Origin of the sequence: Nocardioides aurantiacus (genome assembly GCF_003752505.1) — a bacterium.
Classification (GTDB): domain Bacteria; phylum Actinomycetota; class Actinomycetes; order Propionibacteriales; family Nocardioidaceae; genus Marmoricola; species Marmoricola aurantiacus.
Window position 1 is genome coordinate 909,268 of record NZ_RKHO01000001.1, and the last position, 56,353, is coordinate 965,620.

Here is a 56,353-nt window from a genome sequence, read left to right on the forward strand (position 1 = left end):
CGTCGACCTGTCGCGGCTCGACAAGGTGCCGGAGTCGCTGGCCTGGCCGCTGCGCCGTGACGGCACGTCGCCCAGCCCGCGGCTCCAGGCCACCCGCAACGCCGACCCGGTGCAGCGGCTGGTCCGGCTGTTCGGCATGGAGGTGTGGCTGGTCACCGGCGACGCGGAGTGCCGCGCGGTGCTGGCCGACGCCACGTCGTACAGCACCGACATCCGGCCCTACATGGGCCGCAGCGGCTCCGCCACGGACGGCGACATCGGCGGCCTGGGGTTCACCGACCCGCCCGACCACACCCGGCTGCGGCGGCTGCTCGTGCCGGAGTTCACGATGCGGCGGCTGCAGCGCCTCGCCCCGCTGATCCAGCGCGTCGTCGACCGCCAGCTCGACGAGCTCGAGGCGGCGCTCACCGAGTCCCCCGACGGCGTCGCCGACCTGGTGCCGACCCTCGCCTTCCCGGTGCCGTTCCTGGTCATCTGCGACCTCCTCGGCCTGCCCGACGAACGGCGCGAGACCTTCGCCAGCCTCGCCACCCAGCGCTTCGACGTCACCGGGGGAGGGCCCGGGACGATCGGGGCGATCGGCGGCTCGCGGGAGTTCCTGCTGGCCGAGGTCGCCCGGCAGCGGCACGATCCCGGGCCGGGCCTGATCGGCCAGCTGATCCGCGAGCACGGCGAGGAGGTCACCGACTTCGAGCTCGGCGGCCTCGCCGACGGAGTCTTCACCGGCGGCCTGGAGACCAGCGCCTCGATGCTCGCGCTCGGCACCGCCCACCTGCTCGAGCACCGCGAGCTGTGGCGCCGGCTGCAGGCCGACCCCACCATCGCCCCGGCCCTGGTCGACGACCTGCTGCGGCTGCTCTCGGTCGTGCAGGTCGCCTTCCCGCGCTTCGCCCGCCACGACGTCGTCGTCGGCGGCAAGAGCATCCCGCAGGGGTCGGTCGTGCTGTGCTCGCTGCCCGCCGCCAACCGCGACGGCCGCGTCGGCCGGGGCGACGACGTCGACCTGACCACGGCCGGGCCCGGCCACCTGGCCTTCGGGCACGGCTTCCACCGCTGCGTCGGCGCCGAGCTGGCACGGATGGAGCTGGTCACGGCGTTCACCACGATGGTGCCACGGCTGCCCGACCTGGCCCTGGCGGTGCCCCCGGACGAGCTGGAGCACCGCGCGCTCTCGATCGTGTTCGGCGTCGAGTCGGTGCCGGTCACCCGTCGGGGCTGAGGCGGTCTCAGGGCGCGAGGTCGGCGTACGCCTCGGCCAGGACGTCGGCCCCGGCCTTGACCCGCGTCGTGTGCTCCACGCGGTTCCACGTCGGCCAGGTCAGGTCGAGCGCGTGCTGCTCGCCGTCGACGTCGAGCGCCAGCCCGATGCCGGGGACCTGCACCCGCGCGGCCGGCCGGCCCTCGCCGAGCGCGACGCGCGCCGAGGGGTCGGCCATGCCGAGCATCGACCACGGCAGCCGCACCTCGAGCGTGTCGGTCTCCTCCTCGACCTGCCACGTCGCCATCGAGTCGTACGACGCGTCCTGCGGGTCCCAGCTGCCCTCGACCAGCCGGCCGACGGGGTCGTACTCCGCGGGGCGACCCGCCAGCGCGCGGTTGGTCATCAGCACCAGGTCGTGCCAGGCCGCGTCCTGGTCGGGTCGGTACGACGTGCCGCGGACGTCGAGCCGCACCGGGTCGAGCGCCCTGCGCACCTGCACCTGACCGGTCCCCGCCTCGGTGTCCAGCAGCAGCCGGTGGTCGGCCTCCTCGGGCCCGGGCACCACGTCGGCCTCGAGCCGCAGCCGGGTGGGAGCGCCGTCGCGCCCGGTGACCTCGACGTGGACGTAGGAGTGGTCGGCCCAGACGTGGACGTACTTCGTGTCGCCGCCCTCGGGGACCAGCTCGGCGGCGGCGTCCGGCACCTGCGTGGTGTCGGTCGCCACCAGGCCGAACCACTGCTCGTTGGTCAGCGGGTCGTGCCACAGCTGGCGACGCTCGGCGTCGGTGTGCTCCTGGGTGTTCCAGGTGCGCTTGAACCACTCGTCCTCCCACGAGAAGACGAACCCGCCGGCGACGCCCTGGGCCGCCATCATCCGCAGCATCGAGGCGTTCATCGCCATCGCCTCCTGCTCGGAGTGCGAGCCCTGGTCGCGTCCGCGGGTGCCCTCGTGGGCCGAGCCCAGCGAGGACGGCACGCCGAACTCGCTCACCACGAGCGGCATCGTGCCGGCGACGTGCTGCTGCAGCGAGGCCAGGTAGCCGGCGTACCGGTCGGGCTCGCCCTCCCACTCGACCCGGTCGAGGCCGCGCTCGAAGCGCTGGAAGTCGGGGTAGTAGGGGTAGGCGTGGAAGCTCGCGAAGGTGCCGCCCGGCCACGCCCGCGTCGGCAGCACGTGCATCGCGTCGACGCCGACGAGGTCCTCGGCGGGCAGCGGCTCGGTCGGGTGGGTCAGCGGGTCGGTGGTGGGCCAGTTGGCGAAGGCCACGGGCACCGAGGTGCCGTGCGCGGCCTCCGCGGTGGCGAGGACGTCCAGGTGACGCGCGATCCAGCGCTCGGTGGCGGTCGCGTCGCGGGTGGCGGCGAAGTAGCGCCCCGGCTCGTACGCCGCCCCCGCCTCCCGGCGGTCGGTGCGGCGGGTGCCCTCGGGGTCCCACTCGACGCCGACGATCCAGGACACCACCCAGCGCGAGACGTCCGTGCGCCAGGTGCCGCCGGCGTGGCCGGGCTGCTCGGGCCGGGTCAGGTCGCCGTGCACGGCCGCCGAGGTCTCGCGCAGCTCCTCGGTGAAGGCGCGGTCCACCGAGGGGGTGTAGAGGGTCCGCCCGGCCTCGGTGTAGCTCTCGTCGGGCAGGTAGACGCCCTGCACCAGGTAGAGCGGGGCCGTCGGGTGCGCCCGGTTGAAGCGGTCCAGCTCGTCGTAGAAGGCGGGCGGGTGCGCGGCGTACACCCGCACCACCCGGATGCCGAGGTCGTGCATCTGGGAGAACCAGGTGCGGTACGTCGCCGCGTCGAGGTGGTCGATCTCGCCGGGCTGGTGACCCGGCGTGGTGCTGCCGAGGTTGATGCCGGGCAGGAAGGTCTTCGCGCCCGACGCGGTGTGCAGGGCCAGGCCGCCGGGTCCGGAGGTGGCGAGCACGTCGAGGTCACCGACGGTGCGCGGCGCGGGTGACCAGTCGCTCCCGGAGGCGGTCGCGGCCGCGGCTGCGGGGTCGGGGGAGTCGCTGCCGGTGCACCCGGCGGCGGCGAGCAGGGTCACCAGCGTGAGCAGGACCCCGAGCGAGCGTCGTACCACCCCGTGAGGTTACGAGGCGTTCGCACCTTCTGTCCGGGTTCTGGAGGGGGTGAGGGTGGGGGTCGTCTAGACCGGTTCGACCCGACACGTATTTGTTGTCCGCACCTACTAGACCCTGAATGTGACGGCCGTTACGTTGTGCCGACCAACATTTAGATCTCCGGCCAGGCGGGCGACGACCCCTCGGACCAACGCGGGCGGACGCCGGAGACACCCCCTGACTCGACGAAGAGGAGGCGGTCTGCGTGAAGCGGATGCCTGGAGTACTTGCGGTGGGAGCCCTCGGGCTGACCCTGACCCTGAGCGCCTGTGGCAGCAGCGGCGACAGTGGCGGCGGTGACGGCGGCAGCGCGGCCGCGGATGCCAAGATCGGCGTGATCCTGCCCGACACCGAGTCCTCGGTGCGGTGGGAGAGCGCGGACCGTCCGGCGCTCGAGGCGGCCTTCAAGAAGGCCGGCGTCGACTACGAGATCCAGAACGCGCAGGGCGACTCCAGCCAGATGGCCAAGATCGCCGACTCGATGATCACCAGCGGCGTCACCGTCCTGGCCATCGTCAACCTCGACAACGCCTCCGGTGCGGCCATCGAGGAGAAGGCCAAGAACCAGGGCATCGCCACCATCGACTACGACCGCCTCACCCTCGGCGGCTCGGCGTCCTACTACGTCTCCTACGACAACGAGAAGGTCGGCGAGCTGCAGGGCCAGGGCCTCGAGGACTGCCTCGGTGCCGACACCAAGGCCAACATCGCCTACCTCAACGGCTCGCCCGACGACTCCAACGCGACCTCGTTCTCCAAGGGCGCGCACAAGGTCCTCGACGCCAACAGCAACTACGAGGTCGTCGCCGAGCAGGCCGTGCCGGGCTGGGACAACACCCAGGCCACGAAGATCTTCGAGCAGATGTACACCGAGAACGACGGCAAGATCGACGGCGTCCTCGCCGCCAACGACGGCCTCGGCGGCTCGGCGATCTCGATCCTGCAGAAGAACGGTGTCGCCGGGAAGGTGCCGGTCACCGGTCAGGACGCGACCGTGCAGGGCCTGCAGGACATCCTCGCCGGCACGCAGTGCATGACGGTCTACAAGTCCGCCACGCAGGAGGCCGGCGCGCTGGCCGACCTGGCCATCGGCCTGGCCCAGGGCGAGAAGCCCAAGGCCGACGGCTCGGTCAAGGACACCGAGGGCAACCGCGACGTCCCCGCCGTGCTGCTCGACCCGGTCTCGGTGACCAAGGAGAACGTCAAGGCGGTCATCGACGACGGTGGCGCTACCGCCGCCGACGTCTGCAAGGGCTTCGAGAAGGAGTGCGAGGAGGCCGGGATCTCCTGATCCTGGTCGCCCCTGCGCGATGCGGGCCCGGTCTCCTCCGGGGACCGGGCCCGCCCCCTGCTCCGTCGTACGACGCAGCACCCGCACCACCCCGGCCGCACCACCCGTGACCCAGCGCCTTGGAGACCTGATGACCGAACCCCTGCTCGAGCTGCGTGGAGTGAACAAGAGCTTCGGACCCGTGCAGGTCCTCCACGACGTGGACTTCAAGGTCTACCCCGGCCAGGTCACCGCGCTCGTCGGCGACAACGGCGCCGGCAAGTCGACGCTGGTCAAGACCATCGCCGGCATCTACCGCGCCGACAACGGCGAGTTCCGCTTCGACGGGCAGCCGGTCAGCATCACCAGCCCCAAGGACGCCTCGGCGCTGGGCATCGAGGTCGTCTACCAGGACCTCGCGCTGTGCGACAACCTCGACATCGTCCAGAACATGTTCCTCGGCCGCGAGGCCAAGAACGGCGTCATGCTCGACGAGCTCGGCATGGAGGAGCGCGCCCGCAGCACCCTCGCCTCGCTCTCGGTGCGCACCGTGAAGTCGGTGCGCCAGAGCGTCGCCTCGCTCTCCGGCGGCCAGCGCCAGACCGTGGCCATCGCCAAGGCGGTGCTGTGGAACTCCAAGGTGGTGCTGCTCGACGAGCCCACCGCCGCCCTCGGCGTGGCCCAGACCCGCCAGGTCCTCGACCTCGTGCGGCGGCTCGCCGACGCCGGCCTCGGGGTCGTGCTGATCTCCCACAACATGGTCGACGTCCTCGAGGTGTCGGACCGCATCACCGCGCTCTACCTCGGTCGCGTGGCCGCCGACATCCCGGCCGCCGAGACCAACCACAGCCAGATCGTCGAGCTGATCACCGCCGGTCGGTCGGGCGACATCGGAATCCCTGCCGCGACCGCGGCCGAGTCGGCCTGAGGAGCCTCCCGTGACCACACGCACCGACCAGACCACCCCCGCCTCCGGCGGGGAACCCGGCCCCTCGTTCGCCGCGGTCGACTTCGCCAACGACAAGGCCAGCGCCTCGCTGGGCGAGTCGTTCCGCGACTACAAGGACCGCCTCCGCGGCGGCGACATGGGAGCCCTCCCGGCCGTCCTCGGCCTCGTGGTGCTCTTCGCCGTCTTCTCCGCGCTGCGCCCCGACTCCTTCACCAGCGCCCTCAACATCGCCAACCTGTTCACCCAGGCCTCGGCCATCTCGGTCCTCGCCATGGGCCTGATCCCGGTGCTGCTGCTCGGTGAGATCGACCTGTCGGCCGGTGTCACCGGCGGCATGTCGGCCGGCTTCACCGCCGTCGCGATCGAGCGCCAGGACCTGCCGTGGCCGGTCGCGGTGGTGATCGGCCTGGCCGTCGGCGCCCTCGTGGGCCTCGCCATCGGCCTGCTGGTGGCCAAGCTCGGCATTCCGTCCTTCGTCGTCACGCTGGCCTTCTTCCTGGGCCTGCAGGGCGTCATCCTCAAGCTCATCGGCCTCGGCGGCTCGGTGCCGGTGCGCGACGAGGTGCTGCGCGCCATCACCATCAAGTCGATGCCGGTGGTGCTCGGCTGGATCCTGGTCGTGGCCCTGCTCGCCCTCTACGGCGGGCTGCTCTTCCTGCGGCAGCGCCGCCTGGCCCAGAAGAACCTGCAGCGGCCCCCGACCTCGCTCGTCGCGGTGAAGTTCGGCGGCCTCGTCCTGGTCATCGCCGTGGTCGCGATCATCCTGTCGGGCAACCGCAGCCGCGTGCCCACCTTCGTCATCGCCGGCATCCCCTACGCCGTGTTCCTCGTCGGCGCGCTGCTGATCTTCTGGACCTTCGTCTTCAGCCGCACCGGCTACGGCCGCCACATGTACGCCGTCGGCGGCAACACCGAGGCCGCCCGCCGGGCCGGCATCGACGTCGACCGGCTGCGCATCTCCGCCTTCGTGATCTGCTCCACGATGGCGGCGGTCAGCGGCATCATCACCGCGTCGTACGACGGCAAGGTCTCGCCCGGCTCGGGCGGCGGCAACGTGCTGCTCTACGCCGTCGGCGCGGCCGTCATCGGCGGCACCAGCCTCTTCGGCGGCAAGGGCCGGATCCGTGACGCCGTCATCGGTGGTCTGGTGATCGCCACCATCGACAACGGGCTCGGCCTGCTCAACCAGGCGGCGTACATCAACTACATCATCACCGGCACCGTGCTGCTGCTCGCCGCCTCCGTCGACGCGATCTCGCGCCGCCGCCGCTCGGCCACCGGGACGTAGGGGCCGTGTCCGCGTCCAGACGACGCGGGACCGGCACCAACCAGGAGGCCGTACGACGCCACAACCTGGCCACCCTCCTGGGCCACGTGCACCACTCCGGTGGGGTCTCGCGCGCCCAGCTGACCGAGCGGATGGGGCTCAACCGGTCGACGATCGGCGACCTCGTCCGGGAGCTCGACGAGCTCGCGGTGGTGCACCAGTCGACCCCCGAGGTGGGCACCACCCGCGTCGGGGCCGGCCGGCCCTCGCTCGACGTCAACCCCGACCCCGACTCGGTGCACGTGCTCGCCGCCGAGCTCGGCGTCGACACCCTCGACGTGGCCCGGGTGGGCCTCGGCGGCGCGGTGCTCGACCGGATCTCGCGCCCCACCCCGGCCTCGCCCGACCCCGACGTGGTGGTCGACCTCGTCGTCGACATGCTGCGCGAGCTGCTGGCCTCGGCCTCCCCGGGGTCGCGGCTGGTCGGCATCGGTGTCGCGGTCCCCGGCGTGGTCAACGACGCGACGGGGCTGGTCCGGTTCGCGCCCAACCTCGGCTGGAGCGACGTCTCGCTGACGCCGATGCTGGCCAGCCGGATCGGGCTCAAGGTGCCCGTGCGGCTCGGCAACGACGCCGAGCTGGGCGCCCTGGCCGAGCACATCCGCGGCGCCGGCCGCCACCTGTCCCACCTCGTCTACATCTCCTGCGACGTCGGCGTCGGCGGCGGCGTGATCATCGAGGGGCTCCCGATGCGCGGCGCGAGCGGGTACGCCGGCGAGGTCGGCCACCAGCGCTTCGACAACGGCTCGGCCCGCTGCCGCTGCGGCAACACCGGCTGCTGGGAGACCGAGATCGGCTCCCACGCGGTCGCCGAGGCGGTCGGCTGCCCGCCGGACCGGATGGACCAGCTCGAGCAGTACCTCCGCCCCGGCCAGCCCGTGCCCCCCGCCCTGCGGCGCCTCGCGCACTCGCTCGGCGTCGGGCTCGGGGGCCTGGTCAACGTCTTCAACCCCGAGGTCGTGATCCTCGGCGGCGTGCTCCGGTGGGTCTACCCGCTGGTGCGCGACGACGTCCTCGACGCGTTCGAGGCGTGGGCGCTGGACGCCCCGGCCCGCGAGGCCAGCATCGTGCTCCCCTGGCTGGCCGGCGACTCCGTCATCGTCGGCGCGGCCGAGCTCGCCTTCACCGACCTCCTGGCCGACCCCGTCGGCTCGCTCGCGCGGGCCGAGGGAGCGCTCACGGCGGTGCTCGGGTCCTAGACGCACCGCTTCGACGATCAGTTCGTCGGGTCCGGTCGTCGGCTCAGGTGTGGGGCGGCAGGGCGAGCAGCGAACTGATCGTCCGTCGGGTGCGGTGAGCTCGGGGCGGCGTACGCACGTGTCAGGTGTTGTGGGGACATGTCAGCCGTCGTGACGGCTGACGAGTCCCCAATTACCCGGACGTCCGGGTAATCAGCAAGGCCCGCTCACCCCGCCCGGGGGAGCGACCGCCGCCCGGCGTACGTCGCGTCGAGGGCGTCGAGGGCGGCGCCGACGGAGGCCGCGTGGAGGCCGAGGCTGCTGGGGGCGACGCGGGTGCCGGGGCCGGTGAAGCCGGCGTCGAGCGCCTGCTCGAGAGCGGGCACCAGGACGTCGGCCAGCGGCACGAAGGCGCCGCCGAGGACGACGACGGCGGGGTCGAGGCCGAGCGCGAGGCCGGTGACGCCGCGGACCATCGCGGCCACGACGGGCTGCAGCAGGGTGGCGGCGTCGGGCAGGGCGGCGACGCGGGCGGCGTACGCCACGGGGTCCTCGTCGGAGGCGACCTCGAGGCCGGTGGCGGCGACCAGGCCGCGCTGGCCCGCGAGCGCCTCCCAGCAACCGGTGCGGCCGCAGGCGCAGGGCTGGTCGGTGCCGACGCGGAGGTGGCCGACCTCGCCGGCCAGGCCGCGGCTGCCGCGCAGCACCTCGCCGCCGGCGATGACTCCGGCGCCGAGGCCGACGGTGCCGGTGAGGTAGACGAGGTCGGTCTCGCCGACGGCCACGCCCTGGAGGCTCTCGGCCCGCGCGGCGCAGTTGGCGTCGTTGTCGACCGCGACGGCGAGGCCGGGGCAGGCCAGGCCGGAGGAGAGGCGGTCGGCCAGGGGCTCGGCGTGCCAGCCCAGGTTGGGGGCGTCGACGACCTGGCCGAGCGAGCGGTCGATGAGGCCGGGCACGGCCACGGTGAGGCCCAGCGCGCTCGCGCCGGTGGCGTGCAGCCGGTCGAGGTGCTCGCGCGCGAGCCGGAGCACCTGCTCGGTGCCCGGCGGCTCGGCGCCCCAGGTGGTGCGCTCGAACCACAGCTCGGCGCCGGTCAGGTCGAGGACGGTGACGGCGACGTAGTCGACGTTGACCTCGATGCCGACGCCCGCGTGCCGCCGGCCGTCGAGCCGCACCAGGGTGCCGGGCCGACCGCGGCCGGGCTCGTCGCGGGCGGCCGGCGCCTCGAGGATGACGCCGAGGTCCTCGAGGTCGCCGACGATGGCCCCGACGGTGGCCTTGGCCAGGCCCGAGAGCCGGGCCAGGTCGGCCCGGCTCCGGGCCGAGCCGTCACGGAGCAGCCGCAGCAGCACGGCGGTGTTGCGGCGGCGTACCTCGTCGGTGGCGGCCGGTCCCCGGGTGCGGGGACCGGCCGGCCGCGGGTCGAGGGGCACGGTCAGCGGATGCCGTAGAGGTGCTCCAGCGCGAGCTGGTCGAGCCGCTCGAAGGCCATGCCGCGCGCGCCGATGGCCTCCACGTCGGGCGCCGGGGCGTCGACGATGCTCTGCCAGGTCTCGCCCTCGGCCAGCGTGGGCACGGCGAGCTCGGGCAGGTGGGAGGCCTCGAGCGCGGCCTGGACCTCGGGGTCGGCGCGGAACGCCTGGGCCTTCTCGCGCAGGATCAGGTAGTTGCGCATGCAGCCCGCGGCCGAGACCCACACGCCCTCGTCGTCCTCGGTGCGGGGGGTCTTGAAGTCGAAGTGGACCGGGCCGTCGTAGCCGCCGGCGAGCAGGGTGTCGACGATCCAGAAGGCGCCGCGGACGTTGCCGGCGCCGAAGCGGAGGTCCTGGTCGTACTTCGGGCCGTTCTGGCCATTGAGGTCGATGTGGAAGAGCTTGCCCTGCCACATCGCCTGGGCGTAGCCGGCGGCGGCGTTCATGCCGGCCATCTCCTCGTGCCCGATCTCGGGGTTCACCCCGACCAGCTCGGGGCGCTCGAGGCGCTCGATGAAGGCCAGCGCGTGGCCGACGGTCGGCAGCAGGATGTCGCCGCGGGGCTCGTTGGGCTTGGGCTCGATGGCGAACTTGAGGTCGTAGCCCTTCTCGGTGACGTAGTCACCCAGCAGGTCAAAGGCCTCCTTGTAGCGGTCGAGCGCGACCATGACGTCCTTGGAGGCCTGCGACTCCGCGCCTTCCCGGCCGCCCCAGGCGACGTAGACCTTGGCGCCGAGCTCGGCGGCCAGGTCGATGTTGCGCATCGTCTTCTGCAGCGCGAACCGGCGTACGTCGCGCAGGTTGGAGGTGAAGGCGCCGTCCTTGAAGACCGGGTGGCCGAAGAGGTTGGTGGTCGCGGTCGTGACGACCATGCCGGTGTCGGCCAGCGACTTCTTGAAGCCGTCGAGGATCTTCTCGCGCTCGGAGTCCGAGGACGCGAAAGGCACCACGTCGTCGTCGTGGAAGTTGACGCCGTAGGCACCGATCTCGGCCAGCTTCTCGACCGCGCGCACGGGGTCCATGGCGGGGCGGGTGGGCTCGCCGAACGGGTCGCGGCCGGGGTACTGCACGGTCCAGAGCCCGAAGGAGAACTTGTCCTCGGGGCGCGGGGTGAGGTCGGTCATGGTGGTGCCTCTCTGGTGGGGCTGGCGGAGGGGTGGGGCTGGCGGGGTGGGGCGTCAGGAGGGGGTGGACCAGCCGGCGGTGCGCTCGCGCAGCCCGGCGTACGCCGCCCGCAGCTCACCCGCGTCGGGCCCGGCCTCGGGGGCGTCGAGCTCGGTGGCCGGCACCGGCCAGTCGGGCGGGGCCTCGCTGCCGAGCAGGGTCCAGGCGGCCTGACGGGCGGCGCCGAGGGCGACGTACTCCCCGGGATGGGGCAGGGCGACGGGCACGCCGAGCACGGCGGGCGCCAGGGCGCGCACGGCCGGGTTGCGGGCGGCGCCGCCGATCAGCAGGGCGCGGGTGGGGGAGGCGTCGGACATGGCGTCCATGGCGGCCAGCGCGTCGGCGAGGCTGAGCAGCAGGCCCTCGACGTGGGCGCGGGCGAGGTCCTCGCGGGTGGTGGCGCTGGTGAGGCCGTGCAGCGTGCCGGCGGCGTCGGGGCGGGCGGGCGTGCGCTCGCCGTCGAGGTAGGGCAGCAGGGTCAGGCCGTGCGCCCCGGGCACCGAGGCGAGGGCGAGCTCGGCGAGGCCGTCGTGGTCGACGCCGAGCAGGCGGGCGCCGAGGTCGAGGATGCGGGCGGCGTTGACGGTGCAGGCCAGGGGCAGGAACCGGCCGGTGGCGTCGGCGAACCCGGCGACCATCCCGGTGCCGTCGGCCGACGGGCCCGTGGCGACCATCGAGACCACGCCCGAGGTGCCGATCGAGACGCCCGCGTCGCCCGGCCCCAGGCCCAGGCCGAGGGCGGCGGCCATGTTGTCGCCGGTGCCGGGGGCGATCACGGTCCGGCCGTGGTGGCCGACGACCTCGGCGGGCTCGGCGACCCGCGGCAGCACGAGCGGGCGACCGGCGGCGCGCTCCAGCAGGTCGGGCATCCAGTCGTCGGTGTGCGGCGAGAAGTAGCCCGTGCCCGACGCGTCGCCGCGGTCGGTGGTGGCCTCCTCGGGCCGCCCGGCGAGGTGCCAGGTGAGGTAGTCGTGGGGGAGCAGCACCCGGTGGGCACGTCCCAGCGCGTCGGCGGCGTGGTCGCGCATCCAGCGCAGCTTGGTGACCGTGATCGAGGCGTTGAGCACCGAGCCGGTCAGGTCGGCGCTGGCCTGCGGCCCGCCGAGCTCCTCGACCAGGTCGGCGGCGGCACCGGCGCTGCGCATGTCGTTCCACAGCAGCGCGTCGTGCACGGGCTCGCCGGCCGCGTCGAGCACGACCGACCCGTGCTGCTGGCCTCCCACGGCGACCGCGTCGGCCCGGTCGAGCAGCGGCCCGGCCGCCTCCTCGAACGCCTCGAGCCAGCGCCGCGGGTCCACGGCCGTGCCGTCGGGGTGACGCGCCGTGCGCTGCTCGACCACGGCACCGCTGTCGGCGTCGACGAGCAGGGCCTTGGTGGACTGGGTGGAGGAGTCGACACCGAGGACCAGAGGCATGCCGCTAATTTATACGACTCCTGAACTAAGTCAAGGGTCGTGGGTCAGGACGGGACTGTCCCGGCAGCGCGAGACCCTCAGGCGTACGTCGTGCCGCGCTGACGCACCGGGCGGCCGATGCCGGAGCCGATCTCCTCGAGCTCGGCGACGGTCTTGGCCGACCCGTGCTCGGAGCCGGCCATCCGCGAGATCGTCTCCTCCATCAGGGTGCCGCCGAGGTCGTTGGCGCCGGCGCGGAGCATCGCGCGGGTGCCCTCGACGCCGAGCTTGACCCAGCTGGTCTGGATGTTCTCGATGCGGCCGTGGAGCAGGATCCGGGCCATCGCGTGGACGGCGAGGTTGTCGCGCAGCGTCGGGCCGGGGCGCGCGACGCCGGCGAGGTAGATCGGGGCGCTGGTGTGCACGAACGGCAGCGGCACGAACTCGGTGAACCCGGTCGTCCCCGCGGCCAGCGACTCGTCCTGGATGCGGGAGAGGACCCGCAGGTGGTTGACCCAGTGGCGGGGGTTGTCGACGTGGCCGTACATCATCGTGCTGGTCGTCGGGATGCCCACGCGGTGCGCGGTGCTGATCACCTCGACCCAGGTGCGGGTCGGCAGCTTGCCCTTGGTGAGCACCCACCGCACGTCGTCGTCGAGGATCTCCGCGGCGGTGCCGGGGATCGTGTCGAGGCCCGACTCGCGCGCCTTGATCAGGAAGTCCTCGAACGACAGGCCCGTGCGCGAGGACCCGTTGACGATCTCCATGGGGGAGAAGGCGTGGACGTGCATCTGCGGCACGCGCTTCTTCACCGCGGCCGCGAGGTCGAAGTACGCCGTGCCGGGCAGCTCGGGGTCGATCCCGCCCTGCATGCAGACCTCGGTGGCGCCGAGCCCCCACGCCTCCTCGGCGCGGTCGGCGACCTGGTCCAGCGACAGCGAGTAGGCGTCGGCGTCGGTGCGTCGCTGGGCGAACGCGCAGAACCGGCAGCCGACGTAGCAGACGTTGGTGAAGTTGATGTTGCGGTTGACGACGTAGGTCACGTCGTCGCCGACCGTCTCGCGGCGCAGGTCGTCGGCCAGCCGACAGACCTGGTCGAGCAGGTCCCCCTCGGCGGTCATCAGGGTCAGCGCGTGGTCGTCGGAGAGGTTGCCGGGGTCGGCCTCGGCGGCGCGGAGGGCGTCGGCGCCCGGCGTACGTCCGGATAGTCCGAGACGTTTGGCACCCTCAGCGGCGTGAAAAAGGTGCCGATCGTCTCGGACTACCCCGGCGGCGACCTGCTCCCGGAGCTCGTCCCAGTCGCCGTACACCTCGTCGAAGTCCGAGCGGCGGTCGTCGGTGCGGCCCTCGGTGTCGACGGCCGCGTGGAGGTCGGTGCGGCCGACGCTGGCGAAGCCGCCGTCGGGCTCCTGCCACGGCAGCCCGGTGGGGCGTACGCCGTCGCGCAGCAGGCCGTCGTCGTCGGCCAGCGCCGCCACGTGGGCCGAGACGCGGGGGTCGATCCAGGGCTCCCCGGCCACGACGTACTCCGGGTGGACCGTCAGCCGCGCACGCAGCGACAGCCCCGCCTCCGCGGTGACCTCGCGGAGTCGGTCGAGCGAGGGCCAGGGACGCTCGGGGTTGACGTGGTCCGGGGTGAGCGGGGAGACGCCGCCCCAGTCGTCGACGCCGGCGCCCAGCAGGGCCCGGCACTCCTCGAGGTCGACCAGGTTGGGCGGTGCCTGCAGCCGGGCCTTGGGGCCGAGGACGACGCGGGCGGTGGCCAGCGCCGCGAGGTACTCCTGCAGGCCGAGGTCGTCGGTGTGGCGCATCGCGGTGTCGGGCTTGGCGCGGAAGTTCTGGACGATCACCTCCTGCACGTGGCCCGAGCGGCGGGCGACGCGGCGTACGGCGAAGATCGACTCGGCGCGCTCCTCCAGCGTCTCGCCGATGCCGACCAGGATGCCGGTGGTGAACGGCACCGAGAGCCGGCCGGCGTCCTCGAGGACCCGCAGCCGGACCTCGGGGTCCTTGTCGGGCGAGCCGAAGTGGGCCAGCCCCTTGGTCTCGAACAGCCGGCGCGACGTGGTCTCGAGCATCATCCCCATCGAGGGGGAGACGGGCTTGAGCCGGTTGATCTCCTCCCACGACATGACGCCGGGGTTGAGGTGGGGCAGCAGGCCGGTCTCCTCCAGCACCCGCACCGCCATCGCCCGGACGTAGGCCAGCGTCGAGTCGTAGCCCTGCTCGTCGAGCCAGGCCCGCGCCTCGGGCCAGCGGTCCTCGGGGCGGTCGCCGAGCGTGAACAGCGCCTCGGCGCAGCCGAGCCCGGCGCCCTGGCGGGCGATGTCGAGGATCTCGTCGGGGGAGAGGTACGGCGCCTCGCCGGCCCGCTCGAGGTGGCCCGGCGTGGTGACGAAGGTGCAGTAGTGGCAGCGGTCGCGGCACAGCCGGGTGACGGGGACGAACACCTTGGGGGAGTAGGTCACCACGCCCGGGCGGCCGGCCGCCACGAGCCCGGCGTCGCGCACCCGGGCGGCGACCGCCGAGAGCCGCTGGAGGTCCTCGCCCCGGGCGGACAGCAGCACCGTCGCCTCGGCGACGTCGAGCGCCGCCCCGCGCTCGGCGCGGGCCAGGGCCCGACGGAGCTGCTGCGGGGTGGGGCCGGGCTGGGGATCCGTGTCGGCACTCATCGCGGATCAGGCTAGCCCGGCCAGGAGACCGGGAGCTCCTGGCCCGCCTCCGCCAGCACCCGGCGGAGCACGTCGGGCCGGTTGGTGATCAGTCCGTCCACCCCGAGGTCGACCAGCAGCCGCATCGTGGGTGCGTCGTCGACGGTGTAGGGCAGCACGCGCAGGCCGGCCGCGTGCGCCTGGTCGACGAGGTCGGGGGTGAGGCTGCTGCGGCTGGGCGAGAGGGCGTCGAAGCCCAGGCTGGCCGCGGCCAGGGCGACGCTGTCGTCGTAGTCGTCGATGTCGAGGCCCGCCAACCACGGCGAGGCGCCCGGCTGGTCGACCTCGAGCCGGTCGGTGGTGCTGAGGGCGTTGAGCCGCAGCTGCGGCGCCGCGGCGCGCACCAGGCGCAGCACGGCCCAGTCGAAGCTCTGCACCGACGTGCGGGCGAGGGCCCCGGCGTCGGTGAGCAGCCCGACGACGGCCTCGACGAACCGCTCCCGCGGGGCGGTCTCCTCGGCGTGCAGCACGTCGAACTTCGTCTCGACGTTGAGGCCGACCTCGGCGCCGCGCTCGTGCACCAGCGTGAGCAGCTGGTCGAGCGTGGCCAGCGGCTCGGGCCCGCAGGAGGACAGCCCCGCCAGCTCGGTCCAGGTGCGGCGGGCGATGAGGTGCCCGGCGTAGGTCCGCTCGTGGGAGAGGACGGGCACGCCGTCCGCGCTGACGTGCACGTCGCACTCCAGCGTGGTCACGCCGAGCGCCAGGGCGCGGTCGAAGGCGAGCAGCGAGTTCTCGGGCCACAGCCCCGCGCCGCCCCGGTGGGCCTGGAGGTCGAAGGTCCGACCGGTCGCGAGCACGGTCAGCCCACCCACTCCTTGAGGCGTCGCACCAGGCTCGCCGGGTCGTCGTCGACCGGCACCACGTTGAGGTTGGTGACCCCTGCCTCGGCGTACGCCGCCAGCCGCTCGCGCACGTGTCCCTCGGGTCCGACCAGGTTGGTCTGCTCGAGCAGCTCCAGGGGCACGGCCGCCTCGGCCTCCTGCTTGCGCCCGCTCAGGTAGAGGTCCTGGATGCGGGCGGCCTCGGCCTCGAAGCCGTACTGCCCGACGAGGTCGTTGTAGAAGTTCTTGCCCCGCGCCCCCATGCCGCCGACGTAGAGCGCGGTGTGGGGCCGGGCGAGGTCGAGCAGGTGCTTGACGTCGTCGCCGACCGCGACCATGCCGCCGCCCACGACCTCGAGCGGGCCGAGCTCGGCGGGCCGCCGGGCGGCACCGGCGGCCAGGGCCTCGCCCCACACCCCCTGGGCGCCCTCGGGGCTGAACAGGAACGGCAGCCAGCCGTCGGCGTACTCCGCGGTGCCCTCGACCGACCTCGGGCCCAGCGCGGCGATGTAGATCGGGACGGCCGAGCGCTCGGGGTGGGTGAGCATCTTCAGCGGCTTGCCGAGCCCGGTGCCCTGGTCGGGCGGCAGCGGCAGCGTGACCTGGCGGCCGTCGTGCACCAGCACCTCGCGGCGCAGCGCCGCCCGGACGATGTCGACGACCTCGCGGGTGCGGGCGACCGGCGCGCGGTAGGGCACGCCGTGCCAGCCCTCGACGACCTGCGGGCCCGAGGCGCCCAGGCCGAGGATGGCGCGGCCGCCGGAGACGTTGTCGAGGCCGGCGGCGGTCTGGGCGAGCAGCGCCGGGGTGCGGGAGTAGACGTTGAGGATGGCCGAGCCGATCTCCACCGTCTCCGTGCGGGCGGCGAGGTAGCCCATCAGGGTGGCGGCGTCGAAGCCGTAGGCCTCGGCCACCCAGATGGTGTCGAGCCCCGCCCGCTCCAGGCCGGCGACCTGGTCGGCGGTCTCGCGGGGGTTGCCGGAGTAGGTCAGCTGCGTGGAGATCTTCACGCAGGCGAACCTAGAGGGGTCAGGGGCGGCGGGCCAGTCGGCTGGGCCACCAAATGCCCGGCCCGATCCAGTGGCACAGGGCCGGGACGAGCAGCGAGCGGACCACGAGGGCGTCCAGCAGCACGCCGAAGGCCACGATGAAGGCGATCTGGGCCAGGAACAGGATCGGGATCACACCGAGCGCGGTGAAGGTCGCGGCGAGCACCACCCCGGCCGAGGTGATGACGCCGCCGGTGACCGAGAGGCCCTTGAGGATGCCCGGCCGGGTGCCGCGCCGCAGCGACTCCTCGCGGACGCGGGTCATCAGGAAGATGGAGTAGTCGATGCCGAGCGCGACCAGGAAGACGAACGCGATCAGCGACGTCGAGGGGTCGCTGGCCGGGTAGTCGAAGACGTGCTCGAAGACCAGCGCGCTGACGCCCATGGTGGCGCCGAAGGACAGCACGTTGGCCAGGATCAGCAGCAGCGGCGCCACGAGCGAGCGCAGCAGCAGGGCCAGCACGACGAGGATCACCAGCAGGATCGCGGGGATCACCACCGCCCGGTCGCGCTGCGTGGTGTCGCGGGTGTCGACGAGGATCGCCGTCGACCCGCCGACCAGGACGTCGTCGTCGAGCGTGTGCAGGTCGGTGCGCAGCAGCTCCAGCGTCCGGGTGGCGGCGGCCGAGTCGCCGGGGGCGTCCAGGGTGGCCAGCACCACCGCCTCGCCGTCGACGACCTTGGGCGTGGTCGGGTCCTCGGGCGAGGCCGGCAGCGCGAACACGGTCGGGGTGCGGTCGGTGGGGCGTGCGATGCCGGGGTGGTCCTGCAGCAGCGCGACGGTCTCCTGCAGCCGGGCCGCGGGCACGACGACCTGCACCGGGCTGGAGCTGTCGGACTCGAAGTGGGCGTCGAGCACCTCCTGGGCCCGCACCGAGTCGACCTCGGTCAGGAACAGCTCGGTCTGCGGCACCGGGTCCTCGTCGAGGGTGGTGATGAAGGCCGCCAGCACCCCCAGCACGAGCGCGGTCACGACGGCCACCGCCGGGGCGCGGCGGCCCACCAGCCGCGCCACCCGGCCCCAGACGCCCCGGTCGTCGCGGTGCTCCGAGCCGTAGGCGGGCATGAACGGCCAGAACGCCGCCCGGCCCAGCAGCACCAGCATCGCGGGCAGCAGCGTGAGCGAGGCCAGCACGGCGCCGACGATGCCCAGCGCGCCGACCGGGCCGAGGCCGGCCAGGCTGGAGAGGTCGGAGAGCAGCAGGCAGAGCAGGCCGAGCACGACGGTGAGGCCCGAGGCCACGACCGGCTCCCAGCTGGCCCGCAGCGCCCGGCCCATCGCGGTGAAGCGCGACTCGTGGTCGCGCAGCTCCTCGCGGAAGCGCGAGACCACCAGCAGCGAGTAGTCGGTGGCCGCCCCGATCGCGAGGATGAACAGGATCCCCTGGCTCTGGCCGTTGACGTCGAGCACGTCGGCCCGCGCCAGGCCGTAGACCGCCGCCGAGGCGACCCCGAGGGCGAGCACCGAGGAGAGGATCACCACCAGCGGCAGCACCGGCGTGCGGTAGACGACCAGCAGGATCACCAGCACGACCAGCAGGGCGACGACCAGCAGGATCCCGTCGATGGCGCCGAAGGCCTCGATGAAGTCGCCGAGGATGCCGCCCTGGCCGCCGACGAGCACGGTCAGCCCCGCAGGCGGGTCGGCGACGACGTCGCGCACCTTCCCGACCGTCTCGAGCAGCGCGTCGCCGTCCCGGGCGTCGAGGTTGACGACCAGCTGGGCGGCCTCGCCGTCGGCCGAGGGGATCGGCCCGGTCACCCCGGAGGCGGCCAGGCCCGGCACGTCGGCCAGCTCCCCGGCGTACCGCTGGAGAAGGGCGGTGTCGTCGGCCGTCAGGCCGCCGTCGCGCTCGGCGACCACGACGGCCGGCAGCGTGTCCTCGTCCTGGAACCGCACCAGCTTCTCCAGCGCGCGGGTGGACTCCGCGCTCTGCGGGAGGAAGGCGGCGTTGTCGTTCTCCTGGATCGACCCGAGCTGCCCGGCGAAGCTGCTCAGCGGCCCGCCGACGAACACCCACACCAGCAGCACCGCGACCGGCAGCAGCCAGCGCCGTGACCGGCCGGCGCGGTGCGTCCCTGTGACCATGCGCCCAGCATCGTGCATCCGGGCGGTCGGCGCAGCCGTGGACCAGTCAGCCCGCCAGGCCGGCGACGACCTCGGCGCCGGGCAGCTCGGCGAGGAGCCGGCCCGGCAGCACCAGCTTGGACCCGCGTACGCCGCTCCCGACGACCGCCTGCTCGACGTCGACCACCCGCTCGTCGAGCAGCAGCCGCCAACCGTCGGGCAGGCCGACCGGCGTGATCCCGCCGTGCTCCATGCCGGTCTCGGCGACCGCCCGGTCGTGGTCGAGGAAGGAGCACTTGCGCACGTCGAGCAGCCGCTTGACCACCGTGTTGACGTCGGCGCGGGTGTCGGCGCGGACCAGGCACGCCGCGGTGCGCTCCTCGCCGCCACGCCTGCCCATCACCACGACGCAGTTGGCGCTCGCCTCCAGCGAGACGTCGTAGGCCTCGGACATCGCAGCGGTGTCGGCCAGGGCCGGGTCGATCACGGCCAGCAGGACCTCGTCCGCGTGCGGCCAGGCGTCGAGCGCGCGGCGTACGGGATCGGCGAGCAGGTCGGGACGTGAGGTCGCGGGGACCAGGTCGAGGGTGCCGAGTCGGGGCATGACGGCCACCGTAGTCGTGGCGTTCGCCTCGACGTCGCCGTCCCGTCACCCGGGCCGAGGACCCTGGAGGTCGTGAGCGGACCTCTCGTCATCGGCCACCGCGGCGCCAGCGGCCACCGCCCCGAGCACACCGCGGCGGCGTACCGGCTGGCCTGGCGCTCGGGCGCCGACTCCGTCGAGCCCGACGTCGTCGCGACGCGCGACGGCGTCCTGGTGTGCCGCCACGACCTCGAGCTCTCGCGCACGACCGACGTCGCCGACCACCCCGAGCTCGCCCACCTGCGCCGCCGGCAGGTCGTCGACGGGCAGGTCGAGGAGGGCTGGTTCGTCCACGACCTCGACCTCGACCAGCTGCGCACCCTGCGCGCCCGCGAGCGCTGGCCGCGGCGCCGGCGGCGCAGCGCCGCCTTCGACGACCGGCTGCCGATCCTCACCCTGGCCGAGCTGCTCGAGCTCCGCGAGCAGGAGTCGGCCCGCGCCGGTCGTGCGCTCGGCGTCCACGTCGAGCTCAAGCACGGCGCCCACCTCGCCGGCCTCGGGCTGCCGCTCGTCGAGCCGCTGGTCGACCTGCTGCGGCAGCACCGGCTCACCACCGCGCTGGCGCCGCTCACCGTGATGGCCTTCGAGGCCGACCTGCTGCGCGGGCTGCGTCGCGAGGTCGACGTCGACCTGGTGCAGCTCGTCGACAAGCACCAGACCAAGGCGCTGCGGCGCGGCCGGCTGCACAAGGTGGGGGAGTACGCCACCGGGGTCGGCCTGCACAAGCAGCTCGCCCTGCCCCGCGACGCCGAGGGCCGCTCGACCGGACCGGGTCCGGCCGTGGAGCGGGTGCAGTCGCGCGGGCTCGACGTGCTCGTCTGGACGCTGCGCGACGAGAACCGCTACCTGCCCACCGAGCTGCAGGTCCCCGGCCCGTCCCGCCGCCACGGCCACGCCGATCGCGAGGTCCAGGCGCTGCTCGCCCTCGGGGTCGACGGCCTGCTCTGCGACCACCCCGAGACCGCCGTCGAGGTCATCTCGCGGCGTACGGCTGCGGTGGCGGTGTAGGTCCCGCCGAGGTGGGCCGGTGGGGGTGACCCGGCCGAGCCGACGAGGGGCTCAGCGACCCCTGAGGTCGCCGACGTCGCTGCGGAGCTGGCCGAGGATCCGGGTGAGCAGCCGGGAGACCTGCATCTGGGTGACCCCGATGCGGCCGGCGATCTCGCGCTGGGTGAGGCCCTCGTAGAACCGCATCGTCAGGATCTGGCGGTCGCGGTCGGAGAGCGCGCGCAGCACCGGGCGCAGCACCAGCCGGGCCTCGGAGGCCTGGTGGTCGAGGTCGTCGAAGGGGAGCAGGTCGCCGAGCGTGGTGAGGCCGTCGCCGCCGGCGGGGTGGTCGAGCGAGGCGGGCACGAAGCAGCCGTCGCTCGCCAGCGCCTCGATCACCGAGGTCTCGGGCTCCCCGAGCCGTCGTGCGATCTCGGCGGGGAGGGGCGCGCGGCCGAGCTCGTTGGCCAGCTCCGCGTCGGCCACGTTGATGCGGGCCTGCAGCTCCTGGATGCGACGGGGCGGGCGGATCATCCAGCCGTGGTCGCGGAAGTGCTTGCGCAGCTCGCCGCGGATCGTCGGGACGGCGTAGGACAGGAAGTCGTGACCGGTCGTGACGTCGTAGCCGTTGGTCGCCTTGGTCAGTGCGAGCGCCGCCACCTGGCGCAGGTCGTCCAGCGGCACGCCGCGGGAGCGGTAGCGCTTGGCCTCGGCGTGGGCGAGCTCGAGGTGCAGCACGATCACCTGGTCGAGCAGCTGCTGCCGCTCCACGACCGACTCGCAGGCCAGCGCCATCGTGAACAGCTCGCGGGTGCGCTCGTTGCGCGCCTGGCTGGCGTTGCTCCGGGCCAGGGCGCGGCGAGCGGCCCGGGTCTCGGTGTCGGAGGAAGCGGTGTCCACGGTGTCCGTGGGGGCCGTGTGGGCCGCGGCGGCGCCGGTCTCCTGGACCGGGCGCACCTCGTCGAGCGGCGAGCGCGTCGTCGCGCTGCCGTCGGCGCCCGAAGGCGGTGGAGCAGTGGTGGTCATCAGGCCACTCGACCTTGCTCTCCCGCGGGAGACAGGGTGCCGCGAGAACCCGTCGGGTCCCCAGGTGCCGGGTCGAGGTCTACAACCGGGCTCCCGCTGCCGTGACAGCAGCGCGTCCTTGCACCCTAGCCCACGAATCCGTCAAGGGGACGAACCGTCCAGTTTTTTGTTCAACCAGCCCACGACTGTTCACCCGAGCCGGGTTCACAGCCCCAGGCTGCGCCCGATGATCTCCTTCTGGATCTCCGTCGTGCCGCCGTAGATCGTGGAGATCCGGCTGTCGAGGTAGGCCTTGGCGATCGGGAACTCCATCATGTAGCCGTAGCCGCCGTGAAGCTGGACGCCCTGGTTGACCAGCTTGTTCTGCAGCTCGGTGCACCAGTACTTCGCCATCGCGGCGTCGACCGCGGTCAGGTCGCCGGTGAGGTGCTTGCGCAGGCACTCGTCGAGGAAGGCACGGGCGACCCGGGTCTCGGTCGCCATCTCGGCCACGAGGAACCGGTTGTGCTGGAACTTGCCGATCGGCTTGCCGAACGCCTCACGGGTCTTGGCGTAGTCCAGGCACATCGCGAGCACGGCCTCGCAGGCGGCGACGGCCTGCGCTGCGATGATCAGCCGCTCCTGGGGGAGGTTCATCATCAGGTAGATGAAGCCCTCGCCCTCCTGGCCCAGGAGGTTCTCCTTGGGCACCCGGACGTCGGTGAAGGACAGCTCGGCGGTGTCCTGCGCGTGCAGGCCGATCTTGTCGAGGTTGCGGCCGCGCTCGAAGCCCTCCATGCCGCGCTCGACCACGAGCAGGCTGATGCCCTTGTGGCCGGCCTCGGGGTCGGTGCGGGCGACCACGATGACGAGGTCGGCGTTGATGCCGTTGGAGATGAAGGTCTTGGAACCGTTGAGGACGTAGTGGTCGCCCTGGTCGACCGCGGTGGTGCGGATCCCCTGCAGGTCGCTGCCGGCGCCCGGCTCGGTCATCGCGATCGAGGTGATGATCTCGCCCGAGACGCACCCGGGGAGCCAGCGCTGCTTCTGCTCCTCGGTCCCCAGGCTGGTCAGGTAGGGGACGATGATGTCGGTGTGCACCGAGAAGCCGGGGCCGCTGACGTTGGCGCGGGTCTGCTCCTCGGACAGGATCACGTGGTAGCGGAAGTCCTCCACGCCCGGGCCGCCGTACTCCTCGGGCACGTCGAAGCACAGCAGCCCGGCCTCGCCGGCGGCGGTCCACAGCTCGCGCGGGACGATGCCGTCGCGCTCCCACTGGTCGTGGTGGGGGACGACCTCGCGCTCGTAGAAGGTGCGCGCGGTCTTGCGGAAGTCCTCGTGCTCGTCTGAGTAGAGGGACGTGGGCGTCTCGGCCATGGGGTCCTCGCAGCGGATCGGTCGGGCGGGATGCTGACACCTCTACTGTCACAGCAACGGTGTCAACGATCAAGGGACGACGCGCGGCGGCCGCACGACGGCGCGGCGCGCGACGTTGCCAGCAGGACTGGCACAGTGGGGCACGACGGTGCCGCCCGGCGCCGCGACGCCCGAGGAGGAACCGGTGGCCGAAGCCGCGCAGGAGGGCCGCGAGCTCTACACCGTGGACGAGCTGGCGGCAGCGACCGGCACCACCGTGCGCACCACGCGGTACTACGCCGGGCTCGGCCTGATCCCGCCGCCCATCCGCCGCGGCCGGATGGCCTACTACACCTCGCTGCACCGGGCCCGGCTCGACCTGGTCCGGGCGCTGCAGGACCACGGCTTCACGCTCGCGGCGATCGAGCAGTACCTCCGCCGGCTGCCCGACGACGCCGGTGTCGAGGACCTCGCGCTGCAGCGGGCGATGCTGACCTCGTGGGGCGGCGGCCGGCGCGAGCCGGTGACGCGGCGCCAGCTGGAGGCGCAGGCAGGGCGAGCGCTGAGCGACGACGACGTCGACCGTCTCGAGAAGATCTTCGCCGTACGCCGGGACGGTGAGCGCTACGAGCTGCTGCCGGCCTTCGACGTGGCGCTCCGGCTCGACTCGCTCGACCTGCCCACGGACTCCCTCGAGGTGGCCTCGGAGGCCATCAACCGCCACATGGTCGCCCTGGCCGACGAGCTGACCGACGTGCTGCGCCACCGGGTGCTCAAGCCGTTCCGCGGTCGCGAGCACTCCGAGGCCGACACCGCCGCCTTCGAGCAGACGATGTCGCGGCTGCGTCAGCTGACGCTGGAGGCCGTCGTGGCGGGGTTCCAGCGAGCCGCCAACGACGTGATCACGCGGTCGTTGGCGGTCTCGGAGGACGGGCCCGGAAGCCCGGCCGGTGCTCAGCCGCGCGGGACGACGGCCCAGAGCACGAGGTAGACGAGCGGGCCGACCGGCAGCGTCAGCACCATCGCGAGGACCGCCAGCACGCGGACCACGGTCGGGTCGACGCCCAGGTAGGCGCCCACCCCGCCGCACACGCCGGCCAGCGGGCCGTCGGTGCGGACCAAGCGGCGGTAGGGCGGGGGCGGCTGCTGCGGCAGCGGCCGCGGCTGGCCGGTCGGGTGGGTGGTCGGCTGGCCGGTCGGGTGGCTGGTCGGTGTGGTGGTCTGCTCGGTCATCGTGACTCCTGGTCGGTCGTGCGGGTGGGGGTGAGCGGAGCGGTGTGCTCCAGGTCGTCGTGCGAGTCGTCGTGCAGGTCGTCGTGCAGGTCGGCGTCGGGAGAGCGGTCACGGCCGACGTGGGGCTCGGGCAGCGGCGGCACCGGGTCGGGCTGCGGACGACGAGCGCGGTTGCGGGCGCTCAGCACGCTGGCCAGCAGGCCCAGGACACCGGCCACGACGAGGACGCCGGGCACCAGGAACGCGACCTGGTCGGCGTCGACGGCGTCGGAGACGACCAGCGCCCAGACCGCCACGACCCCGAGGAACAGCAGCGCCATCACCAGGTGGGCGACCTTGACGGACCGGCGGGCGGAGGGGGAGGTGGTGCTCATCAGGACTCCTCGGTCTGGACGGTGATCTGGCCGACCCGGGCGTCGACCTCGAGGTCGAGCACGGGGACGTCGGGGGACGGTGCCGAGGGTCCGACCCGGCCGGAGAGGACGGGGTTGAGGCCCTCGCGGTGCCGGTCGCCGAGGTCGATGCTCCCGGCGTACGCCACCTCGGCGTCGACGCGCACCGCGACGCCCTCGGGGACGAGGACCCGGGCCTCACCGGCGCCGATGCGCACGGCGACGCGCCGGCCGTCGAGGGCCCGGGCGTCGCCGAGGCTCGTCAGGTCGAGGGTGAAGACCCCGTTGCCGTCGGCGTAGGAGGACCGCAGCGCGGCCGCGTCGCCCGGGACGACGTAGGTCTCGTCCGCGCGGACCGAGGAGCCGGCCGCGGCGTCCACCGCGCTGGTGATCCCCAGGCCGAGGGTGGCGAGCAGGCCGAGGGCGACCAGGCCGCCGGGTCGGCCCACGAAGGCGCCGACGAGCAGCACCAGCGCGACGACGGCCAGCGCGAGGGCGGCGTACGCCGAGACCAGGACGTCGTCGCCGACGTCGAGGATGCCGAGCACCCCGAGCGCGATGGCCACGAGGGCGACGGTGGGCCAGAACAGCACCAGGCCGGTACGCCGCGGGCGCGGGGGAGGCGGGGTGGCGTAGGTCGTCGGGTAGGCCCGCGTCGGGGGCACGCCCGCGGCCGGGGAGCTCCAGGGGGCGGGCGGCGCGCCGGTGCTGGCGGCCGTGGGCGCGGTGCCCCACGGGGCGGGCGGCGGCGCGTCCTCGCGGTCGCGGCGCTGGCGGGCGCTGCTGACCAGCGCGGCCACGACCAGCACGAGCAGCAGCAGCGGGACGGGTACGCCGAGGCCGACCCCCCAGCCCGAGCCCCAGCCGTCGCCGGCGAAGGGCGTGCCGAGCACGATCAGCACGGCGAGCAGACCGGCGACGAGCACGACCGCCCGGCGGCCCTCGGCGCCGACCTCGAGCGGGGCGCGGTCGCGGCCGTCCTCGGGCACGAACGCCCACACCGCGGCGTACACCAGGAGGCCGGCGCCGCCGAAGAGCGCGAGCACGGCGAGCAGCACGCGGACCACGGTGGGGTCGACGCCGAAGTGGCGGCCCAGCCCGCCGGCGACGCCGGCGAGGTAGCGGTCGGAGGTGGAGCGGGAGAGCCGGCCCAGCTCGCGCACCTGCTCGGTGCCGAGCCGGGGGCCGGGGTCGGTCTGGGTGGTGCCCTCGGTGGGGCGGTCTGCCTGGTCGTCCATGTCCACCATCGTGGTCGGGCGGGGCCCCCCGCACCATCGGGGACGACCCTGGTCCGACCCCCGGGTGCCCGGGGTCGACCCCCGGCGCCGGACCGGGGTCGCTCCCGGTGCCGTGGGGGGCCGCGGGGTGTCACGATGGAGCGGACATGAGCCCGGACACGAGCACCGTCCAGCCCCCGCACCCCGCGTCCCGTCCCGGGGCGGCGCCGCGGCGCGCCTACCGGGCGACCGACGAGGCGCTGCTGGGCGGCGTGGCCGCCGGCCTGGCGCGCCACCTGCGGCTCCCGGTCGCGCGGGTGCGGATCGCGATGCTCGCCCTGGTGGTCCTCGGCGGCTTCGGTGCGGTGCTGTACGCCGCCCTGTGGCTGGTGCTGCCCGCCCGCCGCGACGACGGCGGCGGCACCCCGGGCACCCCGGGCCTGGACGCCGCCACCCGGCAGGGCCGCCGCAGCGGCGGCCGGGCCCGCCGGCTGATCGACCACGGACCGCTCGTCGCGGTCGGGGCGATCGCCGCGGGCGTGCTGCTGCTGCTCACCCTGCTCACCGGCCGGGCGCTCGCCGTCGCCCCGCTCGTCATCGGCGCCGCCGGGCTGTCGCTGCTGTGGGTGCAGGCCGACCGGGCGCAGCGCGACCGGTGGCGCGACGACCGCCGCCGGGTCAACCCCGTGCGCGCCCTCGTGGGCGACGGGGGAGCGGCCGCGTGGCTGCGCCTGCTCGCCGGCACCTCGCTGCTCCTGGTCGCGGTCGTGGTCTTCGCGCTGCGCTCGGGCAGCCTGTCGGTGGCGCTCGACGTCGGCCTGGCCGCCGCGATCGCGATGGTCGGCATCGGGCTGGTGCTGGGGCCCTGGCTGGTGCGGCTCTCGGCCGACCTCAGCGAGGAGCGCGAGGCGCGGGTGCGTTCGCAGGAGCGATCCGACGTGGCCGCCCACCTGCACGACTCGGTGCTGCAGACGCTGGCACTGATCCAGCGCTCGGCCGCCGACCCGGCCACGGTGTCGCGGCTGGCCCGGGCCCAGGAGCGCGACCTGCGCACGTGGCTGTTCCAGAGCGACGAGCCGGGCCCGACCACCCTGGCCGGTGAGCTGCGCGCCGTGGCCGCGGAGGTGGAGGACCGGCACGGCGTCCCGGTCGAGGTGGTCTGCGTCGGCGACGCGCCGCTCACCGAGGCCGACCGGCCGCTGGTGCTGGCGGCCCGCGAGGCGGTGGCCAACGCGGCCCGGCACTCCGGGGCCGCCACGGTGGACGTCTACGCCGAGACCACCCCGCGCGGCATCGAGGTCTTCGTGCGCGACCGCGGCCGAGGCTTCGACCCGGCCGCCGTGCCCGAGGACCGTCACGGGCTGCGCCACAGCATCGAGTCGCGGATGACGCGCCACGGGGGCCGGGCCGAGGTCCGCAGCACCCGGGGCAGCGGCACCGAGGTCCGGCTCGCCATGCCCCGTTCCCCGCACGACCCGACCCAGGAGGCGCCGTGAGCGACCCCGTCCCCACCGGCAGGCACACCGTCGTGATCGTCGACGACCACGCGATGTTCCGGGCCGGGGTGCGTGCCGAGCTCGGCAGCAGCGTCGCCGTGCTGGCCGAGGCCGCCGACGTCGACGAGGCCGTGGCCGCGGTGACGGCCCACCGGCCCGCGGTGGTGCTGCTCGACGTCCACCTGCCCGGGGGCGGCGGGTCCGAGGTGATGCGCCGGTACGCCGCGTCGCCCGGCGCCGCCGAGGCCCCCACCCGCTTCCTGGCGCTGTCGGTCTCCGACGCCGCCGAGGACGTGATCGGCACCATCCGGGCCGGGGCGCGCGGCTACGTCACCAAGACGATCACCGGGCCCGAGCTCGTCGCCGCGATCGACCGGGTGGCCTCGGGCGACGCGGTGTTCTCACCCCGGCTGGCGGGGTTCGTGCTCGACGCGTTCGCCGGCACCATCGAGGTCGCGGCGGTCGACGAGGACCTCGACCGGCTCACCGAGCGCGAGCGGGAGGTGATGCGGCTGATCGCGCGGGGCTACTCCTACCGCGAGGTCGGGGCCGAGCTGTTCATCTCCACCAAGACCGTGGAGACCCACATGTCCTCGGTGCTGCGCAAGCTGCAGCTCTCCTCGCGCCACGAGCTCACGAGGTGGGCCTCGGACCGGCGCCTGCTCTAGGGCCGCGCGGGGTCTGCGCCAGCAGCCGGGCGGGCAGCAGGCTGGCCCAGGCCGGTCGCCAGTCCGGGTGGCGCTGGCCCATCTCCCACGCCAGGTCGTCGAGCGCCGGGCCCTGCTCGGGGTGCAGCACGCGCCACCAGGGCGGGTAGGAGTCGAAGGCCCGGTCGAAGTCGACCACGACGCCGTCGGAGGCCACCCGGGCGAACAGCCAGGCCCCGCCCGGCGCGCTCGCCTCGTCGTGGTGCAGCACGTGCAGCAGCGTGACCAGGGTGCGCTCGGCCGCGGCGGGCAGCCGGGTGTTGGTGGGAGCCGGGACCAGGCGGTCGCGGCGCGCCATCACGGCGTACTCGTAGGGGGAGGTCGGGCCGCTGACCTGCGCCCAGCGGACGACGGCCGGCGGCTGCTGGATCAGCGCGCGCTCACGGTCGGGCGCCTCGCGCATCTGCCGGTGCAGCTGGTCGCGCAGCCGCTCGCGGACCGGCCCGCGCGGCAGCAGCGGGGGCGGCGTACGGGCGTCGGCCAGGAGGTCCAGCGCCTGCAGCAGGCGCACGTCGTCGACACCGGGCCCGGCGTGGTGGCGCAGGTCCTCGGCGGTGACGCGACCGGCGCGGGCGGCAGCGCCCAGCCGGGGGTCGACGCCGGCCAGGGCCCGCAGCAGCGGCACCGCGCCCGGGTCCTCGACCGAGGTGCTGGTGTCCCACTCCTCGTGGGCCCACCAGCACACGAAGGTGGGGCGGCCCTCGTCGGTGGCCTCGCTCAGGGTCCAGTCCGGTGCACCCCGCCGGGCGTCGGGGGGTGCGGTGGGGGCGTCCGCGGAGCGTCCCCACAGCACCCAGCGCCCGCCACGGGTGGGCTGCATCCGCAGCCAGGACCCGTCGGCCCGGTCCAGGCGCAGCACCAGGGCCGGCAGGTCGAGGACGTGCCGGTCCTGGTCCGTGTCGTCCTGGGCCAGCAGCGCGAGCGCCGCCACGCACGCCCAGGACCACCACAGGTCCTCGGGAGGCGGCAGCTCGTCGGGGTCCACGCGGACATTGTGCGGAAGACCGGGGGCGCACGGCGAGCCCGCCCCGAGGGGCGAGACCGACCGGGGTGGGACCTACTCGGCGACGGCCGCGAAGGAGGCGTCGATCAGCCACTCCACGGGGGCGCGGTCGTCGGTGTAGACGGTGCCGCCGTCCAGCCCGGGCTCCAGCCGGGAGGCCGCGTCGTCGGCGACGGGGCGGACGTCGGGGGGCACGTCGGCGGCGCGGAGCTGGTCGCGCGGGTCCTCCTGCGCGGTGGTGGCGAGCAGCACGGTGTTGGTGCTGTCCACCGGGTCGCGCCAGACGTTGGCCTCGCCGTACACCGAGCGCATCGTGGCGGTGAGGACCTTCTCGAGCTGGTCGTTGCCGGGCACGTGCCCGACGTTGACGGTGACCGTGCCGCCGGGGTTGAGGCGGTCGCGGGTGACCTCGAAGAACTCCTTCGTGGTCAGGTAGTAGGGGATGTAGGGCTGCCGGTAGGCGTCGAGCATGATGTTGTCGAAGCGCTCGTCGCTCTGCTGCAGCCACGGCCGCGCGTCCGCGGTGTGGGTGGTGATGCGGTCGCTGGTCATCCCGAAGTACTCGCGGCCGATCTCGCTGACCTTGTCGTCGAGCTCCACGGCGTCGACCTCGACGTCGGGGAAGTAGTGGGTCAGGCCGCGCGCCACCGTGCCGCCGGCGCTGCCGAGGTTGACGATCTTCTGCGGGGCGGTGCCGCCGCCGAACCCGGCGACCAGCATCGAGTCCCAGTAGCCGCCGAACAGGAAGTCGTCGGGGCGGTAGATCGAGTGGATCGCCTGGCCCTCGTTGAGCTCCAGCACGCGGGTGCCGTCGTCGGCCTCGATGACGCGGGCGTACTGGTACTCCGTCTCGGCCTCGTCGATCACCCGGCCGGCGTCGGTCACGGTCTTGGTCGACCCCGGGGGGACCGCGACGAGGACCGCGATCGCAACGGTGATCACGATGCCCAGCACCCGCACCTTGCCGCGCAGCGCCGGCACCGAGACCAGGGCCAGCAGCAGCGAGAACACCAGGAAGGTGCGCTGGCTCCCCACCAGGGGGATCAGCGCCAGGGTGGCGCCGAAGGTGCCGGTGAGGCTGCCGATGGTGCCGAGGGCGTAGAGCCGGCCGGCCGTCTTGCCGGTGTCCTCGACGCTGTCGACCTTCAGCCGGACGGCGTACGGCGAGACGATGCCGAGCATCAGCACCGGCACCGCGATCATCGCGCCGACACCGACGAGCGAGCCCAGGAACAGACCGCCGGAGTACTCCGAGAAGGCACGCACCGACTGCCGCAGGAACGGCGCGCTCAGGAACGGCACCGCAGCGAAGAAGACGCTGGAGGCCAGCACCCACCGGGCCAGGCCGTGCAGGGTGGGGTTGCGGTCGGCCAGCCGCCCGCCGATGGCGTAGCCCACCGACAGCGAGACCAGCGTGATCGCGATCGTGTTGGCCCACACGATCGTGCTGGCGCCGAACCACGGGGCCAGCAGCCGGGCGGCGGCGATCTCGGCGCCGAGGCTCGCGGTGCCGACCACGAACACGATCAGCTCGAGCAGGCCGCGGGGCGGTCGGTGCGGGGCGTCGCCGGTCGAGGTCGTGCGGGACGTGGAGGCGCTGGTCTGCGTCACGCGGTGGAACCTACCTGGGCGCCGGTCACGCGCCGTGGCGGCTGGCAGGAGGGGCACCAGTAGGTCGGCCGTGCCCGCCCGACCGGGCCGAGGTCGGCCTGGCGCAGCCGGGTGCCGCAGCGGGCGCAGGGTCCGCGGTGGCCGTAGACCCAGTAGCGCCGCCCCTGGCGCGACCCGGGCCCTCCTGCCCCCGAGCGGTAGTCCGAGCGCGGGGCCCGCGCGGCCCGCAGCGCCCGGGAATCGCCGGTGGTGACCCGGAACGGGCGGTCGCGGTTGGCCAGCAGCTGCTCGTGGGCGACCGCGACGAGCGCCGCGAGGTCGGGCACCAGCGCCACCGGGTCACGCGGGTCGACGCCGGCGAGGAAGCAGATCTCGCAGGCGAAGACGTTGCCGACGCCGGCTAGCAGCCGCTGGTCGAGCAGCGCCTCGACGACGGGACGCTCGGGGTGGTCGCCCAGGTTGGCCAGCGCCGTCGGGGCGTCCCAGTCCGGACCGAGCAGGTCGGGACCGAGGTGGCCCACCAGCCGGTCCTCGGCGTCGGTGCGGACCAGGTCGAGCAGCACCGAGAAGCCGACGGCCTCCGTCGTCGCCGTGCCGAGCACGACCCGGGCGGTGTGCCAGGGCCGCCGCCACCGGGCGCCGGGCCGCTGCACGTCCCAGCGTCCCTCCATCTTGAGGTGGGTGTGCAGGGTGAGGCCGGAGTCGAACCGGGTCAGCAGGTGCTTGCCCCGGGTGGCGGTCCCCAGCACGGTGGCGCCGCGCAGGTCACGGGTGGCCAGGGAGGGCACCCGGAGGTCCGAGCGGGTGAGCACCTGGCCGCGCAGTCCCTCGTCGAGCCGTCGCGCGGCCCGTACGACGCTGTCGCCCTCGGGCACCGGACCTCAGCCCCGGACCCGCAGGCCGCGGGGCGTGGCGATGAAGCCGGCCGCCTCCATGGCCCGGCGCAGCGGCTCGGAGCCGTCGCCGTGGATGCTGGCGCCGTCGGCCTTCTCGACCACCAGCCGGCCCAGGGCCCCGTCTCCCACGGCCCGGCCGAGCGCCGTGACCGCCGCGACCAGTCGCTCCTGGGCCGCGGCGTCGTCGCCGCCGGTGCCCTCGGCGTCCACGAACGTGAGCAGGGTCTTGCCGCCGCGCTCGACGTAGAGGGCGAGGTGGCCGTCGACCAGCACCACCAGGGCCCCGGCCTTGCGGCCGGGCCGGTGGCCGGACTCCTGCGGTGGCCAGGGCAGCGCCGCGCCGTAGGGGTTGGCCGGGTCGGTCGCGGCCAGCGCCACGGCGTGCACCGGCTGGGAGTCGCGGTCGCGCTGGGTGTCGCCGTGCATGCGCAGCCGGTCGATGGCGCCGACGGTGCCGAACTGGGCCGCGCCGAGCCCCTCCACGAAGTAGCCGCGGCGGCAGCGCCCGGTGTCCTCGAAGGCGGCCAGCACCTTGTAGGCGCCGGCGAAGCCGCCGGGAGTCCGCTCGCTGACCACGGCACCGCGGGTGACCACGCCGTGGCGCTCGAGCAGGCTCTCGGCCACCGCGTGCGCCCGCAGCGTGGGGTCCGTCTCGCGCTCGGGCAGCAGGAACCACCGCCCGGCCATGTCGGGCGGCGCGGCCCGCAGCGCGGCGCTGCTCAGCCGGGGCCGGTTGCTGGGCCGGGCGCTGCGCACCCGGGGCGGCGTGCGGCGGGCGCGGTGGGCGCTGCGACCGCTGCGGGTGAGCACCCGCAACGGCGCCAGCGTGTCGTTGCCGAGCCGGCCCGACCAGACCAGGTCCCAGACCGCGGCCGTCAGCGCCTTGTCGTCGCTGCTGCCCGCCACGGTGGCGAGCTGGCGGAAGAAGTAGGCGCCGCCGCCGGCCAGGGCGTCGAGGACGGCCTCGTGGTCGGGGGTGAGCGCGAGCTCGCCGAGGTCGGGCAGCGTGAGCGGGGCGGCGTCGGCGAGGTGGAGGGAGACCCAGCCGTCCGCGCCGGGCAGGTCGCCGTGCCCGGCCCACACCACCTCGCCGGTCGAGGTCAGCTCGTCGAGCATGGCGGGGCTGTAGTCGGCGACGCGGGCGGGGAGCACCAGCGTCTCGAGCGCGCTCGCGGGCACGCCGCAGCCCGCGAGCTGGTCGACGACCGTGACCACGCCGTCGAGGCCGCGCAGCCGGCTCTGCCGGCCGGTCGCCGTCGGGGGGACGACGTGCTGCCAGGCCGGCACGAAGCGGGCGAGCGCCGCGGGCTCGACCGGCTCGACCTCCTGCCGCAGCCGGGCGAGGGAGCGGCGGCGCAGCAGCCGCAGCACCTCGGCGTCGCACCACTCGGCACCGCTGCCCTGGGGCCGGAACTCGCCCTCCATCACCCGGCCCTGGGCCGCGAGCCGGGCCAGCGTCTGGTGACAGACCGCGACCCCGAGACCCAGGCGGGCCGCGACCTCGTGGGCGGTGAAGGGGCCGTGGGTGCGGGCGTAGCGACCGACCAGGTCGGCCAGCGGGTCCTCGACCGGCTCGGTGAAGACGTCGGGCACCCCGGGCGGCACGGGGACGCCGAGGCCGTCCCGGAGCCGGGCGACGTCCTCGACGACGGCGAAGCGCTGCTGGCCCGACATCAGCACGGGCACGACGCGCCGCGCCGTCACCAGCTGCTGCAGCCAGCCCTCGACCTGGTCGGGGTCGGAGCAGCGAGCGCGCACCTCGTCGGCGTCGAGCGGGCCGAGCAGCCGGAGCAGGTCGGCGATGCCCTCGGCGTCCTTGGCCCGACGGCTCTCGGCCAGCCGCTGCACCTCCGACTCGACCTCGGCGAGCACCTCGGGGTCGAGCAGCTCGCGCAGCTCGGCCCGACCGAGCAGCTCGGCCAGCAGGCCCTGGTCGAGGGTGAGCGCGGCCGCCCGGCGCTCGGCCAGCGGGGAGTCGCCCTCGTACATGAAGGCGGCGACGTAGCCGAACAGCAGCGACTGCGCCATCGGGGAGGGGCGTTGCGTCTGCACGTCGACCAGTCGCAGCCGGCGATCGGCGATCCGGCGGTGCAGCGCCACCAGCGAGGGCAGGTCGTAGACGTCCTGGAGCACCTCGCGGACGGTCTCGAGGATGATCGGGAACGACGGGTAGCGGGCCGCCACCTCGAGCAGCTGTGCGGAGCGCTGCCGCTGCTGCCACAGCGGGGCGCGGCGCCCCGGGTCGCGGCGGGGGAGCAGCAGCGCCCGCGCGGCGCACTCGCGGAAGCGTGAGGCGAACAGCGCCGAGCCGCCGACCTCGGTGGTGACCAGCGGCTCGAGCTCCTCGGGCTCGAAGGCCACCAGCTCGGCCCCCGGCGGCTCCTGGTCGGTCTCGGGGATGCGCAGCACGATGCCGTCGTCGGTGGCCATGGCCTGCGCGTCGAGGCCGTAGCGCTCGCGCAGCCGGGCGTTGATGGCCAGCGCCCAGGGCGCGTGGACCGGCGTGCCGTAGGGGGAGTGCACCACGATGCGCCAGTCGCCGAGCTCGTCGCGGAAGCGCTCCACCAGCAGCTGCTGGTCGTGGGGCACCGCCGAGGTGACCTCCTTCTGCTCCTCCAGCAGCGAGACGAGGTTGTCGGCGGCCCACTCGTCGAGGCCGGCACCCCGCACCCGGGCCAGGGCCTGCTCGCGCGGCAGCTGCGACAGCTCCCGGGTGAAGGCCCCGATGGCGCCGCCGAGCTCGGCCGGGCGGCCCAGGGTGTCGCCGGTCCAGAACGGCAGCCGCCCGGGCTGGCCGGGGGCCGGCGCGACCAGGACGCGGTCGTGGGTGATGTCCTCGATCCGCCAGCTGGTGGTGCCGAGCGTGAAGACGTCGCCGACGCGGGACTCGTAGACCATCTCCTCGTCGAGCTCGCCGACCCGGCTGGCCTTCTCGCCGACGAGGAACACCCCGAACAGGCCGCGGTCGGGGATGGTGCCGCCGCTGGTGACGGCCAGCCGCTGGGCGCCGGGCCGCCCGGTCAGCTCCCCGGTGACGCGGTCCCAGACCAGGCGGGGACGCAGCTCGGCGAACTCGTCGCTGGGGTAGCGGCCCGAGAGCAGGTCGAGGGTGGCGTCGTAGGCGCTGCGCGGGAGGGTCGCGAAGGGTGCGGAGCGGCGTACGACGTCGAACAGGTCGTCGGCCGACCACGCCTCCATCGACGTCGCCGCCACCACCTGCTGCGCGAGCACGTCGAGCGGGCTGGCGGGGACGTGCAGCGCCTCGATGCCGCCGGAGCGCATCTGCTCGACCGCGACCGCCGAGGGCACCAGGTCGCCGCGGTGCTTGGGGAAGAGCACCCCGCGCGAGACCTCGCCCACCTGGTGGCCGGCGCGACCGACGCGCTGCAGCGCGCTGGCGACCGACGGCGGCGATTCGACCTGCACGACGAGGTCGACGGCGCCCATGTCGATGCCGAGCTCGAGGCTGCTGGTGGCCACCACGCAGGGCAGGCGGCCGCGCTTGAGGTCGTCCTCGATGATCGCCCGCTGCTCCTTGGAGACCGAGCCGTGGTGGGCGCGGGCGACCAGGGGCGCCGCGGGGTCGGCGGCGCCGGTCTGGCCGGACTGCGCCATCACCTCGGCGGGCGGACCGTCCTGCGCGGCGTCCTCGCGGTCGAGGCCGGCGCGCTCGGCGGCCAGCTCGTTGAGCCGGGCCGTGAGCCGCTCGGCCAGCCGCCGCGAGTTGGCGAAGACGATGGTGGAGGTGTGCTGCTCGACGAGGTCGAGCACCCGGGCCTCGACGTGGGGCCACAGCGAGCCCGCGCGCGGGCCGTCGTCGCCCTCCTCGCCGCCGAGCTGGGTCATGTCCTCGACCGGGACCACGACGGTGAGGTCCCACTGCTTCTCCGAGGGCGGGGCGACGACCTCGACCGGGGCGGCCCCGCCGAGGAAGCGGGCGACCTCGTCGACGGGGCGCACCGTGGCGGAGAGGCCGATGCGCTGGGCCGGGCGCTCCAGGAGCTCGTCGAGACGCTCGAGCGAGACCGCCAGGTGGGCGCCGCGCTTGGTGCCGGCCACCGCGTGCACCTCGTCGAGGACCACGGTCTCCACGCCGCGCAGCGCCTCGCGGGCCTGCGAGGTGAGCATCAGGAACAGCGACTCGGGGGTGGTGATGAGGATGTCGGGGGGCGAGGTCTGGATCCGCCGCCGCTCCTGGGCCGGGGTGTCGCCGGAGCGGACGCCGACCCGGATCTCGGGGACCTCCAGCCCGAGCCGCTCGGCGGTCTGCCGGATGCCGACCAGCGGGGCCCGCAGGTTGCGCTCGACGTCGACGGCGAGGGCCTTGAGCGGGGAGACGTAGAGGACGCGGCAGCGGTGCTGCTTCTCCTCGGGGGGCGGCGTCGTGGCGAGCCGGTCGATCGACCACAGGAACGCCGAGAGCGTCTTGCCGGAGCCGGTGGGGGCGACCACCAGGGCGTGCCGGCCGGCGGAGATGGCCTCCCAGGCCCCCTGCTGGGCGGGCGTGGGGGCGGCGAAGGCAGCCGCGAACCAGGCACGGGTGGGTTCGCTGAACTGCTGCACCCCGACATCCTGCCGGAGCCCACCGACAGCCCCGCGGGGACGGGACCGATGAGTCCGGGGTCCGGCGGCGGTCGGAAAGGGCGCGACGGTTGTCGGTGGTGTCTGGGAGGGTGACGAACATGGTGGACGCAGTGCTGGCCGAGGGCCTGGTCAAGACCTACGGGAAGGTCCGCGCGCTCGACGGCCTGTCCCTGCGCGTGCCCGAGGGGGAGGTGCTGGGCGTGCTGGGTCCCAACGGGGCCGGCAAGACCACGGCGGTCAAGGTGCTCACCACGCTGGTCCGGCCCGACGCCGGCACCGCCAGCGTGGCGGGTGTCGACGTCGTCGCCGACCCGGCCGGGGTGCGGCGCAGCATCGGCGTCTCGGGGCAGAACGCCGCGGTGGACGAGTACCTCACCGGCTTCGAGAACCTCGACATGGTCGGCCGGCTCTACCACCTCGGCGCCCGGGCCAGCCGGGAGCGGGCGCGGGAGCTGCTGCGGGAGTTCGACCTCGAGGAGGCGGGCGACCGGGTCGCCAAGGGCTACAGCGGCGGCATGCGACGACGTCTCGACCTCGCCGGGGCGCTGGTGGCCCGACCCCCGGTGCTGTTCCTCGACGAGCCCACCACCGGGCTGGACCCGCGCAGCCGCACCTCGATGTGGGAGGTGATCCGCGGCCTGGTGGCCGGCGGCACCTCGCTGCTGCTCACCACCCAGTACCTCGAGGAGGCCGACCTGCTCGCCGACAACATCGTCGTCGTCGACCACGGCCGGGTCATCGCCGAGGGCACCGCCGACGAGCTCAAGGCCCAGGTCGGCGGCGAGCGGCTGCAGGTCACGGTGGCCGACCCCGCCCAGCTGGGCCGGGCCGAGGAGCTCCTGACACCCCTGGCGGTGGGGCCGGTGGTGCGCGAGGAGGAGCGGCGCGGCCTGCTGGTGCCGGTCACCGGGGGAGCCGCCCGGCTGGCCGACGCGCTGCGGCTGCTCGACGGCGAGGGGGTGGCGCTCGACGACGTCGGGCTGCGACGACCGACCCTCGACGACGTGTTCCTCACCCTGACCGGACGCTCGACCGCCGAGGACGACGCCGCGCTCTCCCAGGAGGCCTCCGCATGAGCCTGTCCACCGCCGTCTCCGACGGCTTCGTCGTCGCCAAGCGCAACCTGATCAAGGTCAAGCGCGTGCCCGACCTGCTCGTGTTCACGACCCTCTCGCCGATCATGTTCGTGCTGCTGTTCGCCTACGTCTTCGGCGGCGCCATCGACCAGGGCGGCGACGGCAGCGCCTACCGCGAGTTCCTCATCGCCGGCATCTTCGCCCAGACGGTGGTCTTCGGCTCCACCATCACCGGCGCCGGCATCGCCGAGGACGTGCAGAAGGGCATCATCGACCGGTTCCGCACGCTGCCGATGTCGCCGTCCGCGGTGCTCTTCGGCCGCACCCTCTCCGACGTGGTCAACAACGTGATCGTGCTCGTGGTGATGTCGCTGACGGGCCTGGCCGTGGGCTGGCGCATCCGCGACGGCTTCTGGCACGCCCTGGTGGGCTTCCTGCTGCTGCTGGTCTTCGCCTACGCCATCTCCTGGATCATGGCGCTCGTCGGGCTGCTGGTGCCGAGTCCCGAGGTGGTCAACAACGCCTCGTTCATCATCATCTTCCCGCTCACCTTCATCGCCAACACGTTCGTGCAGCTGGAGACGCTGCCCGGTCCGCTGCGCACGTTCGCGGAGTGGAACCCGATCTCGGCGGTCACCCAGGCGGCGCGGGAGAACTTCGGCAACGTGCCGCCCGGGGGCGGGCTCTCCACCCCGTCGTGGGCGCTGCAGAACCCCGAGCTCTACACCCTGATCTGGTCGGCCGTGGTGCTGCTGGTCTTCGTGCCGCTCGCCTCGGCCCGCTACGCCCGCGCCACCAGCCGGTGACCGCCGCCGAGGCGATGATCAGCGCCCGCGGGCTGCGCAAGGGCTTCGGCGAGGTCGAGGCGGTCCGTGGCATCGACGTCGAGGTCCACCGCGGCGAGGCGTTCGGCTTCCTCGGCCCCAACGGGGCCGGCAAGTCCTCGACGATGCGGATGGTCGCCGCGGTCTCGCCGGTCAGCGGCGGCGAGCTGCGCATCCTCGGGCTCGACCCCGCCACCGACGGCCCCGAGATCCGCTCGCGCATCGGCGTGTGCCCCCAGGAGGACACCCTCGACACCGAGCTCAACGTCTTCGACAACCTCTACATCTACGGCCGCTACTTCGGGCTGCCCCGGGCCGAGGTGCGCCGCCGCTGCGGTGAGCTGCTCGAGTTCGTGCAGCTCACCGACAAGGCGCGGTCCAAGGTCGAGGACCTCTCCGGGGGCATGAAGCGGCGGCTCACCATCGCCCGCTCGCTCGTCAACCGGCCCGAGCTGCTGCTGCTCGACGAGCCCACCACGGGGCTGGACCCGCAGGCCCGTCACGTGGTGTGGGACCGGCTGTTCCGGCTCAAGCAGCAGGGCGTCACCCTCGTGCTCACCACGCACTACATGGACGAGGCCGAGCAGCTGTGCGACCGGCTCGTGGTCATGGACGGCGGTCGAATCGTGGCCGAGGGGTCCCCGTCGTCCCTGATCCGCGAGCACAGCACGCGCGAGGTCGCCGAGCTGCGCTTCGGCACCGGGGAGCACGAGGCGCTGGCCCCACGGCTGGAGGACCTCGCCGAGCGGGTCGAGGTGCTGCCCGACCGGCTCCTGCTGTACGCCGCCGACGGCGAGGCCGCGGTGGCCGCGGTCCACGAGCGCGGCCTGCACCCCGCCATGTCGCTGGTGCGGCGGTCCTCGCTGGAGGACGTCTTCCTGCGCCTCACCGGCCGGACGCTGGTCGACTAGGACCGCCATGGCTGCCACGCGCTCGCTCGCACCCCGGATGACCGATTACTGGTGGACCGTCTACAAGCGCACCTGGAAGGGCAGCGTCGTCTCCTCGTTCGTGACGCCGCTGCTCTACGTGCTGGCCATGGGCGTGCTGCTCGGCGGCTTCATCCAGGGCGACCCCGACCGGCTCGAGGGGGCGAGCACCTACCTCGCCTTCGTGGTGCCGGGCATGCTCGCGGCCCAGTCGATGCAGCTGGTCTTCGGCGAGCTGACCTATCCGGTGATGTCGGGCGTGAAGTGGCACAGGACCTACTTCGCGATGGTGGCCACGCCGCTGTCTGTGCGCGACGTGGTGCAGTCCCAGGTCGGCTTCGTGGTGTTCCGGGTGGCGCTGAGCTCGGCGGTGTTCTGCCTCGTGGTGGCCCCCTTCGGGGTCTTCGCCACCTGGTGGGGTGCGGTGGTGGCCTGGCTGGTGCAGCTGCTGGTCGCGCTGGCCTTCGCCACCCCGGTCTTCGCGCTGTCCTCCTACCTCAAGGACGAGTCGGGCTTCTCGCTGGTCTTCCGCCTCGGCATGATCCCGATGTTCCTGTTCTCCGGGGCGTTCTTCCCGGTCGACAACCTCGGTCCCACCCTGGCGGCCCTGGCCCGGCTCACGCCGCTGTGGCACGCCGTCGACCTGACCCGGATGCTCACCGTCGACCGCCTCGACCCGCTGCTCGCGCTGCTGCACGTCGGCTACCTCGCTGCCCTGACGGCCCTCGGCTACGTCCTGGTGCTGCGCTTCCTCGGCCGCAGGCTCGCCTCGTGAGCCCGCTGACCGCGGCCGCGGCGACGGCGCAGACCCGGCGGCTGGGCGCGCTCGGCGCGGTCGGGCTGCTGGTGCAGCGCAACTACGTCGTCTACCGCTCCGCCTGGTGGATCTTCCTGTCCGGCTTCCTCGAGCCGGTCTTCTACCTCTTCTCGATCGGCGTCGGGGTCGGCCAGCTGGTGCAGGGCTTCGAGGTCGACGGCCGCACGATCGGGTACGCCGCGTTCGTGGCCCCCGGCATGCTCGCGGCGGCCGCCATGAACGGCTCGCTGCTCGACTCGACGTTCAACTTCTTCTTCAAGCTGAAGTACGCCAAGACGTTCGAGCAGATGCTGGCCACCCCGCTGACCACCCGCGACATCGCCCGGGGCGAGCTCGCCTGGTCGCTGCTGCGCGGCGGCACCTACTCGCTGGCGTTCCTGCTGATCATGGTGGCGATGGGCCTGGTGGCCTCCTGGTGGGCGGTGCTGGTGCTGCCGGCGGCCCTGCTCATCGGCGTCGCCTTCGGCGCGGTCGGCATGGCGCTGACGACCTACATGCGCTCCTGGCAGGACTTCGAGTACGTCACCCTCGCCACGCTGCCGCTGTTCTTGTTCTCGGCCACGTTCTTCCCGCTCGAGGCGTTCCCGACCTGGCTCGGCTGGGTGGTCGAGGCCACCCCGCTCTACCGCGGCGTGGTGCTGGTCCGCGAGCTCACCACCGGGGCGGTGACGGCCGACTCGGTCGTCTCGGTGGTCTACCTCGTGGTGTTGTCGGTCGCGGGCATGCTGGTGGTCTCGCGGCGGCTGGACCGGCTGCTGCTCGGCTGAGCGGAGGCCCGGGTGGGCTCGTCGGGACTCGCGGGGCGCATCGCGGCGTGGGGGACCACCCCGGCCGAGGCGGCCGCGCACCACGCCGCCGACGCACACGTGCCGCCCGGCGGACGCCACTTCGTCCGCGCGGTCGACGTGGACGCCGACCCGGCGACCACGTGGCGCTGGGTGTGCCAGCTCGGCGTCGCGCCGTACAGCTACGACGTGGTCGACAACCTGGGTCGCCGCAGCCCACGCACGCTCACGCCGGGCGCGGAGCGGCTGCAGCTGGGCCAGCGGGTGCTGTTCGGCCCCGTGGTCGAGCTCGAGTCGGGCCGGCTGCTGGTGGTCGCGGCCCGGGGGCTGGGCCAGCGGGTGTGCGGCCCGGTCGCGATGTCCTACGAGGTACTCCCCGGGCGTCGTACGCCGAGCCGGCTGCTGCTCTGCCTCGCCGTCGGCCCGCCGCGGCGGCCGTTCGTCGCGCTCGACCGGGCCTGGCAGGCGGTGCTCGGGGCCGGCGACCTGGTGATGGCGCGTCGCCAGCTGCTCACCCTGCGCGACCTCGCCGAGGCCCACGACCCGCGCTGAGGCCGGGCTTGGCAGACTGCGCCCATGACCGACCTCCCCTCCGCGCCGCACCCCGGCGGGACGCCGCGCGTCGCCGTCATCGGCGGCAGCGGGTTCTACGAGTTCCTCGACGACCCCACCACCGTGACGGTGGAGACGCCCTGGGGCGAGCCGTCCGCGCCGATCGCGGTCGGTGACGTCGGGGGTCGCCCGGTCGCGTTCCTGCCGCGCCACGGCGCCGGACACCGCTACCCGCCCACGCAGATCCCCTACCGGGCCAACATCTGGGCGCTGAAGTCGCTCGGCGTCGAGCGGATCCTGGCGCCCTGCGCGGTCGGCGGCCTGCAGCCCGAGACCCAGCCCGGGACGCTCGTCGTGCCCGACCAGCTCGTCGACCGCACCACCAGCCGCGTCCAGACCTACGTCGAGACCGGCGCCGCCCACGCGCCGTTCGCCGACCCCTACTGCCCCGAGCTGCGCACCGCGCTGACCTCGGCGGCGGGGGAGGGCGCGATCGACGGCGGCACGATGGTCGTCATCGAGGGTCCGCGGTTCTCCACCCGCGCGGAGTCGCAGAGCTACGCCGCCGCAGGCTGGACGGTCGTCAACATGACCGGCCACCCGGAGGCCGTCCTGGCCCGCGAGCTCGGCGTCTGCTACGCCACCATCGCGCTCGTGACCGACCTCGACGCCGGGGTCAGCGCCGAGGAGTCGGTCGACCAGGCCGCGGTGTTCGCGCTGTTCGAGAAGCACATCGGGCGGTTGAAGACGATGCTCGGCGAGGTCGTCGCCGGCCTGCCCGAGGGCGAGCCCGGCTGCGGCTGCGGGGCGTGGCTCGACGACGTCGAGCTGTCCTTCGAGCTGCCCGGCCCGGGCCGGACGGTGTCCGCGTGAAGGTCCTGCTCACCGGTGCGCTCGGCTTCATCGGCGCCCGCATCGACGCCCAGCTGACCGCGCGCGGGGACGAGGTGGTCCGCGTCGACGCCGTGATCCCGCAGGCGCACGCCCAGGGAACCGAGGTGCCCGAGGGGCTGCACCGGCTCGACGTCCGCGACGCCGCGCAGTGGGCCGACCTGCTCGACGGCGTCGACGTGGTGTGCCACCAGGCCGCGATGGTCGGCGCCGGCGTGACCGTCGCCGACCTGCCGCTGTACGCCGGCCACAACGACCTCGGCACCGCGGCGCTGCTGGCCGCGATGCACGACCGCGGGGTGGACGCGCTGGTCGTGGCCAGCTCGATGGTCGTCTACGGCGAGGGTCGCTACGCCTGCGAGGAGCACGGTCGCCAGGTCCCCGGGGTCCGCAGCCGCGCCGCGCTCGACTCCGGCGACTTCGAGAACCACTGCCCGACGTGCGACCGGGCGCTGTCGTGGGAGCTGGTCCCCGAGGACGCGCTGCTCGACCCCCGCAGCAGCTACGCCGCCAGCAAGCTGGCCCAGGAGCACTACACGTCCTCGTGGGTGCGCCAGGCGCGCTCGCGCGCGATCGGGCTGCGCTACCACAACGTCTACGGCCCGGGCATGCCGCGCGACACCCCCTACAGCGGGGTGGCCGCGATCTTCCGCAGCTCGCTGGAGCACGGCCAGGCCCCGCGGGTCTTCGAGGACGGCGGGCAGATGCGCGACTTCGTCCACGTCGACGACGTCGCCCGGGCCAACCTGGCCTCCATCGACGCCGTGGTGGGCCGGGAGGCCGAGTCGTGGTCGGCGTACAACGTCTGCTCGGGGTCGCCGGTGCCGATCATCCGGGTCGCCGAGCTGCTGGCGCAGGCCGCCGACGGCCCCGCGCCCGAGGTGACCGGGGACTACCGACCGGGTGACGTGCGCCACGTCGTGGCGAGCCCGGAGCTCGCGGCCGACGAGCTGGGCTTCCGGGCCCAGGTGACCCCGGAGGCCGGTGTCGAGGAGTTCGCGACGGCACCCCTGCGGTGAGCGGCCCCGGTCCGGTGGAGGTGGCGGGGGAGAGACCCGCCGCGCCCCAGTCGCGCAAGTCGGCGTCCTCGCTGGGCGTCGCCCCCTACGGTGTAAGCATGTCGACCCCCGATGCGGTCTGCGACGTGGTGATCCCCTGCCGCGACGAGGCCCCCGCCCTGCCGGCCCTGCTGGCACTGGTCCCCGACGGCTTCCACGCCATCGTCGTGGACAACGGGTCGACCGACGACACCGCCGAGGTGGCCCGCGGCCTGGGCGCCACGGTCGTCCAGGAACCACGTCCCGGCTACGGCGCCGCGGTCCACGCCGGCCTCGAGGCGGCGACCGCCGACTTCGTCGCGGTCATCGACGGCGACGGCTCGATGGACCCCGCCCAGCTGGTCGGCCTGCTGGCCGAGGTGCGCGAGGGCCGGGCCGACCTGGCCGTGGGCCGACGCCGTCCCGTCACGCGCGGGGTCTGGCCCTGGCACGCCCGGGCCGGCAACGCGGTCGTGCTGTGGTGGCTGCGTCGCCGCATCGGCCTCGCCGTCCACGACATCGCCCCGATGCGCGTCGCCCGTCGCGAGCAGCTGCTGGGGCTCGGCGTCGAGGACCGGCGCTTCGGCTACCCCGTCGAGCTGCTCCAGCGCGCCGGGCGCGCCGGGTGGCGGCTCAGCGAGCAGGACATCGACTACCACCCCCGCGCGGCCGGCACGAAGTCGAAGGTCTCGGGGTCCGTGGTCGGCACCGTGCGCGCCGCCCGCGACTTCGCGCGGGTGCTCACGTGAGCACCCGGGTGGGAGACGTCGCGGCCGCGGTCGTGCTGGTGGTGGCCAAGGCCCCCGTGCCCGGACGCGTGAAGACGCGCCTGGGCGCCAGCATCGGCATGGACGCCGCGGCCGAGCTGGCCGCCGCGTCGCTGCTCGACACGCTCGCCGCGTGCGCGGCGGCGTACCCCGCCGGACGACGGCACCTCGCGCTCGACGGCGACCTCGCCGAGGCGCGCCGCGGGCAGGAGCTCCGCGACGCGCTCGAGGGGTGGCAGGTGCACCCCCAGCGTGGCGACGGCCTGGCCGAGCGGCTCGGCGCGGCGCACGCCGACGTCGCCGCCGTGTCCGGTGGGCCCGTCGTGCAGGTCGGCATGGACACCCCCCACGCACCGGTCGGGACGCTGCGTGCAGCGGCCGACCTCCTCGTCGGCCCGGACGACGCGGTCCTGGGCCCCGCTCACGACGGCGGGTGGTGGCTGCTCGGCGTGGCCGGGCCCCACCTGCTCGTCCATCTCCCGGAGGTACCCATGTCCACCGACGCCACGGGGGCCGGCACGCTCGACGCGCTGGCCCGAGCCGGTGGTCACGTCCACCAGGTGGAGGCGCTGCGCGACGTCGACGAGCTCGACGACGCCTCGGCCGTGGCCCAGGCCGCACCGCAGAGCCGGTTCGCCCTCGCCTTCGCCGAGCTCGGCGTCGACCCCGCGGTCGACCCGGGCGTCGGGCCGGTCGTCGGGCCGGGGACCGAGGTGCCCGCGTGAGCACCGCCGAGTTCTACCCCGACGCGGACGGCCTGGCCTCGGAGACCCTGACCGACGGCCACGCCCACGTCAGCTTCAGCGAGATCTTCGCCGACGCCCTGCGCGGCATCCCCTGCTCGGTCCGAGGCGTGTACGCCGAGGAGGAGCTGCTGCCCGTCCACAGCTGGCTGCGACCGGCCGACCGTGCCGACCGCGCGGTGCTGAGCCACTGCGAGGGCGCGACCATGGACGTCGGCTGCGGCCCGGGCCGGATGAGCGCCCACCTGCGCGAGCGCGGCCACGCCGTGCTCGCCGTCGACATCGTGAGCGAGGCCGTCGAGCAGGCCCGCCGGCGCGGCGTGCCGGCGCTGCGCCGCAACGTCTTCGACCCGATGCCCGGCGAGGGCCACTGGGACACCGTGCTGCTCGCCGACGGCAACATCGGCATCGGCGGCGAGCCGCACGCGCTGCTGCGGCGCTGTGCCGAGCTGCTGGGGCCGGGCGGTCGCCTCGTCGTCGACCTCGAGGCGCCCGGCACCGGGCTGAAGACCCACGAGGCACGACTGGTCAGCGAGGGCCGCCGCACCTCGATCTTCCCGTGGGCGCAGGTCGGCGCGGACGCCGTCGAGCCGCTCGCACGCAAGGCCGGGCTCCAGGTGAGCCGGCTGCGCGAGCACCACGGCCGCTGGTTCGCCGTCCTGACGCCGTAGGCCCGGCCGTGCGCCTCCCCGTCCCGCGGGACACATCGTTCACCTCGCCGCTGCGCGACGAGCGGCTGACGGCCCGGCTCGGGGTGTGGCTCGGGACCTGCTTCGGGCTGTGCTTCCTCACCGGCCTGGTCAGCCACTGGTACTACCTGCCCGACCCGTGGTTCGTGCCGCCCACCCGCCCGGTGTGGGGCTACCGCCTCACGCAGGGGGTGCACGTGCTCAGCGGCATCGCGGCGATCCCGCTGCTGCTCGTCAAGCTCTGGAGCGTCTACCCGCGGCTGTTCGCGGGCCTGCCCCGGGGCGGCGTGCGGGCGCTGCTGCTCACCGGCCTCGAGCGGCTCTCGATCGCGGTGCTGGTCGCCGCCTCGGTGTTCCAGCTGGTCGTCGGCCTCGCCAACTCCGCGCAGTGGTACCCCTGGGCGTTCTCCTTCCGCGCCACCCACTACGCCGGGGCCTGGATCGCCATCGGCGCGCTGGTGCTGCACGTCGCGGTCAAGCTGCCGGTCATCCGCCGGGCCTTCGGGTCGCCCGTCGACACCGACCTCCCCGAGCGCACCGGGCCGGGTCGCCGCACCGTGCTGGGGGCCGCGCTGCTCGCCGCAGGCGTCGCGGTGCTCGCCAACGCGGGCGGCACGGTCCCGCTGCTGCGCCGGGTCTCCGTCCTCGCGGTCCGCACCGGGGAGGGCCCGCAGGGGGTCCCGGTCAACAAGTCGGCCGTCGCGGCGGGCGTCGAGGAGAGCGCGCGCGACGCCGGCTACCGGCTGACGGTCACCGGGCCCGACGGCGAGGTCAGCCTGACCCGGGAGGAGCTGGCCGACCTCGAGCAGCACACCAGCGAGCTGCCCATCGCCTGCGTCGAGGGGTGGAGCGCCGGGGCCACCTGGTCCGGCGTACGGCTGGGGGAGCTGCTGGACCGTGTCGGCGCACCGCCGGACGCCGAGGTGCGGGTCGTCTCGCTGCAGCGGTCCGGGGCGTTCCGCTCCACCGTGCTGCCGCCCGCCTTCGCGCGCGACGACCTGACCCTGCTCGCGCTGCGGCTGCACGGCGAGGACCTCGACCTCGACCACGGCTACCCCTGCCGGCTGATCGCGCCCAACCGGCCCGGCGTGATGCAGACCAAGTGGGTCTCACGCGTGGAGGTGGTCTGAGTGGCACGGACCGCACCGGGCGGCGAGCGGGTGGCGCAGGCGGTGGTCGGTGTCGTGGGCGTCGCCGCCGCGGCGTACGGCGGGCTGCTGCTCCTCGACCTGGACGGTCCCGACCTGCTCGACGCGCTGCTCTGGCTGGCCGGCGGCGTGGTGCTGCACGACGCCGTCGTGGCGCCGCTGACCGTGCTGGCCACGCTCGCCCTGCGCCGGGTGCTCCCGTCGCGGACGTGGACGGCGGTCACGGTCGGGCTGGTGGTCCTGCTGACCGTCACGGCGACCGCGGTGCCGGTGCTCGGCCGCTTCGGCGCGCGCCCGGACAACCCGACGCTGCTGGACCGCGACTACACCGGGGGCTGGCTGGTCCTGGCCGGGCTCGTCGTGGCCGGCACCCTCGCCTGGAGCCTGCGGCCCCGGGGACGGGTCAGAGGAACTGGTGGAACAACAGGCCCAGCGAGCCGACGATCGTCCCCGCCGTCGCGATGACGAGGGGCGCGCGTCGCTCCCGGTCGGCCTGGGGGGTGCGGGGCACGAGCGAGACCACCATCGCCACCAGCGCCATCACGCCGACCAGCGAGCCCATCACGATCGGGATGCTCGGCGCCGTCGACTCCTCGGCCGTCGCGCCGCCGACGGTGTAGCACAGCGAGGACGTGATCGCCGCGGTGATGATGGCCGGGAAGGGCAGCGGACCGGCGCGCAGCTGCAGCACGGCGGCCACCAGCAGCACCAGCGAGGCCACCACGACCACCAGCGTCCCCAGCGACATCGCGTCCCCTTCCTCGTGCACCGACGGGTCCATGGTCTACACGATCACGCCCGCCGGCGGGAGGACCGGGTCGGGTCGGGGGCCGGCGGGGGACCGACGCAGGGTGGGGTCGTGGGGTCGTGGGGAGCGGTCCGGCATGATCGCCGGCGTGAGGCACACCGAGTTCTGGACGCGCATGGAGGCGGCGCTGGGGTCGACGTACGCCCGCACCTGGGCGGACCAGCAGGTGCTGTCCGCGCTCGGGGGCCGCACGGTCACCGAGTCCCTGGACTCCGGCGAGGACGTCCGCGAGGTCTGGCGGGCGGTGTGGGCCGAGCTCGGCCTGCCGCCCCGCGACCGCTGACCCACGGCACCGACCCGGCAACCCGGAGGTCGTTCGCCCAGACGACATCGAACCGTGACGTCCCGGACCCTTCGCCCCGGGGCCCCGCCGCGGTTAGGGTTCCCGGGTCCCACTCGGAGGATCTGGAGCACACGTGTCGATCTCTACCCCGAAGCGGCGCCTGACCGGCGCCCTCGCGTCCGCCGCCGTCGCCCTGGGTGCGCTGGCCCCCCTGGCCCTCGGCGCCTCGACCGCCGACGCGGCCCCGGTCACCGCCAAGCCGGCCAAGCCGACGAAGCCGGCCAAGCCCGCGAAGCCGGGGAAGCCCGACAAGCCGGGTCGCTACGTCCCGGTGCAGCTGCTGTCCTTCAACGACTTCCACGGCAACCTCGAGCCCCCGTCCGGGTCGAGCGGCCGCAACACCACGGGCTACACGCCGGCCGACCCCAAGGCCCCGGTCGCGCAGACCACCGACGCCGGCGGCGCGGAGTACCTCGCCACCAGGCTCGCCCAGGCCCGCGAGGGACACCCCCAGAGCCTCACCGTGGCCGCCGGCGACCTCATCGGCGCCTCGCCGCTGCTGTCGGCCGCCTTCCACGACGAGCCGGCCGTGGAGTCGCTCAACAAGCTCGGCCTCGACGTCAGCGCCGTCGGCAACCACGAGTTCGACGAGGGCTACCAGGAGCTCCAGCGGATGGCGCGGGGCGGCTGCCTCGACGACGGCGCGGGCGAGGACAACCAGGACTCCTGCCCGGCCGGCACCTTCGCCGGCGCGGACTTCGACTACCTCGCCGCCAACGTGCGCTACGCCGGGACCAACGAGACGATCCTCCCGCCGTACGCCGTGAAGCAGGTCGGCGCGGCCAAGATCGGCTTCATCGGCATGACGCTGGAGGAGACCCCCGACATCGTCACCGCCAGCGGCGTGGCCGGCCTCGAGTTCGACGACGAGGTCAAGGCCGCCAACGCGCTGGTGCCCGTGCTGCGCAAGCAGGGCGTCAACGCGGTGGTGGTGCTGATCCACCAGGGCGGCACCCCCCGGCAGCTGCAGCTCGGCAAGGACGCGGACGGCAAGCCCTACTCCGTGGCCGCGCCCTACGACTACACCTGCGCCAAGGGCGGGGCCCTCGAGGACACCTCGCCGATCCTGCCCATCGCCAAGAACCTCGACCCGGCGATCGACATGGTCGTCTCGGGCCACACGCACAACCCCTACGTGTGCGACGTCAAGGACCCCGCCGGCCAGGACCGGCTGGTCACCTCGGCCTCCAGCTTCGGGCGCCTGGTCACCGAGACCAACCTGACCTACGACAAGGCGAGCAAGGACATCGTGCGGGCCAGCGTGGAGGGGGCCAACCTCCAGGTGACGCGCGACGTGCCCAAGGACCGCGCCCAGACCGCACTGATCGCGAAGTACAAGGAGCTGGTGCGGCCCATCGCCTCACGGGTCCTCGGCAGCATCGGCGCCGACGTCACCCGGACCCCGACCACCTCGGGCGAGAGCGCCCTGGGCGACCTGATCGCCGACGCCCAGCTGGCCGACGACTCGGTGGTGACCGGGGGCGACGAGCCCGTGATCGCCTTCATGAACCCCGGCGGCATCCGCGCGGACCTCACCCGCGACAAGCAGACCTACGGCGAGCAGGTGGGCGAGGTCACCTACGGCGAGGCGTTCGACGTCCAGCCCTTCAACAACTTCCTGGTCTCGATGACGCTCACCGGCCAGCAGGTCTACGACGTGCTGACCCAGCAGGTCACCGGGGCCAACGCGGCGAGCAGGAAGGTGCTGCAGGTCAGCGAGGGCTTCGAGTACCGCCTCGGCAGCGCCGGCCCCGTGGACGGCAGCGTGACCCTGGACGGGGAAGCGATCGACAAGGCCGCGACGTACCGCATCGTGACCAACAACTTCCTCGCCGACGGGGGAGACGGTTTCCCGGCGTTCAAGGGCGGCACGGGAATCTACTACGGCGGTCTCGACATCGACGCGTTCGCCGACTACCTCGAGCAGAACTCGCCCTACACGCCGGCGACGCCGGACCGCATCCTCCCGGCGGGCTGACCCCCCGGGCACACCCCGCCGCACACCTCGACCGCACCACCAGCACGCCGGCCCGCCACCTCGGCGGGTCGGCGTGTTGCGTCGTGCATCGAACAGGTGTTCGTACTACCGTTGGTCTCTACAGGCAGGGGTCGCGCCGTGGTTCTCCACAGGCCGGCAGCAGTCACCGACGTTGTCGGTGGTCGCGCCTAACGTCTGGCAGGACACGAGGTCGACCCGCGCCGCCCGGCGCGACGAGAGGTGAGGAAGTCCCATGGCTGCTGCCACGAACAACCGCGAGAAGGCGCTCGACGTCGCGCTGGCGTCCATCGAGAAGCAGTTCGGCAAGGGCTCGGTGATGCGTCTCGGCGACGAGACCCGTGCCCCGCTCGAGATCATCCCCACGGGTGCGATCTCCCTCGACATCGCGCTCGGCCTCGGCGGGCTGCCGCGGGGGCGTGTGGTCGAGGTCTACGGCCCGGAGTCCTCGGGAAAGACGACCGTCGCGCTGCACGCGGTGGCCAACGCGCAGGCGGCCGGCGGCATCGTGGCCTTCATCGACGCCGAGCACGCGCTCGACCCCGACTACGCCCAGGCCCTCGGGGTCGACACCGACGCGCTGCTGGTCTCCCAGCCCGACTCCGGTGAGCAGGCGCTCGAGATCGCCGACATGCTGATCCGCTCCGGGGCGCTCGACCTCATCGTCATCGACTCCGTGGCGGCCCTGGTGCCCCGCGCCGAGATCGAGGGCGAGATGGGTGACAGCCACGTCGGCCTCCAGGCCCGGCTGATGAGCCAGGCGCTGCGCAAGATGACCGGCGCGCTCAACAACTCCGGCACCACCGCGATCTTCATCAACCAGCTGCGCGAGAAGATCGGCGTGATGTTCGGCTCTCCCGAGACCACCACCGGTGGCCGCGCGCTGAAGTTCTACTCCTCGGTCCGGCTCGACGTGCGCCGCATCGAGACGCTCAAGGACGGCACCGAGATGGTGGGCAACCGCACCCGCGTCAAGGTCGTGAAGAACAAGGTCGCCCCGCCGTTCAAGCAGGCCGAGTTCGACATCATGTACGGCAAGGGCATCAGCCGTGAGGGCGGGCTCATCGACGTCGGCGTCGAGGAGGGTCTCGTCCGCAAGGCCGGCGCTTGGTACACCTACGAGGGCGACCAGCTCGGTCAGGGCAAGGAGAACGCCCGCACCTTCCTGCGCGACAACCCCGACCTGGCCAACGAGATCGAGAAGAAGATCCTCGAGAAGCTCGGCATCGGTCCCCAGGTCGACGCCCCGGCCGAGCCCTTCGCCGCCGACGCCCCCGGGATCGACCCCGACGGCATCGACTTCTGACGGCCCCGGGGCCGGGGGACGAAGCCTCGGAACAGGCCACCGGGTCGAGGCGTCTCGAGACCCGGTGACGAGACCGCCGACCGCAACCACGGGTAGTCGAGGAAGGTGTGCACGATGACGACCGGACGTCGCAGCAGGTCCCGGGACCGCTGGGGCCGCGAGCCCGCCGCCGACCTCGACACCGGTCCCGACGCGGACCCCGAGTCCGTGGCCCGCACCATCCTCCTCGACCAGCTCACCGGGCGCGCCCGCACGCGCGCCGAGCTGGCCGACAAGCTGGCGAGCAAGGGGGTGCCCGACGAGGTCGGGCACCGCCTGCTCGACCGGTTCGAGGAGGTCGGGCTGGTCGACGACTCCGCCTTCGCGCGCGAGTGGGTCGAGCAGCGCCAACGGGGCCGGGGCCTGGCGCGTCGTGCGCTGGCGCAGGAGCTGCGCCGCAAGGGCGTCGACGACGAGGTCGCCCGTGAGGCCCTGGAGGAGGTGGACGGCGACGCCGAGGAGGCCTCGGCCCGCCGTCTGGTGCAGGCCCGGCTGCGCACCGTCAGCACCCTGGACCGTGACCGCGCCACGCGGCGTCTGGTGGGGATGCTGGCCCGCAAGGGCCACTCCAGCGCGACCGCCTTCCGCGTCGTCCGCAGCGAGCTCGACGCGGTCGGTCTCGAGCGCGACGACGACCCCGAGGTCGACGGGCTCTAGGACCCGCGGTCCCGGTCGGAGGCCGGGTCAGGCGACGTCGGTGGCCGTGGCGCTGCCGTCGACGGCGGTCTCGCCGATCAGGAACGACATCGTGGTGGCGTCGTCGGCGTCGAGGGTGCCCGCGCGCAGCGCGGCCCGGGTCCAGCTGCGCCACATCGTCCGGTAGGCCAGCGGGTTGTGGCTGTCCTCGGCGTAGGCCCACAGCCCGTCGTGACCGTGGCGCAGGAGCGTGGTCGAGCAGGCGGAGTGGACCGAGCCGTCACCCGGGTCGCGCAACGTGTTGCGCAGCTCGAGCACGACCCGGTCGTGGGAGGGGTCGAAGGCCTGCCACACCACCTCGTGCCGCTCCAGCATCGTGCCGGGGAAGGTCGTCATCGAGGTGAGCACCCACCCGCGGATCGCCTCACGTCCGACCGCGTCGGGGTGCCCGGCCCGGCGGTAGGTCGCGTCCGCGGTGAACAGGTCGGCGAAGTCGCCCCAACGACCGGAGCCGGCGATCTCGTCGACCCGGGCGCGGTAGTCGGTGAACGCCTGCTCGAGCTCGGACAGCTGCACGGGAGGAATCCAAGCAGACCCCGACCCCGGGCGAGGAGGGTACGACGAGGTCGGCGGGACCTCGCCAGGCTGGGGCACCACAGGTGTCCGACGGCCGCTCGAGGGGTACGACGAGTCGTGGTGCGCATCGGGGTGTCGGGCTGGACCTACCGGGCGTGGCGCGGCGACTTCTACCCCGCCGGGCTGGTGCAGCGGCGGGAGCTGGCCTACATGGCGGAGCGGCTCACCTCGATCGAGGTCAACGGCTCGTTCTACTCCCTGCAGCGGCCCACCAGCTGGGAGCGGTGGCGCGCCGAGGTGCCCGAGGGCTTCGTGTTCTCGGTCAAGGGCAGCCGCTTCGTCACCCACCTGCGGCGGCTGCGCGAGCCGCGGGTGCCGCTCGCCAACTTCTTCGCCCAGGGCCTGCTGGGGCTCGGGGACGCGCTCGGCCCGGTGCTGTGGCAGCTGCCGGCCACCCAGGCGTGGGACGAGCAGCTCGTGGGGGAGTTCCTGGCCCTGCTGCCCCGCACGACCGGCGAGGCCGCCGAGCTGGCGCAGCAGCACGACGACAAGGTCGCCGGCGACCGGCTGTGGGTGGGCGAGGTGCTGGACCGGCCGATGGTCCACGTCCTGGAGCCGCGGCACCACGGGTTCGCCGACCCGGCGGCGCTGCAGCAGCTCGACGAGGCGGGCGTGGGGCTGGTGGTGGCCGACTCCGCCTCGAGGTTCCCCCGCTTCGAGCAGGCGCAGGGGCCGGTCGTCTACGTCCGCCTGCACGGCGACGTCGACCTCTACGTGAGCGGCTACGGCGACGAGGCCCTGGATGCGTGGGCGGAGAAGATCCGCGGGTGGACCGCCGACGGCCGGGAGGCCTACGTCTACTTCGACAACGACGCCAAGGGCCACGCCCCGTGGGACGCGCTGCAGCTCATCGATCGGCTCGGGCGACCCCCGGGCCTGCCGGACCGCCACGGGTCCTAGAGTCCGCAGGCATGAGCCGCGTCCTCGACCTGCACCGCGCCAGCACGTCGCTGCCCCTGGTGGGCCCGCTGGTGGGGGAGCGACTGTTCTCCTTCGCCTTCAGCCAGGTGGCGCCGTACTTCTGGAGCATCCGGCCGCGGTTCACCGTGATCGAGCCCCACCACGCCGAGGTCGTCATCCCCAAGCGGCGCGCGGTGAAGAACCACATCGGCACCGTCCACGCCATCGCGCTGTGCAACGGCCTCGAGGCTGCGATGGGGGTGCTCGCCGAGGCCACCATCCCGACCGGCAAGCGGTGGATCCCCAAGGGGATGGAGGTCGCCTACACCGCCAAGGCCACCAGCGACATCACCTGCCACGCCGACACCGACCCCGCGCAGTGGAGCGACGCGGCGCTGCCGGCGGAGGGTGGCGAGGTGGCGGTCCGCGTGAAGGGCGTCCGCACCGACGGCACCGTGGTGATCGAGGGCGTCATCCGGCTCTGGGTGACCCCCGAGCGCTGACCCGCCGGAGCTCAGGCCGCGCCCGGGCCCCCGACCGCTCCGTCGATGGGGTTGCGCTCACCGACGTACCGTTTTTGGACCCAGGTCGCGAGCAGGGTCAGGGCGACGCACATCAGGATGTACAGCGCCGCGGTCACGGCGATCGCGGCGACCTGGTTGCCGAACTGCTGGTAGATCTGGCTGGTCACGCGGGTGAGGCCGGGGGAGGCGACGGCGTACCCCAGGCTGGTGTCCTTCAGGGCCACGACGCACTGGCTGATGATGGCCGGCAGCATGATCTTCACCGCTTGCGGGAGCAGCACCAGGTTGGTGACCTGGGTCTTGCGCATCCCCAGGGCGTACGCCGCCTCGGACTGCCCCTGCGGCACGGCGTTGATCCCGGCCCGGAAGATCTCGGCCAGCACCGAGCCGTTGTAGAGCGTCAGCGCGAGCACCACGCTCCAGAAGGCGCCGCTCTGCCCGCTGTTGATGCCGAAGGTGAAGAAGAACAGGATCATCAGCAGCAGCACGGGGACCGCGCGGAAGAACTCGACCACGACGGTCGCCGGGACCCGGATCCAGGCACGGTCGGCGAGCTTGGCCACCCCGAGGACGAGCCCGACCACCACCGACAGTGCCACCGCGGCCGCTGCCATCTTGAGGGTGGCCAGCACGCCGTCGACCAGGATGACCTCGATGAAGCGGGGGGTGATGAACACCTCCCACTGGTCGTAGGCGAACGTCCCGGCGACGTACAGGCGCTGCAGCACGAAACCGATCACCAGCAGCAGCAACACGACGCCGAGGAGGGTGTAGAGGCGGTGACGACGCACGGTCCGGGGGCCGGGGGCGTCGAAGAGGATGCTGGGCGCGCTCATCACGCCACCTTCCAACGGCGTTCGAGACGGTTGGCGACGAACGAGAGCGCGAGCACCAACACGACGAAGACGGCGGCGAAGACGAAGAAGATGCCGTAGCGCTGCCCCGGGTCGTTGTTGGTGAACGAGCGCATCCGGCCGAAGGCCTCCAGCACCCCGAGCGCACCGCACTCGGTGGTGTTCTTGAGCAGGGCGATCTGGACGCTGGCCAGCGGCGGGACCGAGGCACGCACGGCCTGGGGCAGCACCACCTGGGTCATCACCCCGCCGAAGGGGAGCCCGATCGCGCGGGCGGCCTCGGCCTGGCCCACCGGCACCGCGTTGATGCCCGAGCGGATGGCCTCGCACACGAACGCGGCGGTGTAGAGCGAGAGCCCCACCACCAGCGAGGCGAAGATGTTGTTGATCCGCCACTGGCCCAGGTCGAGGTCGACGAAGGAGAAGGTCAGACCGATCTTGGGCCCGGCGAACCGGAAGAAGAGGAGCACCACGAGCAGCGGCGTGTTGCGCACCAGCAGGACGTACGCCGCGCCGGCGCGCCGCAGGACGGCCACGGGGCCGACCCGCATCGCGGCGACCAGCGTGCCCAGGAGCAGGGAGAGCACGGCGGCGACGACGAAGAACAGCAGGGTGTAGCCGAAGGCGCGGACCAGCAGGTCCAGGTTCTCGTAGACCAGGCGCACGTCGTCCTCCTCTCAGGGTGGCGGGATAGCGGACACCCGACGCCGCACCCGTGACGGGGCTCCGTCACGGGTGCGGCAGCGGTCGATCAGGCCTGGCAGTCGTCCAGGGTCGGGGTCTCGGGGGTCTCGATACCCTCACCACCCAGCGTGAACTGGTAGGCCTCGGCCCAGGTGTCGTTGTCGAAGGACGACTGGAGCGACTCGTTGATGAACTCGCACATCTCGGGGGCGTCCTTGGAGTAGCCGACACCGATCCGCTCCTCGGAGAACTCGTCGCCCACGACCTTCAGCTCGCCCTCGTTCTCGGCGGCGTAGCCGAGCAGGATCGCGCCGTCGGTCGACATCGCGGGCACGGTGTCGTTGAGGACGTCGTCGACGCACGCGGCGTAGTTGTCGGCCGGAGCCGGGACGGCGCCCTCGGTCTCGACGTTCTCGAGGGAGGTGGAGCCCGAGGCGGCGCAGACCTCCTCGCCCTCGAGGTCGGCGATGCCCGTGATGTCGCTGTCGGCCTTGACCAGCACCTGCTGCCCGGTGACGAGGTAGGGGCCGGTCTGGCCGACGACCTGACGGCGCTCGTCGGTGATGGAGTACGTCGCCAGGACGAGGTCGACACGACCCTGCTGGAGGTAGGGCTCGCGGTTGTCGGAGATCGTCTCCTCCCAGGTGATGTCCTCGGGAGCGATGCCCAGCTGTCCGGCGATCTGCTTGGCGATCTCGACGTCGAAGCCGGTGGGGACGTCGTCGGCGGCGCCCTTGAACCCGAGACCGGGCTGGTCGAACTTCACGCCGATGGTGATCTTCCCTGCCTCGGCGATCTCGGCCATCTTGGTGCCCGCCTCGAACTCGGGGTTCTCGACGACCTCGACCTCCGGGGCCTCGGCACCCTCGGCCCCCGTCGCGGGCTCGCCGGCGCTGCCGCCGCATGCACTCATCGCGAGCGCGAGACCGGCCGTGACGGCCATCGTCCTGGTCCTGGTGAATCGCATCTTGATCTCCTTTGTCCGGGCCGGTGACCCGATCCCTGTCCGGTGGTGTGGAAGTACCGCTGTCCCGAGCTCTGGGGACGCCCGCGGCCGGGTGGCCGGGCGTCAGTGGGTGAGGATCTTGCCGAGGAAGTCCTTGGCGCGCGGCGACTGCGGCCGCGTGAAGAACTCCTCGGGGGTGTTCTCCTCCACGATCGCCCCGTCGGCCATGAACACGACGCGGTCGGCGGCGGTGCGCGCGAAGCCCATCTCGTGGGTGACCACGATCATCGTCATGCCCTGCTTGGCCAGGTCGACCATGACGTCGAGGACCTCGGAGATCATCTCGGGGTCCAGCGCGGAGGTGGGCTCGTCGAAGAGCATCGCCTTGGGCTCCATGGCCAGGGCGCGGGCGATCGCCACGCGCTGCTGCTGGCCGCCGGAGAGCTGGGCGGGGTACTTCTCGGCCTGGTGGCCGACCCCGACGCGGTCGAGCAGCTCGCGACCACGCTTCTCGGCCTCGGCCTTGCTCGTGCCGCGCACCTTGATCGGCCCCAGCGTGACGTTCTCGAGGATCG

Annotated in this window: 52 protein-coding genes (2 of these 52 running past the window's edge); 28 read left to right on the forward strand and 24 right to left on the reverse strand. The window is 73.8% G+C overall.

What is annotated here, in order from left to right:
* Positions 1-1,219: the 3' portion of a cytochrome P450 gene (locus EDD33_RS04380; RefSeq protein WP_123389264.1), read on the forward strand. 65 nt of this gene lie to the left of the window's left edge; the window shows 1,219 of its 1,284 coding nt (coding positions 66-1,284); its start codon lies off the left edge, out of view; its stop codon occupies positions 1,217-1,219.
* A gap of 7 nt (positions 1,220-1,226) precedes the next feature.
* Here EDD33_RS04380 and EDD33_RS04385 read toward each other — a convergent pair whose 3' ends face one another.
* On the reverse strand, positions 1,227-3,275 hold the full coding sequence (locus EDD33_RS04385; protein WP_123389265.1) for a hypothetical protein: 2,049 nt from the start codon (positions 3,273-3,275) through the stop codon (positions 1,227-1,229).
* A 254-nt stretch (positions 3,276-3,529) separates the two neighbouring features.
* On the opposite strand from EDD33_RS04385, the gene EDD33_RS04390 reads away from it, so the two are divergent.
* The 4 genes from EDD33_RS04390 to EDD33_RS04405 all read left to right on the forward strand — a co-directional run bounded on the left by EDD33_RS04390 (position 3,530) and on the right by EDD33_RS04405 (position 8,060).
* Positions 3,530-4,606, forward strand: coding sequence for a sugar ABC transporter substrate-binding protein (locus EDD33_RS04390; protein ID WP_123393013.1), 1,077 nt, complete (start codon positions 3,530-3,532; stop codon positions 4,604-4,606).
* Positions 4,607-4,736: 130 nt separating this feature from the next.
* Positions 4,737-5,513, forward strand: a complete 777-nt coding sequence (locus EDD33_RS04395; RefSeq protein ID WP_211332409.1) for an ATP-binding cassette domain-containing protein — start codon at positions 4,737-4,739, stop codon at positions 5,511-5,513.
* Between the two features lie 10 nt (positions 5,514-5,523).
* Complete coding sequence (locus EDD33_RS04400) at positions 5,524-6,822, forward strand: sugar ABC transporter permease (protein WP_246003364.1); 1,299 nt, start codon at positions 5,524-5,526, stop codon at positions 6,820-6,822.
* 5 nt (positions 6,823-6,827) lie between these two features.
* The gene (locus EDD33_RS04405; protein WP_123389266.1) at positions 6,828-8,060 is read left to right on the forward strand and encodes an ROK family protein; all 1,233 of its coding nucleotides are present in this window, start codon (positions 6,828-6,830) and stop codon (positions 8,058-8,060) included.
* Positions 8,061-8,266: 206 nt separating this feature from the next.
* Here the strand turns inward: EDD33_RS04405 and EDD33_RS04410 are convergent, their stop codons facing one another.
* From EDD33_RS04410 to EDD33_RS04445, 8 genes are all read right to left on the reverse strand, one after another.
* Positions 8,267-9,472, reverse strand: coding sequence for an ROK family transcriptional regulator (locus tag EDD33_RS04410; RefSeq protein ID WP_170169694.1), 1,206 nt, complete (start codon positions 9,470-9,472; stop codon positions 8,267-8,269).
* Between the two features lie 2 nt (positions 9,473-9,474).
* Complete coding sequence (xylA, locus tag EDD33_RS04415; RefSeq protein WP_123389268.1) at positions 9,475-10,635, reverse strand: xylose isomerase; 1,161 nt, start codon at positions 10,633-10,635, stop codon at positions 9,475-9,477.
* A gap of 54 nt (positions 10,636-10,689) precedes the next feature.
* Complete coding sequence (gene xylB / locus EDD33_RS04420) at positions 10,690-12,090, reverse strand: xylulokinase (protein WP_123389269.1); 1,401 nt, start codon at positions 12,088-12,090, stop codon at positions 10,690-10,692.
* A 77-nt stretch (positions 12,091-12,167) separates the two neighbouring features.
* Positions 12,168-14,741: a bifunctional FO biosynthesis protein CofGH gene (locus EDD33_RS04425; RefSeq protein WP_123389270.1), complete on the reverse strand. Its 2,574-nt coding sequence runs from the start codon at positions 14,739-14,741 to the stop codon at positions 12,168-12,170.
* Positions 14,742-14,752: 11 nt separating this feature from the next.
* Entirely contained in the window at positions 14,753-15,592 is an 840-nt protein-coding gene (locus EDD33_RS04430; RefSeq protein WP_123389271.1) for a glycerophosphodiester phosphodiesterase, read from the reverse strand.
* Positions 15,580-16,611 carry an LLM class F420-dependent oxidoreductase gene (locus EDD33_RS04435; RefSeq protein WP_123389272.1) on the reverse strand — a complete coding sequence of 344 codons (1,032 nt, stop codon included), beginning with the start codon at positions 16,609-16,611 and terminating at the stop codon, positions 15,580-15,582. Before EDD33_RS04435 ends, EDD33_RS04430 begins: the two co-directional genes overlap by 13 nt.
* Before the next feature lie 19 nt (positions 16,612-16,630).
* Positions 16,631-18,739: an MMPL family transporter gene (locus EDD33_RS04440; RefSeq protein ID WP_123389273.1), complete on the reverse strand. Its 2,109-nt coding sequence runs from the start codon at positions 18,737-18,739 to the stop codon at positions 16,631-16,633.
* A 46-nt stretch (positions 18,740-18,785) separates the two neighbouring features.
* Complete coding sequence (locus EDD33_RS04445) at positions 18,786-19,322, reverse strand: YbaK/EbsC family protein (protein ID WP_123393019.1); 537 nt, start codon at positions 19,320-19,322, stop codon at positions 18,786-18,788.
* Positions 19,323-19,394: 72 nt separating this feature from the next.
* Here EDD33_RS04445 and EDD33_RS04450 point away from each other — a divergent pair, with 72 nt between their 5' ends.
* Positions 19,395-20,369 (forward strand): glycerophosphodiester phosphodiesterase family protein, encoded by a 975-nt coding sequence (locus tag EDD33_RS04450; protein WP_170169696.1) that lies wholly within the window; start codon positions 19,395-19,397, stop codon positions 20,367-20,369.
* Positions 20,370-20,420: 51 nt separating this feature from the next.
* Here EDD33_RS04450 and EDD33_RS04455 read toward each other — a convergent pair whose 3' ends face one another.
* On the reverse strand, positions 20,421-21,374 hold the full coding sequence (locus EDD33_RS04455) for a sigma-70 family RNA polymerase sigma factor (RefSeq protein WP_246003365.1): 954 nt from the start codon (positions 21,372-21,374) through the stop codon (positions 20,421-20,423).
* 204 nt (positions 21,375-21,578) lie between these two features.
* Complete coding sequence (locus EDD33_RS04460; protein ID WP_123389275.1) at positions 21,579-22,730, reverse strand: acyl-CoA dehydrogenase family protein; 1,152 nt, start codon at positions 22,728-22,730, stop codon at positions 21,579-21,581.
* 184 nt (positions 22,731-22,914) lie between these two features.
* Here EDD33_RS04460 and EDD33_RS04465 point away from each other — a divergent pair, with 184 nt between their 5' ends.
* Complete coding sequence (locus EDD33_RS04465; RefSeq protein WP_123389276.1) at positions 22,915-23,700, forward strand: MerR family transcriptional regulator; 786 nt, start codon at positions 22,915-22,917, stop codon at positions 23,698-23,700.
* Here EDD33_RS04465 and EDD33_RS04470 read toward each other — a convergent pair.
* Genes EDD33_RS04470 through EDD33_RS04480 form a run of 3 tightly spaced genes read right to left on the reverse strand, consistent with a single transcriptional unit; the run spans position 23,664 to position 25,572 of the window.
* Complete coding sequence (locus tag EDD33_RS04470) at positions 23,664-23,942, reverse strand: PspC domain-containing protein (RefSeq protein ID WP_123389277.1); 279 nt, start codon at positions 23,940-23,942, stop codon at positions 23,664-23,666. The genes EDD33_RS04465 and EDD33_RS04470 overlap by 37 nt on opposite strands.
* Positions 23,939-24,316, reverse strand: a complete 378-nt coding sequence (locus EDD33_RS04475) for a hypothetical protein (protein WP_123389278.1) — start codon at positions 24,314-24,316, stop codon at positions 23,939-23,941. The genes EDD33_RS04470 and EDD33_RS04475 overlap by 4 nt, the downstream gene beginning before the upstream one ends.
* Positions 24,316-25,572, reverse strand: coding sequence for a PspC domain-containing protein (locus EDD33_RS04480; RefSeq protein WP_170169697.1), 1,257 nt, complete (start codon positions 25,570-25,572; stop codon positions 24,316-24,318). The genes EDD33_RS04475 and EDD33_RS04480 overlap by 1 nt, the downstream gene beginning before the upstream one ends.
* A 146-nt stretch (positions 25,573-25,718) precedes the next feature.
* Here EDD33_RS04480 and EDD33_RS04485 point away from each other — a divergent pair, with 146 nt between their 5' ends.
* Positions 25,719-27,047 (forward strand): ATP-binding protein, encoded by a 1,329-nt coding sequence (locus tag EDD33_RS04485; RefSeq protein WP_123389280.1) that lies wholly within the window; start codon positions 25,719-25,721, stop codon positions 27,045-27,047.
* A complete protein-coding gene (locus EDD33_RS04490) occupies positions 27,044-27,715 on the forward strand; it encodes a LuxR C-terminal-related transcriptional regulator (RefSeq protein WP_123389281.1) in 672 nt (223 codons plus the stop codon). Before EDD33_RS04485 ends, EDD33_RS04490 begins: the two co-directional genes overlap by 4 nt.
* Here the strand turns inward: EDD33_RS04490 and EDD33_RS04495 are convergent.
* The 4 genes from EDD33_RS04495 to EDD33_RS04510 all read right to left on the reverse strand — a co-directional run bounded on the left by EDD33_RS04495 (position 27,681) and on the right by EDD33_RS04510 (position 35,827).
* Positions 27,681-28,739: a hypothetical protein gene (locus EDD33_RS04495; RefSeq protein ID WP_123389282.1), complete on the reverse strand. Its 1,059-nt coding sequence runs from the start codon at positions 28,737-28,739 to the stop codon at positions 27,681-27,683. The two genes, EDD33_RS04490 and EDD33_RS04495, sit on opposite strands and share 35 nt — an antisense overlap.
* A gap of 72 nt (positions 28,740-28,811) precedes the next feature.
* A complete protein-coding gene (locus EDD33_RS04500; protein ID WP_246003366.1) occupies positions 28,812-30,368 on the reverse strand; it encodes a spermidine synthase in 1,557 nt (518 codons plus the stop codon).
* Entirely contained in the window at positions 30,365-31,243 is an 879-nt protein-coding gene (locus tag EDD33_RS04505) for a DNA-formamidopyrimidine glycosylase family protein (RefSeq protein WP_123389283.1), read from the reverse strand. Before EDD33_RS04505 ends, EDD33_RS04500 begins: the two co-directional genes overlap by 4 nt.
* Before the next feature lie 6 nt (positions 31,244-31,249).
* On the reverse strand, positions 31,250-35,827 hold the full coding sequence (locus EDD33_RS04510) for an ATP-dependent helicase (protein WP_211332410.1): 4,578 nt from the start codon (positions 35,825-35,827) through the stop codon (positions 31,250-31,252).
* A 119-nt stretch (positions 35,828-35,946) separates the two neighbouring features.
* Between EDD33_RS04510 and EDD33_RS04515 the strand changes: the two genes are divergently transcribed.
* From EDD33_RS04515 to EDD33_RS04575, 13 genes are all read left to right on the forward strand, one after another.
* Complete coding sequence (locus EDD33_RS04515; protein WP_123389285.1) at positions 35,947-36,924, forward strand: ATP-binding cassette domain-containing protein; 978 nt, start codon at positions 35,947-35,949, stop codon at positions 36,922-36,924.
* On the forward strand, positions 36,921-37,730 hold the full coding sequence (locus EDD33_RS04520; RefSeq protein WP_123389286.1) for an ABC transporter permease: 810 nt from the start codon (positions 36,921-36,923) through the stop codon (positions 37,728-37,730). Before EDD33_RS04515 ends, EDD33_RS04520 begins: the two co-directional genes overlap by 4 nt.
* A complete protein-coding gene (locus EDD33_RS04525; RefSeq protein ID WP_425463834.1) occupies positions 37,727-38,659 on the forward strand; it encodes an ABC transporter ATP-binding protein in 933 nt (310 codons plus the stop codon). The genes EDD33_RS04520 and EDD33_RS04525 overlap by 4 nt, the downstream gene beginning before the upstream one ends.
* Positions 38,660-38,666: 7 nt before the next feature.
* The gene (locus EDD33_RS04530) at positions 38,667-39,452 is read left to right on the forward strand and encodes an ABC transporter permease (protein ID WP_123389287.1); all 786 of its coding nucleotides are present in this window, start codon (positions 38,667-38,669) and stop codon (positions 39,450-39,452) included.
* The gene (locus EDD33_RS04535; RefSeq protein ID WP_246003367.1) at positions 39,449-40,261 is read left to right on the forward strand and encodes an ABC transporter permease; all 813 of its coding nucleotides are present in this window, start codon (positions 39,449-39,451) and stop codon (positions 40,259-40,261) included. The genes EDD33_RS04530 and EDD33_RS04535 overlap by 4 nt, the downstream gene beginning before the upstream one ends.
* Positions 40,262-40,273: 12 nt before the next feature.
* A complete protein-coding gene (locus tag EDD33_RS19880) occupies positions 40,274-40,831 on the forward strand; it encodes a hypothetical protein (protein ID WP_170169698.1) in 558 nt (185 codons plus the stop codon).
* A gap of 24 nt (positions 40,832-40,855) precedes the next feature.
* Positions 40,856-41,704 (forward strand): S-methyl-5'-thioadenosine phosphorylase, encoded by an 849-nt coding sequence (locus EDD33_RS04545; protein WP_123389288.1) that lies wholly within the window; start codon positions 40,856-40,858, stop codon positions 41,702-41,704.
* Positions 41,701-42,741, forward strand: coding sequence for an NAD-dependent epimerase/dehydratase family protein (locus EDD33_RS04550; RefSeq protein ID WP_123389289.1), 1,041 nt, complete (start codon positions 41,701-41,703; stop codon positions 42,739-42,741). Before EDD33_RS04545 ends, EDD33_RS04550 begins: the two co-directional genes overlap by 4 nt.
* 98 nt (positions 42,742-42,839) lie before the next feature.
* Positions 42,840-43,508 carry a glycosyltransferase family 2 protein gene (locus tag EDD33_RS04555; RefSeq protein ID WP_123393029.1) on the forward strand — a complete coding sequence of 223 codons (669 nt, stop codon included), beginning with the start codon at positions 42,840-42,842 and terminating at the stop codon, positions 43,506-43,508.
* A complete protein-coding gene (locus EDD33_RS04560; RefSeq protein WP_211332411.1) occupies positions 43,505-44,251 on the forward strand; it encodes a TIGR04282 family arsenosugar biosynthesis glycosyltransferase in 747 nt (248 codons plus the stop codon). The genes EDD33_RS04555 and EDD33_RS04560 overlap by 4 nt, the downstream gene beginning before the upstream one ends.
* A complete protein-coding gene (locus EDD33_RS04565; RefSeq protein ID WP_123389290.1) occupies positions 44,248-44,940 on the forward strand; it encodes a class I SAM-dependent methyltransferase in 693 nt (230 codons plus the stop codon). Before EDD33_RS04560 ends, EDD33_RS04565 begins: the two co-directional genes overlap by 4 nt.
* 8 nt (positions 44,941-44,948) lie before the next feature.
* A complete protein-coding gene (locus EDD33_RS04570; RefSeq protein ID WP_211332412.1) occupies positions 44,949-46,088 on the forward strand; it encodes a molybdopterin-dependent oxidoreductase in 1,140 nt (379 codons plus the stop codon).
* On the forward strand, positions 46,089-46,571 hold the full coding sequence (locus tag EDD33_RS04575) for a hypothetical protein (RefSeq protein WP_123389291.1): 483 nt from the start codon (positions 46,089-46,091) through the stop codon (positions 46,569-46,571). It begins immediately after the preceding gene.
* On the opposite strand, the gene EDD33_RS04580 is transcribed toward EDD33_RS04575, so the two are convergent.
* Entirely contained in the window at positions 46,510-46,887 is a 378-nt protein-coding gene (locus tag EDD33_RS04580; RefSeq protein ID WP_148076931.1) for a hypothetical protein, read from the reverse strand. The genes EDD33_RS04575 and EDD33_RS04580 overlap by 62 nt on opposite strands.
* A gap of 115 nt (positions 46,888-47,002) precedes the next feature.
* Here EDD33_RS04580 and EDD33_RS04585 point away from each other — a divergent pair, with 115 nt between their 5' ends.
* From EDD33_RS04585 to EDD33_RS04600, 4 genes are all read left to right on the forward strand, one after another.
* Positions 47,003-47,197 (forward strand): DUF3046 domain-containing protein, encoded by a 195-nt coding sequence (locus tag EDD33_RS04585; protein WP_123393034.1) that lies wholly within the window; start codon positions 47,003-47,005, stop codon positions 47,195-47,197.
* Between the two features lie 133 nt (positions 47,198-47,330).
* Positions 47,331-49,235, forward strand: coding sequence for a bifunctional metallophosphatase/5'-nucleotidase (locus tag EDD33_RS04590; protein WP_246003368.1), 1,905 nt, complete (start codon positions 47,331-47,333; stop codon positions 49,233-49,235).
* A 253-nt stretch (positions 49,236-49,488) separates the two neighbouring features.
* On the forward strand, positions 49,489-50,559 hold the full coding sequence (gene recA / locus EDD33_RS04595; RefSeq protein WP_123389293.1) for a recombinase RecA: 1,071 nt from the start codon (positions 49,489-49,491) through the stop codon (positions 50,557-50,559).
* 114 nt (positions 50,560-50,673) lie between these two features.
* On the forward strand, positions 50,674-51,255 hold the full coding sequence (locus tag EDD33_RS04600) for a regulatory protein RecX (RefSeq protein ID WP_123389294.1): 582 nt from the start codon (positions 50,674-50,676) through the stop codon (positions 51,253-51,255).
* Positions 51,256-51,282: 27 nt separating this feature from the next.
* Here the strand turns inward: EDD33_RS04600 and EDD33_RS04605 are convergent, their stop codons facing one another.
* Complete coding sequence (locus EDD33_RS04605; RefSeq protein WP_170169654.1) at positions 51,283-51,810, reverse strand: nuclear transport factor 2 family protein; 528 nt, start codon at positions 51,808-51,810, stop codon at positions 51,283-51,285.
* Positions 51,811-51,930: 120 nt separating this feature from the next.
* Between EDD33_RS04605 and EDD33_RS04610 the strand changes: the two genes are divergently transcribed.
* Together EDD33_RS04610 and EDD33_RS04615 are read left to right on the forward strand one after the other, a co-directional pair.
* Positions 51,931-52,770: a DUF72 domain-containing protein gene (locus tag EDD33_RS04610; protein ID WP_246003369.1), complete on the forward strand. Its 840-nt coding sequence runs from the start codon at positions 51,931-51,933 to the stop codon at positions 52,768-52,770.
* 11 nt (positions 52,771-52,781) lie between these two features.
* Complete coding sequence (locus EDD33_RS04615) at positions 52,782-53,273, forward strand: hotdog fold domain-containing protein (protein ID WP_123389295.1); 492 nt, start codon at positions 52,782-52,784, stop codon at positions 53,271-53,273.
* Between the two features lie 11 nt (positions 53,274-53,284).
* Here EDD33_RS04615 and EDD33_RS04620 read toward each other — a convergent pair whose 3' ends face one another.
* From EDD33_RS04620 to EDD33_RS04635, 4 genes are all read right to left on the reverse strand, one after another.
* On the reverse strand, positions 53,285-54,130 hold the full coding sequence (locus tag EDD33_RS04620; RefSeq protein WP_123389296.1) for an amino acid ABC transporter permease: 846 nt from the start codon (positions 54,128-54,130) through the stop codon (positions 53,285-53,287).
* The gene (locus EDD33_RS04625; protein ID WP_123389297.1) at positions 54,130-54,813 is read right to left on the reverse strand and encodes an amino acid ABC transporter permease; all 684 of its coding nucleotides are present in this window, start codon (positions 54,811-54,813) and stop codon (positions 54,130-54,132) included. The genes EDD33_RS04620 and EDD33_RS04625 overlap by 1 nt, the downstream gene beginning before the upstream one ends.
* An 86-nt stretch (positions 54,814-54,899) precedes the next feature.
* Positions 54,900-55,799, reverse strand: a complete 900-nt coding sequence (locus tag EDD33_RS04630; RefSeq protein ID WP_123389298.1) for a glutamate ABC transporter substrate-binding protein — start codon at positions 55,797-55,799, stop codon at positions 54,900-54,902.
* Between the two features lie 102 nt (positions 55,800-55,901).
* Positions 55,902-56,353, reverse strand: the 3' portion of a protein-coding gene (locus EDD33_RS04635) for an amino acid ABC transporter ATP-binding protein (protein ID WP_123389299.1). It continues 289 nt past the right edge of the window; 452 of the gene's 741 nt are visible here — the last part of the coding sequence; its start codon lies off the right edge, out of view; the stop codon is at positions 55,902-55,904.

What these genes read in the sequence shown, in the direction of transcription:
- EDD33_RS04475 (WP_123389278.1), bottom strand. Translation starts at nt 24,316, where the DNA reads ATGAGCACCACCTCCCCCTCCGCCCGCCGGTCCGTCAAGGTCGCCCAC.
- EDD33_RS04600 (WP_123389294.1), top strand. Translation starts at nt 50,674, where the DNA reads ATGACGACCGGACGTCGCAGCAGGTCCCGGGACCGCTGGGGCCGCGAG.
- EDD33_RS04545 (WP_123389288.1), top strand. Translation starts at nt 40,856, where the DNA reads ATGACCGACCTCCCCTCCGCGCCGCACCCCGGCGGGACGCCGCGCGTC.
- EDD33_RS04520 (WP_123389286.1), top strand. Translation starts at nt 36,921, where the DNA reads ATGAGCCTGTCCACCGCCGTCTCCGACGGCTTCGTCGTCGCCAAGCGC.
- EDD33_RS04515 (WP_123389285.1), top strand. Translation starts at nt 35,947, where the DNA reads ATGGTGGACGCAGTGCTGGCCGAGGGCCTGGTCAAGACCTACGGGAAG.
- EDD33_RS04480 (WP_170169697.1), bottom strand. Translation starts at nt 25,572, where the DNA reads ATGGACGACCAGGCAGACCGCCCCACCGAGGGCACCACCCAGACCGAC.
- EDD33_RS04470 (WP_123389277.1), bottom strand. Translation starts at nt 23,942, where the DNA reads ATGACCGAGCAGACCACCACACCGACCAGCCACCCGACCGGCCAGCCG.
- EDD33_RS04395 (WP_211332409.1), top strand. Translation starts at nt 4,737, where the DNA reads ATGACCGAACCCCTGCTCGAGCTGCGTGGAGTGAACAAGAGCTTCGGA.
- EDD33_RS04485 (WP_123389280.1), top strand. Translation starts at nt 25,719, where the DNA reads ATGAGCCCGGACACGAGCACCGTCCAGCCCCCGCACCCCGCGTCCCGT.
- EDD33_RS04440 (WP_123389273.1), bottom strand. Translation starts at nt 18,739, where the DNA reads ATGGTCACAGGGACGCACCGCGCCGGCCGGTCACGGCGCTGGCTGCTG.
- EDD33_RS04455 (WP_246003365.1), bottom strand. Translation starts at nt 21,374, where the DNA reads ATGACCACCACTGCTCCACCGCCTTCGGGCGCCGACGGCAGCGCGACG.
- EDD33_RS04630 (WP_123389298.1), bottom strand. Translation starts at nt 55,799, where the DNA reads ATGCGATTCACCAGGACCAGGACGATGGCCGTCACGGCCGGTCTCGCG.
- EDD33_RS04620 (WP_123389296.1), bottom strand. Translation starts at nt 54,130, where the DNA reads ATGAGCGCGCCCAGCATCCTCTTCGACGCCCCCGGCCCCCGGACCGTG.
- EDD33_RS04555 (WP_123393029.1), top strand. Translation starts at nt 42,840, where the DNA reads ATGTCGACCCCCGATGCGGTCTGCGACGTGGTGATCCCCTGCCGCGAC.
- EDD33_RS04445 (WP_123393019.1), bottom strand. Translation starts at nt 19,322, where the DNA reads ATGCCCCGACTCGGCACCCTCGACCTGGTCCCCGCGACCTCACGTCCC.
- xylB (WP_123389269.1), bottom strand. Translation starts at nt 12,090, where the DNA reads ATGCCTCTGGTCCTCGGTGTCGACTCCTCCACCCAGTCCACCAAGGCC.
- EDD33_RS04460 (WP_123389275.1), bottom strand. Translation starts at nt 22,730, where the DNA reads ATGGCCGAGACGCCCACGTCCCTCTACTCAGACGAGCACGAGGACTTC.
- EDD33_RS04615 (WP_123389295.1), top strand. Translation starts at nt 52,782, where the DNA reads ATGAGCCGCGTCCTCGACCTGCACCGCGCCAGCACGTCGCTGCCCCTG.
- EDD33_RS04530 (WP_123389287.1), top strand. Translation starts at nt 38,667, where the DNA reads ATGGCTGCCACGCGCTCGCTCGCACCCCGGATGACCGATTACTGGTGG.
- EDD33_RS04580 (WP_148076931.1), bottom strand. Translation starts at nt 46,887, where the DNA reads ATGGACCCGTCGGTGCACGAGGAAGGGGACGCGATGTCGCTGGGGACG.
- xylA (WP_123389268.1), bottom strand. Translation starts at nt 10,635, where the DNA reads ATGACCGACCTCACCCCGCGCCCCGAGGACAAGTTCTCCTTCGGGCTC.
- EDD33_RS04390 (WP_123393013.1), top strand. Translation starts at nt 3,530, where the DNA reads ATGCCTGGAGTACTTGCGGTGGGAGCCCTCGGGCTGACCCTGACCCTG.
- recA (WP_123389293.1), top strand. Translation starts at nt 49,489, where the DNA reads ATGGCTGCTGCCACGAACAACCGCGAGAAGGCGCTCGACGTCGCGCTG.
- EDD33_RS04425 (WP_123389270.1), bottom strand. Translation starts at nt 14,741, where the DNA reads ATGAGTGCCGACACGGATCCCCAGCCCGGCCCCACCCCGCAGCAGCTC.